Source organism: Pinirhizobacter sp. (assembly GCF_036499745.1).
Lineage (GTDB): Bacteria > Pseudomonadota > Gammaproteobacteria > Xanthomonadales > Rhodanobacteraceae > Pinirhizobacter.
In genome coordinates this window covers 1-45166 of sequence record NZ_DASYDG010000035.1, presented here as the reverse complement: position 1 = coordinate 45166, position 45166 = coordinate 1, and the positions used below count along the sequence as shown (strand labels likewise).

Sequence of the window (45166 nt, the reverse complement as noted above, 5' to 3'; positions counted from 1 at the left end):
CGTACCGGTGGTGGTGGATTCCAGGTAGCCGTCCTTCATCAGGTAGGTCACCTGGTACTGGTCCACGCGACCGCCGCCGGACAGGTACTGGTACGCCACCACGTTGCCTTCGGCGTCGTAGCCGGCCACGCCATCGGGGCCTACGTACTGCACAGTGCTCTGCAGGCTCAGGCTGCCCCAGGTCGCCTGCGACTGGGTCGGCGGCGTGGCGGGAACGGTACTGTCCCCGCCCGTCCCATCCCAGCCACTGGCATGGCCATAGGTGGCCTCGCGGGCCAGCCGGCCCACCGCATCGTAGGTGTCGAAGGTGGCCGTGCTGACATCCCCGCCCACATCGATGGAGGACTCGCCCAGGGTATGGCCCGGGTCATTGGGGTCCGGCTTGCCGGTGCCGACATCATCGATGGTGGTGCCGATGGCGTAGTACTGCACATCGGAGATCAGATGGCCTACCGCGTCGTAGGTGCGCAGTTCTTCCACGCCCTTGCTTACTGAGCCGGTGGTGACGTCCACCGTGTAATTGGCCTGGAGCAGCTCGCCACGCAGGTCATAGATATTGGCCTGTTGCAGTACGTCGCCGGTGCCCGTCGCCGTGCGCTGGTAGATCACATTGCCGGCTGCGTCGTAAGCGTTGGAGTACGAGTTGGGCGCGTCCGTAACGATGATCTGGCCGTTGACGACTTTGCCGTTCGACACCACGACGCGGTTGTCACCATCGTAGGTATACCAAGCGTCCTGGCTGCCCGTGGCGCTGGTGGCCGTGACCTCGCGACGGTTGCCGGCGGCATCGTAGCTGTAGGTCTCCGTCATCTGCACGGCGCCCGATCCATTGGTTACCACCGTCCCCGTCACCCGATTGTGGCTGTCGTAGGTGCTGGTGGTGATCGTGTGGACGGCCAGGCCTGCGCCGTCGTGGGTGATCGCTTCCTGGCGGGTCTGGTTGCCGTTGGCGTCGTGGCTGTAGGTATAACTGGAGCCGTCGCTGTAGCTGACCGAGGCAATCGAGCCGTTGGCGTTGTAGCTGGTGGTGGTGGTATTGCCGTCGCTTCCCGGCGGCGTCACGAAACCCGGAAGCGACTGGTCGGCCGAGGTCGGATTCCAGTTGTCGTGTTCACCGGTCTGCAAACCGGTGGTGGGGTCGTAGGTATAGGAGTAGCTCGCGCCGCTCAGGTCCGTGTGGGTCTGAACGCGGCCATAAGCGTCGTAGGTCCAGGTCTCCTGTTGGCTGCCATTGTCCGTGGTCGAGTTGTCGGCATCGGACTCGGAGACTAGGCGGCCATCGATATCGTAGCCATAGCTGGTCTGGATCTGGCCTGTCGCGGTCGTGGGCTGGTACACGTAGTTCCAGCTGGCGCTATCGACCAGTACCTGCCCCTCACCGTTGGTCTTGGCACTGACAGCGAAGACGGCAAAGGCTGCGCCCGGCGGCGCATTGGCGCTGACGGTGGAAGTGACGTAAGCGCCTCCATTGCCGTCGTTGATCAGGTTGCCGGCGCTAAAGCTCAACTCGTTGCCGTTGGCGTCGTACCAGATGACCAGCACCTGGCCACCTAGTTCCGCTCCATCAGGCTTGTTCAGCGATATGGAGATACTGGCGGTAATCTCCTGCCCGGGAATAACCGGCACCTTGTCCTGGTTGGTCAGCGTGCCCTGTCCGTTGCCGTTGAACTGGGCCACGGCCGGGCCGTTGTCGCCATTGGCCACGCCAATGGTCCAACCCGGATCCTTGTCCCAGCCGGTATCGCCATTCTCGAAATTGGAGTTGCTCGGCTGCAGCGTGAAGCTGCTGCCGGAGGGCTGTGAGAAGTAGTTGGCACCCGTATTGACCAGTGACGGATCCGGGACGTAGTTCCACTGGAAGCTGTCGAGCGTGATCGGATCGCCGGTGGTGTTGTGGCAATTGACGCCTATCGCGGCGTAGGCAGCGCCCTGGAGCGCGGTGCCTGTAACGGAGAGGGTGTCAAAGCCCGAGCCCGAGCCATCGAAGGTTCCGGTGGAATAACCGATGAGCTCGTGGTTGGCGTCGTACCAGGCGATGATGGCTGTGCCACCCGCATCCCCCGCATCGGCGGTGCCTTGACCGAAGCGGAGCGACGCCGTGATTGTCTGGCCTGCCACCACGGGTACCTGGTTCTGGTTGATCAGGTTGCCGCTGTTGTCGAACTCGTTGCCTGGATTGATGAATTGCGCCCCGCCGCCGGTTTCGCCGAACGGCCCGAAGTAGAACCCGGGATCCGCCGTCCAGCCCGAACTTGGATCAGCGTCATCGAAGCTGGCATTGGTCGGGTTGGTCTGGATAGGCACGACGGCGCCCGCTTCGCTGACGGCTCGCTGTGCGCCGGTCTGCGTCCAGATGATCCGGCCCTGGCTGTCATAGCCATCAAAGTTGGCGTGGAGCATCGCCGCCTTCGCGTCGCCCGACTGCAACGCGGTGTAGCCGATGGCGTCATAGGTGGTGATGCGGTTGCCGGCCTGGTCCAGGACATAAAACTCCTGGACAGTCTCCACAAGTGTGCCGGCCGCGGCGCCGAAATCGCCCTGGGCCGTGACCTGCCCCTTGGCATTGAACTGGGTAAATGTGATGTGTCCCAGGCCATCCTGGGCGGCCACGGCATTGCCCAGGCTGTCATAGGCCACCAACGATGTGTTGCCCACACCGTCCACTGTGCTTGTGACCTGATCCAGGCTGTCGTAGGTGTTGAGGGTGACGTGGCCGTCCTCGTCCACCGTCCGGATCAGCGTGTCATTCAGGTCGTAACCGTAAGTCTTCGTCGGGGCTTGGGTGGTGAGCTGGCCGTACTCGTCTACCACGTCCACCGCGGGGCCCGACTGGCTGGTCAGCTGGTTGAGTTCGTTGTAGGTGTAGGTGGTTACGCCGCCGTTGGCGTCGGTGGACGACAGCAGGTTGCCCCAGCGGTCGTAGCTGGCCGTGATGGCGGGATTTTCGCCGGTGGCGGCGTTGGTGGCCGGGGCAACTTCCGAGGTAACGCGGCCATCGAGGTCCAGCGTATAGCCGGTGTACACCGTGCCGCCGTCTACCGGGTGGGTATCGCGCACCAGCTGGCCGGCCAGGTTATAGGCGTAGTGATGCGTTACGCCCGTCTTCGGATCGATGGCAGTGATCTGGTTGCCCGCGGCATCGAAGGTGGCGCTGGAGATGACATTCACCGTGTCGCCCGCTGTCACCACTTCGCCAAACGCGTCGTAGGTTTTGCTGCTACCCGCCTCGGCCTGCGTCCCCCGCACCGTCTGCGTGGAAAGCTGCTGGCCCGCGGCGTCGTAGGTGGTGGTGGTAACGACGGTGCTGGCCTGGCCGTTGACGTCGCTCAGGATGGTGGTGATGCTGGTCTGGTTGCCCGCCGCGTCGTAGGTGTAGCGGGTGTCGTCCTTTTCGGTGCTCCAGTTGATCGGCTGACCGTCGGGTGAAACCGCCGAGGCCACCAGGCGGTTGGAGTCGTCGTAAAGGCTGTAGGTGGCCACCGAGGGGCCACCCGCCGTGGACGACTGGGTCTGCACGACCTTGTTGCCGAACACGTCGTACTGGTAGGTCATCACCTGCGAGGCACTGGTGTAGAGCGCCGGGTTGTCGAGCGTCCAGCTGGGGTTGGCGACAAGCAAGGCCTGCCAATTGGACACAAGCACCTGCTCGGGCGGCGCGGTGACGCTCAGGATCCGACCCGCAGCGTCGTAGGTGGTGGTGACCGTACGACCGTCCTGGGTCTGTTGAACCACACGTCCGGCGTTGTCGTAGACGTAACTGGTGGTGCTGGTGCCATGGATGGCAGTGCCCGAGGCATCCACGTAGCTGCGACTGCTGGTCTGGGCCAGGATGCGGCCGGCGCTGTCGTAGCTCGTCGTCGTGGTGCGGTCGGGACCCGTGCCCGCGTCTCCGTCCTCGGGAACAGCCGGCATGCTGCCGCCGGCAGTGAGGCCTGCGGTGCTGATGGCCCGCGCATACTGCGTGGTCGAGGCCACGGCCCCCGTGGCGTCATAGCTGGTGGTGGTGACGTAGCCAGTCGGGTCGACCGACATCAGCGCCCGACCGGCGTTGTCGTACCAGGTGTACGTCGTGGCCCAGACGGCATCAGCCTGTCCGGGAGTACCTTGCACCAGCACCGACTGACTGGTCCGCTCACCGAAGATGTCGTAGGTGTAGGTGGTGACCGGGCTACCGGTGGCGGTGGTGCCGTCCGCCTTCATGTAGGTGATCGAGGGCTGCGTCACGGAGGTGACGTTGCCTTGCAGGTCGAAGGTGGTGGTGATGGTGCGGTCCTGGCTGGACGGCAGCAAAGCACCCTGGATGGCCGAAGCGCTTAGCGGCTTCGGACCGAAGTCACCCAACAGGCTGATGACGTCGATCGGCTGCGCGTAACGCGTTGCGGACGTGCGATCTCCGAAGGCATCGTACTGGTAGGCCGTGACATAGCCATTGGCATCGATTTCATCCACAACCCGACCATCGGCGTCATAGGCGGTGTAACTGGCGTTGCCGTTGGCATCGACGCTGACGGCAACCTCGCCAAAGCTGTTGTAGAGGGTGGTCGTGCGGGTGGTACCTGAGTTCTGGACCTCCCCGCTGTCAGGCACGATGCTGCCGTACTTCGTGGACTGGGAAATCAGACGACCATGTTCGTCGTAGTCATACAACACGTCTTCTTCGGCCCGTGACCGCGAGCCGGTGACGGACATTTCGATCACGTCGCCATTGGCGTCGTAGTAGTACTGGGTCACCGAATGATCGTAGGAATATCCCGATTCACCGATGGTCGCCGTGGCCGCGCCCGTCAATGGGTCGATGGCCAGGTTGGCGACGTCCGGTCCGTCGACCTCTATAAGCTTGTCGTTGGAGTAGTAGTAGCTGGTGAGGTTGCCGTCGCCGTCCCGGGATGTCACCTTCTGATTGGATGAGTTGTACGTGTACTGGGCCGTCGGAGTGGTCGAGGCGCCGTTGTATACGGCCACGACACGACCGAGGTCGTCGTACACCTGGCGGATCGAGCGCACATCGTTGACGCCTGGATTGGCCGAAACAATCGCGGCGACAAGTGCGCTCTGGCTCGTTCCCGCGCCGACCTGGACGGCATGGGCATACGTGGTGGTGGTCAGGACGCGGCCATCGCTATCACGGGTATACGCGGTGACCGCGCCTGTGGGGTCAACGCTATAGACCAGTTCGCCCGCCGCATCGAACCACTGCAAGGTGCTGCGCTGCTCCGCATGCCCGGCCAGATAGCTGGCAAGGGTGGCCGTGGTGGCCGAAGTACCCAACTCGGACAACGGTACCAGCGTGGCGTAGACGCGCTCGGCCGTGACGTTGCCATCGGCATCGTAATCGTGCTCGGTGACGATCCCGCCCGAAACACCATTGACCAGGCCGCTGCTCACCGAGTACTGGACCCGGCCAAGGCCGTCGTAGAAATTCCACGTGGTGCGCGCGCTGGAGGCATTCGCGCCGGCCTGGGAAAGTGCCAACGTGATATCAGTCGAAGTAGCCGAGCCTGCGGCCATGCTTGAAGCAAGGGCCGCATCCACGGTAATGGGCGCGGCAAAGTTAACCTGCTCGGCCGCCTGGCCGGCGTCGTTATAGACGATCTGGGTGACCACGCCCGTCGGGTCGATGCTATAGGCGAGCTGGCCAGCGGCGTTGTAGACGTTGTAGCTGGTGCGATCGTCCGCCGAAGTAACCGGCTCACTGACACCTTCCATCACTTCATTCAGGGTTCCGCTACTGAGTTCGTTCGCATACTGCGTGGTGCTGACCAACTGGCCGTCGGCATTGTATGAGTTACCGGAGTACCGCCATGCACCGGTCGCAACCGCGCTATCGAAGCCTTCCACGCCCGGATTTGTGGCCTGGTAGATCAACTCGTTGGCCTCGTTGTAACTGTAGATCGTTACGCTGTCGCCCTGGGCCTTGTACGTGACGTTTCCATTGGCATCGTAGGTATACGAGATCGACGGCGTACCGTCGTCGAAGGCCTGTGTCGTGATCCGACCCAGCAAGTCGTAGGAGTTATAGATGGCCGAACCGTTGCGTCCGTCGGAGATGTAGGTCGTCGTGAGGTTGTTGAAAGTGTCGTAGACGAACTGTTCGGAAAGCGTGGCGTCACTGGAATCAGCTGGATTGTGGATCGTCTCGAAAACCTTCCGGCCTGCACCGTCATAGGTAAGGGAGGTTTCCACACCGGTGGGATCGACCTCCACATCCATCGCGCCATATCCGTTGTACTGGTAGGTCGTGGTGCGGTTCAGGCCCGTGGGGTCGACCACCTGGGTAAGCACGCGCCCGACAGCATCGTAGGTGTAGTCGGTCTTGACGCCATTGAAATCGATGCTCTCGGTCAGGTTGCCGAGCGAGTCGTAGGCCTGGCTTGACTCGCTGCCATCGGCCCGAATGGTCTCCAGCAGGCGACCGTCCGCATCGTAGTGATAGTTCGTCGTTCCCGTTGCAGGCGTGGTGATAGAAACGAGTTGGCCTTCCCGGCTATAGGTCGACGTGGTGACTACGCCATCGGGCTGCGTCACCGTCATGCTGCGGTTCGCATCGTCATAGCTGAAGGTGGTCTCCCGGCCCATGGCATCGATGCCTGTGAGCTGGCCGCCCCACGCGTCATAGGTGGCCGTGGACTGGCGTACCTGCCCGGCTACTTCCTGGCTGCTGCCGATCTGGCGGCCGAGTTCGTCGTAAGCATAGGTAGTGGTATTGCCGTCGCCATCGTTATAGCTGGCGCGGTTACCGTACGCATCGTAGGACCAGTCCTGGTCGCGGAGCACGGTCGTGTTGGAGCCGCCACTGGGACCGCACCCGTAAGTGATTTCATCGATTTGCTCGGTTTGCTCGATAACGTTGCCGCGCCCGTCATACGCGTAATGCGTGCCGCCCGAGTTGCCCGAGCCGTAAGGCATTTCATCCTTGATGAGGTCGCCAAAACCATCGTACGTATATGCGTTCTGATGGTTGCTACCATCCACCGTCGAAGCCACGTTGCCGGCCCCGTCGTAGCTGTACCGCATGACATCGTCCTGGTCGTCGCCTTGCTGGCTCAGATCCCATACCGCGTCGACGACATCCGAATAGGACTTGCTTGCCAATTGCGACATGTTGAGCAGGGCGGCGTACCTGGTCTCCTGGCTGACCTCGCCGAAGTCGTCGTGGTCCGTCTCGGTAACTTCCCCGAATGCGTTCTGCGTGCCATCGGAGCCAGGCTCGCCGACGATGGTGAAGCCCAGGCGATTGTCGGCGTCGTAGACATACCAGATGGTATTGCCTGCGTTGTCGGTCTGGGTAAGACGGTTACCCGCGGCGTCATAGGTGAATTGGGTGACGGCGAGCATAGGATCGGTGGTGCTGACGAGATTGCCGCGGGTGTCGTAGACCATGGTGGTGGTACGCGCATCGGCGGTGCCGGCACCGACCGTCGTCGACAACGTCCTGCCCGCCTGGTCATAGCTATGGACCGTAATCGTGCCCTGCTCATCGGTCGAGGTCAGCAACTCGCCATAGGCGTCATAGGTGCCGCTGGTATCGCGATGTCCGCCCGCCTGCACACTGGCCAAAGCGTCAGCCATCGAGCCACGATCGGTCGCGGGAACGACGTTTGCATAGCGTTGGGTCGACTGGAGATTGCCGTCATTGTCGTAGGCATACGTGGTGAGGTAGCCGGCGGCATCGACCTGGCCAAGTAGTTGGCCAAGACCATCGTAGAAACTCGCACTCGATTGCCTGGCGCTGTCCGCCGGAATATCCAGCGACAGGTTTGCTGATCGACTGGTGGCTTGCTCAGCGTAGGTCGTGCTGGCCACCACATGGCCCGCACCGTCGTAGCCGAAGGTGGTCAGGAAACCATCAGGGTCGATGACGCCGGTTCTACGCCCGTCGGCATCGAGCACATAGGTGATGGTACGAACGGCATTATCGCTGACGTCCGTGGCCGTGGCGCTTACCAGGCGCGAGGCGCCATCGTAGCTATAGCTGGTGACTTCGCCGGCGGCCACGTATTGGGCGTTGGAGCCCATCGATTCCACGGTCACGACCTGGCTCACGCGGCCGGCGGTGTCGTAGCTCGTCAGGACGAACCGATCGCCGTAGCCCGCGTTGTATGTCCCAATATCCGGATCGAGATTCTCATCGGCCAGCCACTGAGCCGTGTCGTATCCCGTTTGATTCGCGCCAGTGTAGACACCAACCTGGGCCACGACACGACCGGCAGCATCGCGGAGATAGCGCGTGACGTGGCCTATCGCGTCGACCGTCGCGACAACATTGCCGACAGCGTCGTAAACGGTGAACGTGGTCTGGTCATTCGGGTCGGTGACGGCAACCTGACGGCCAGCCCTGTCGTAGGTGTAACTGGTGGCCTGGGCCGTCGCGCCGGCGGCAGCCAATGCCGCCGCGATGCTTGCGGGGGTCGCATTGCCGGACTCGGTAAGCGCAATTCCCCGGTCAAAAGTGCTCGTGGATAGCGTACGGCCGACGGCATCGTAGGTGTAGCCGGTGACGACCAGCACCGTGTTGCCCGCGACCGTGGTCGGAACCAGGACATAGGCCACGCGGCCGTCGGCATCGTAGACATCGTAATTGGCGCGAGCGCTCGCGTCGGCGTCGCCTGCGGAAGCCAGCAGGCTCTGGACGGCATCTACCGCGGCCTGCCCGCCAGCCTGTATCACCGACGGATCCACCATGATGGATTGGGCATAAGCCAGCGTGGCGGTGACGCGGCCACTGGCGTCGTAGCGGGTTTCGATGACCTCACCTCGGGCGTCGATGGCGTAACGCTGCCGCCCATCGGCGTCGTAGACGAACGAAGTGGTCTGGTCATTCGACGAGGCCAGTGCAGCCACGTCCGTCGGCAGGTCCGCCATGTTTGCCAGCGGGGTCAACAGGCTTGCATAGGCGCGTGTGGCGACTACCCGGCCATCGGCGTCGTACCAGCGTTGGGTCACCGCGGCCAGGTCGTCGCCAGCAGGCGACAGCGTATAGACAAGTTCACCGGCCTCGTCGTACACGTTGCGAGTGACCAGGTTCAGTGGATCGGTGGTGCTGACCAGGCGTCCGTCGCCGTCGTAGGCATAGCTGGTGCTCAGCGCCAGACCAGCGGGATCCTGGGTGGTCTGGGCGAGCCGGCCGAGAGCATCGTAGGTGTACTGGGTGGTGACTGCGCCGTCGCCGGTACCCAACGTCTGGGTCACCACGTTGCCCTCGCCGTCGTAGGCCCAGGCAGTGGTCAGGTTGAGCGGATCGGACGATAGGGGGCCGATGCCGTAGAGTCCGTCGCTCGAACCCGTGCCCGCCTCGCCCGGATCCACCACCTGGGTCAACACGCGACCATCGGCGTCATACGTGAACACGGTAACCGTGCCGTTGGCGTCGGTGGTGCTGAGCTCGCGGCCTGCCCCATCGTATTGATAGGTCGTTGTCTGATTCAGGCCATCCGGGTCGACGACGCGGGAAAGCACGCGCTGGTCGGCGTCGTAGTAGGTGTCGACCGTATTTCCGCTGGCATCGGTGATCGTGACCTTGCCGTGGGCGTCGTCATGGCTGACGAAGGTTTCATTGCCCAGGGCATCGAAGCTCCCGGTGAGGCGACCGTCCCCGTCGTAGCTGTAGGTCGTGGTGCCGCTGGCGTTGGTTAGGCTGACCGTGTCGCCGAGGATATCGGTGACGGTGGTCACCGACACGCCTTCCGGAGTGGTAATGGTGATCGAACGCGCCTGTACGTCGTAGACGTACTGAGTCACCGCACCCATGGCGTCGGTCTGGCTCACCGTGCGACCAAAAGCGTCATACGTCGTCTGGGTTGTCCGGGCATGGCCGGCAACCGTGATGCTGCTGCCGACGACCTGGCCAAGCCCGTCGTAGCTGAATGTCGTAGTCACCCCATTGCCGTCCGTCGACGTCACCAGTCGGCCGAAGGCGTCGTAGGTGGCCGAGTGGGTCACGGCGAGTGCGGTACCGGCGGCGTCGATTTGCCCAACCTGATTGCCGACGGCATCGTACTGATAGGTGCTGATGCGGCTGTCATCGACGGTCAGTGGCTGGCCGGGAAGCGAAACTTGCTTCTGGGTAGCAACTACCTCGCCAAAGGCATCATAGGTGGTGGTCGTTGCATAGACGTCTCCGTCGATGATCGTCGCAACGCGCCCGTCGGCGTCATAGGCATAGGAGGTCTGTGCGTCCGGATCACCCGCGGCGCCCACCAGGCTTGCAGCGACTGTGGCCACCTGCGCCGCTGTTGCCACGCTGGGATCGAAATGAGTGGCATCGACCGTGCCGCTATGGTCGATCGCCAGCGGCGCACTGTGATGTAAGGTCGAAGTCAGTTCGCCGAAGGAATCATAGGCGTAGACGCAGACATCGCCCGACTGGTTCGGCGTGCCCGAGCCATCGGGTTGGCCCTGGATCGTGTAGTTCACCCGGCCCATCGCGTCGTAAAAATAGTAGAGCGTGTTGCCCGAGCCATTCGTGCTGGACGTGACTCGGCCATCGGCATCGAAGGTCTGGGCGGTGACCAGGTTTGCCGCGTCGGTCGACGATGTCTTTTCGCCGAAGGAATCGTAGGTGGCCGAGGTTTCGTAGGTTTTGCCCAACGAGATGGTGCTGGTGGTATCCACCTCTCCCGTCGCGTCGATGGTGTAGGTGTACTGCGTCACCGTGCCATCGGCGCCGGTGACCTGAGTGGCCCGTCCATCGGCGTCATATCGAGTCGTCGTGGTCTGGTCGCCCTGGATCGAGGCCAGCTGTGCGAGCAGGTCAGCGGACGTCTCGTTTCCGGTCAAGCCGCTCACTTGTGACGGCGTCAACGGTGCCGCATGGCGTGTCACCATTTCGATGTTGCCTGCCTGGTCATGGGTCCAGGTGGTGAGATAGCGGTCCGCGTCGATCGAGGCGGTCAACTGGCCGGTGCCATCGTAGAAATTCAGGGTGGTCTGGTCGCCGGCATCGGTGCCAGCCATGCCCTGCAGTGCCGGGACGGACGTCGACAAGCTCACCGAGCCGGCGTTCGGGATGGCGTTGGCGAACGCCACCACCTTCGCGATCTGGCCCAGCGTGTCGTAGGTATTCACCGTGAGGTAACCCGCCGCATCGATCTGTGCGACCGGGCGGTTGTCGGTGTCGTAGAAGTAGCTGGTGGTCCGATCCTGCGCCGATGGCGCCGGGGTTATCACTGTTGACGGCGCAGAAGCCAGCGCGCTCAACTGCTGCGCACTAAGTGGCGTCGCCCAATCGGTTTGGCGAACGACATTCCCTGCACCGTCGTACTCGCGCGTGCTTACGTACCCGAGCGGATCGACGACGGCCACGACCTGCCCCGCCTCGTCATAGACGGAAACAGCTGTACGATCCTGCGCCGAGCTGCTGGGCGTGTACGTGGCGGGAAAAGTGCTAGCAAGCGCGCCCGCCTGCAGCCATGCCGTACTCGTGGCGGCAGGCACGGTGGCCTGGTATTGAGTGGTGGCAACGACCTGCCCAGCCGCGTCATAGCGGTAGCCTGTCACTTCGCCGTCGGCGTCGATCGTGGTGCTCAGGCGCCCATCAGCGTCATAGAAGCGGAACGACGTCGCACCCGTCGGGTCGATCGTTGCTGCCGGCCGGCCAAGGGAATCGTAGAGGATCGTGGTGATTCGCCCCGACGTAGGTGCCGTACCCGTGCCGCCCGGACCCGTGCCGGTACCCACGTCGCCGCCTCCGGTTCCCGTGCCACCGTCGCCGCCATCGCCACCGTCCCCGCCCGTACCGGTCGACGTGTCGTACAGGGTGTCCAGCGTGGTCAGGGTGGGAGCTGCAGCCAATTGGGAGCGCTGGCTTTCAGTCAGGTCGGTGTCGTAGTGGCTGGTGCTGGTCAGCTGGCCCGTGCTGTTATAGCTTTCGATCGTGGTCTTGCCGCTGCTGTCCACCGATGCGGTGACCTGCCCTTGCAGGTTGTACAGCGTCAGGCTGACAAAATTCCCGCTGTCCGAAATATCCGTGAACAGCGCCGCCACGCCACCGTAGTAACCATGGCCCGCGGGCAAGGGCTCGCCATAATCCACGGAGGACATCTTGTGGCCATCGGCATCGTAGGTCATCACCACGACATGACCATCGGTGCCGATCGTGGCCAGCGCATTGCCAGCAGCGTCGTAGATCGTCTGCGAAACGCCATTGCCCTGCTGGATCGTCAGATCAGCCAGGATGCCGTCGATGGAGGGCGCCGTCGCAAGCTCCTGCATCTGGGCCGTGGTGAGGTGGTTGGTCACCGCTACCGTGTTGAGCGGATGGCCGTCGCTGTCGTTGGTGATCAGGGTGACAGCGCCGTTGACGGCGCTGGCGATCAAATAGCCGTTGGCGTCGTAGGCAGACACGGTGATCTGATCAGACGCGCCCGGCGTCACCAGCGCCTGCAGCTCGGCCAGGGTCTGGTTCTGGGCGAAGCTGGCCATCTGGGCGGCGGTCAGCTGGGCCGCGTACTGAACCTTGGAAAGCTGGTGACCCGAAGCGTCGTAGCTCATCACGGCGACATTGCCCAGGGTATCGACCGTGGCGAGCAGATTGCCGGCAGTGTCGTGGATCTGATAGTTCGTCACGTCCGAGGACGAGGGCGATACCGCCGCCTGGATTGATGCCGCCGTCGGCTCGTCAGTGATCGCCGACTGCTGAGCCGTCGTCAATGCGGTGGCGTAGGCCGTGGTGGACTGCAGATACCCGTTGGCATCGTAGATATTGATGGTGACGTGGCCAGAGCCATCCACCGACGCCACCAGGTGGCCTGCGTCGTCATACGCGTGGACGATGGCGGTGGATGGGTCGCTTGTCGGTAGCGCCGTCAGTACTTGCGATAGCGTCGGCGAGCCGCCAAGGGAGTTCATCGCGGTGGTGGTCAGGGGCAGGCCGTACGTGCGATCGACCAGCTGGCGGCCATCCGCATCGTAAGACCATGTCTGCACGCTTCCCGTGGGCGAGACGGTCGCAACGATGTTGCCCGATGCGTCGAACACCGACCACGTGGAACCGCTCGGCGTCGCCCCGGAAACCAGGGTCTGCAGCGAAGTCGCGCTGGGAGCCTGGTAGAACGTATCCAATGCCTGGCCCGCAACAGGCGTGTACGACGTGACCTGCGTCGCATGACCAGCGCTGTCGTATTGATAGCTGGTCAGGACGCCCTGCCAGGCGCCATCGACGAACTGGGAAACCAGGGTGGTACTGGGCGCCCCGTTGCTGGCATACGTGATGTAATCGTAGGCATTGCCAGACACTGCCGTGCCCGCGGCCGGCAGCGTGCTGTTCAGCGTGGCCTGGCTCGGCGCTGCGACCAGCGCATCGAATTGCGCTGCCGTGAGCTCCGTGCCGATGTGCTCGACCATATATGGCCGGCCCTGGCTATCGAAGGTGGTCAGGGTGACCTGCTCGGTGCTCGCACTGCCGCCCGCGATCACCGCAACGACGCGGCTGGAGCTATCGTAGATCTGGACCGAGCCATAATCGGACGAACCTGATACCAGGTAGCTGTTGAGCTTGTTGGTGGTCGGGTTGGAGGCCAGGGCAGCGGCCTGGGCCTGGGTCAGCGGCGTGGCGTGCGTGATCGTGCTGAGCAGGCGACTGGCAGTGTCGTAGCTGTAAACGGTGAACTGGGTACCGTTGCCGTCAACGCCATTGACCGGCGTGCCGACGGCAGCCAGGCGATCGTGGTCGTCGTAGATCCAGAAGCTGGTCTGGTCGTAGGCCGATCGCGTGACCGTGGAATTAATCTTCGACTGCGTGTCGTTGGCCAACAGCCCGGCGACTTGCGCAGCCGTCAACTGCGTGTTGTACACCGTCTGCGTGGTGACCTGGCTGTTCTGGTTATAGGACAGCGTGGTGATCTGGCCGCCGTACGACATCGTGGTCACGCCATTCGTCGTCGTGTATTGGGCGACGGGCATGACGGTGGCAATGATGGAACTGCTGCTGTCGCGCAGATACAAGGTGATTTGGTCTTGCGGCGTGCTTGTTACCGTGTCGCGAATATCGGGGAGGCTAGGCTCGGTACCGATGTTCGCCAGCTGCGCTGCGGTGAGCAGCGTGGCATGCACGTCGATCGACGTGAGGTTATTGGCATAGTCGAAATTGTAGGTCGTAACCTGCCCGTCGGCAGTCACCGTGGCGTATAGGTTGCCGTCGTCGTATACCTGGATGTAATTGCTACCAGTACCACCTGCGTTGATATCCGCCTGTAATGTCGTCAGCGAGGGCGAGTTGACGAGCGTGTTTCTCTGCGCTGTGGTCAGCGGGGTTGCGACCACGGTTTTGGACGCAAGCTGCCCGTTGCCGTTGTAGTAGAAGAGGACGACGTTGCGGTTGGCATCGACCGTGGCGATCACGCGTTCGTTCGCGTCGTACAGCGTCAGGGAAATCTGGTCCGATGCGTTGGTCTTCAGGTCCGCCTGCAGCGCGGAAAGCGTGGGAGTGTTGCCCAGGCTTGTGCGCTGCGCCGCCGTCAAGGTTTTGAAATAGATGCGCTGCTGAGTGACGTTGCCGGCGGCATCCCGTGTGTATTGGGTTGCGACGTTGTTCGGCGCGACCGTGGCTGCCAGGCGGCCGTTGCTGTCGTACACCCACAGTGTGATTGCATCGGTGCTGGTGGTGGTAACGACCGACTGGATCTGGGCCAGGGTCGGCGCGTTGCCGAGGCCGCTCATCTGCGACGCGGTCAACGCGGTGGTGTAAACGGTGGAATAGACTTCGTTGCCATTGGCGTCAAAGCCGTTCACGGTCACCATGCCGTTGGCGCCAACGGTAGCCAGCTGATGGCCGCTGCCATCGAACACGGTGCGTGTGGTGGCGTCGCCCGCGGCGACGCCGACGCTTGGAAGCCCTGACGGGTAGCTCGTGCCGAGCGAGCGGTCGTTCAACCAACCACTGGTATCCACGGCGGTGGCATAAACCGTCTGCGTCGTGCGGTTGCCCTGGGCATCGTAGAGGTAAGCGGTCTCCACGCCGGTCGGGCTCACGGTTCCGGCAACCCGGCCCTGGGCATCATAGAAGGTGTAAGTTGCCGCGTTGCTTCCATCGATGGACACAACGACGCGGCCATTGGAGTCGTAAAGAATGGTCGAATCGACCACCAGGGTGCCGCCGCTATCCTGGGTCTCATCGAGCATCACGACATTGGTCGCCCCACTGCCGGGCGTGCCCGTTCCCTGGATCACGCTGATCAGCTGACCGGCACTGTTGCTGAACTTCGACGTCACCAGGCCATTGGCCTGGTAGATCGCCACGCCATTGTGGGCATCGTCGTAGATATAGGTGGTGGTATTACCCAGGGCATCGGTGGTCGCCAGGATGCGGCCCATACCGTCATAGGCGTAGCTGGTCTGCTCGCTGACCGTGCGATCCTCACCTCGCAAGATGATCGACTGGCGCAATTGACCCTGCGCGTCGTAGACCGTCTTGTGGATGACGGTGCCGTCGTCCATCACGCCAACGCCCGAAGCGTCCACCGTGTCGTAGCTGATCTGCTGCAGCAGTTGGTCGCTGGCCGAATAGCTGTTGTCGACGCGGCTCATCAGGCCCAGCTTGGATTGCACGGCCGGGCTGGCGACCCAATCGGTAAGATCCTGCGCCGCGGGCGGGTTGCTCGCCGAGTAGCTGCTGGTATCGAAGTTGACGCCTCGATAGGCGACGGTGCTGGCCAGCACCGTCGCCCCGTTCAGCCCGGCACCGTAGATGTTCTGGATAACCGTGCCGGTCGGGTCGATGGTGAATTGCACGCGTTCGCCGGCATCGCGGACGAGATACGTGGTTTCCGCGCCGCCTGGCGCTACGTAGTCGGTGTCGCCGGGTTGGCCCTGTGCCTCTACGGTCCAGGTGGTGGTCGAAATCACCTGATCGGCAGCGTCATAGGTGTAGGTCACGACCTGGCCGGCACCGTTCTCCGACTGCACGAGGTTCCCGTGCGCATCGTAGGCGTAGGTGGTGAGGTTACCGCCGCCGTCCATCGCGCTGGTGAGGTTGCCTTCGGCATCGTAGGTATAGCTGGTGACGGGCGATGAGCCGTTGACCGCGGGCGACGTCACCGAAGCAAGGTTGCCATTGGCATCAAGCGCATAGACCCAGGCGTTGCCCTTGCCGTCAGTCAATGTGGTCTGGCCACTGGCATAGGTCAGGCTCGTCGTCGTCGCAGCGGATCCGGTACCCGTGGTGATCGAGGAAACCTGGAAGTCGCCGGCGGCATCCTGGGTATAGCCGTAGCTCACCACCGTGCCATCCGACTGGCTGACGCTGCTGACGCGCTCGCTTGAACCGTCATAACCGTAGGTCGTGCGGTAGATCGCGGCGCTGCTTTCCGAATCGGAATCGAGGTTGGTGGTGACGGTGGCCAGGCGACCGAGCGAGTCGTAGCCATACCAGACCTGCTCCCGCGTTACCGGCTGGCCGCCACCCGCAGGGGTGGCAGTGACGGTGAGGCTGGCAACCCGACCCGAGCTGTCATAGCCGACTGTCAACATGTCGCCATCGGCGGCGTGGATCTGGGTCAGCAGGCCGTTGTTGTAGCTGAAGCTGAAGCTGGCGCCGGTCTGGGTGTTCGATAGCGAGATCAGCTCACCGCTGGCGTTGTAGACCTCGTGTTGAAGGTTCGAACCTTCGGTCCAGGTCCACTGGGCGGACGACCCGCTCCAGGCCAGCGTATCCTCGGTACCCGCCTGGTCCTGGCTGACGTAAACGCCACGGGCGGCGTCGTAGGTGTACGTCGTCGTGCTGCCATCGGCGTCCGTCCGGACCACCGTACTGCCGGCGGTATCGAGCGTGCCCGTTGCCGTGCCGACGCTTTGCGAGAAGCCGAACCGCCAGTCCTGCCCGGCCAGCTGGCCCTGGCTGTTGTAGGTGCGGGTGAACGACAACTGGGTGCCGGCGAAGACCAGGCCCTGGTCGTTACCCTGCAACACCAGGTTACCGTTGGCCAGGTTGACGTAACCGGCAGCGTTACCCTGCCCGACCTGCGCAGATCCTCCAGACGATCCACCCAGCTTCTGCAGCGAGGTGTTGTCCAGACCCAGACCATTGCCTGCGATCACTGCGACCATCGAGTTGTCCCCTGGTTTGTGCGCTTGCCCGGCGTCATGCCGGACGTCTCTATGCGCTAATCCAGGGGGCGGGGAAAAAGTTTAGGGTTGAGCGCCCGAAGGTGATCGAAACTTCTTGCGAATCGAAGCCGCCGCGAGGGGATCAGCTGGAGGGGCCGCCGACGCCGTGCGCGCCAGAAGGTCGAACACCAGGCCGGCGAGGTCGTTCGCGTAACCTGCCGGGTCGAATACGCCAGGCGCACCTCGTGCGTGGCGAAGCCTCGCGCGAACGCTGTCACGCCAGGCTGGATCACGGGCAAAGCGCGTGGCCTGGGCGACGAATGCCTCGTCGGTCGCCACATTGCAATCGTCCAGGCCAAGATGGTGATTGAGGCTCCCCGCCACGCGGGCGGCCATCACTTCACCGGGACGGGTGAGTACCGGCACCCCCATCTGCAGGGCATCGGAGGAAACGGTATGCCCGTTATAGATTTCAGTGTCCAGGACCATGTCCACGTGCCGGTAGTGGCCCAGGTAGGACAGGTACGGCAACTTGGGCCGGAAGACGAGACGGTCCGGGTCCACGCCACGCCCGGCCGCCAGGTGTCGAAGGCGATCCGCTCCGCGACCAGCGGGCTCAAGAAGCCAAAGCACGCTCTCCGGCACCTGAGCCAGGACATCAAGCATGCGGGCAAAACTGCGCGGTCCCATCTTGGTCGGCTCGTTGAAGCAGCCGTATACCAGGCAAGCTTCGGCGGGCAGACCGCAGGCAACGCGCTCCGGCGGACTGGGCACCTTCTCCGGGGGCGAGGTGGGCTGGTAGCAACGCGGCAGGTAGGCGACCGATTCGCTGAAAGCATCTTGTTGATCCGGCGGCACGATGAACCGATCCACCACGATGCCGTCGAACCATGGCGCACCGGTGGTGCCTGGATAGCCTAGCCATGCCAGTTGGATCGGCGCGGCCCGATAGGAGAAAATCTCCGGTCGCCCGCCGTCGGCCCATCCGTCGACGTCGATCAGCACGTCCAGCCTCAGCGTCTGGACAAGCGCTGCGATGGAAGCTGCAGATGCCGACGAAACATCATGGATGCCGGCATAGTCCGCTGAATCAGGTACCCAGGCGGAGCCTGGAAACATTCTCGTCGCAAGCAGGTGGACATCGAACGAATGTGCCTGCAGCGAGGCAAGCATATCCCCTGCGAGTACCGTTACGGCGTGAGGCCCGAATCCTGAAGAAACGAAACCGACCTTCAGGCGAGACGATGACCCATGCCCAGGCGGGCGGAACGGGAGCGCGGCCACAGGCTTCAAAGACTTGATCCGCCCGATTGCGCAATCTCTTTGTTGCAGCGCCGTACCCGATTGAAACAACACCGACCACGGATGAACGTTGGAATCACCCGTGGCGATTGCTTGAGCCAACTGGGCCTCGAGCAACGGCAATTCGTCCCAATCGCAAGCCGAGCGCTTGAGGTCGATCAAGGCCTGGACGATCACGACGGAGGCTGGTTGACTGGCGTGACAGCCCGCCAGGGCGCCGATGGCCACTTCAACACTCTTCAGGCTTCTTAGGATATCGATCGCCATGGAGACGATCGTTGAGTCCCCGCTGGACTGTTCAGCTGCTGAAATTGCCGCGGCCGCCGCTTTATCCTCCATGCCCATGGCCATGGCCGACGCGGCGGCGGCCACCTGGACGAGAGCATGCCGCGGGTTTTCCGCAAGCAGGGATTTGGCTTCAACCCAAGCCTCCTCGGAACGACCCGTCTTAGCCAGCGCCATGACCAGGTAAGCCCTGGCCCCCACAGCTGCCCGATCGGTTGCCGCTTCAGCAAATGCATTCACAGCTTCGGAGAAGCGCCCACTGGCGAATGCGACACGGCCCTTATGGTAAAGCGCGGCGACGCGAGTGGCAGCTTGCTGTGGTGGGTTTGCTGACGTTTCTGGCCCAGTCTCAATCGCCATCGTGTTGCGGGCCATCCCCACCGTGCGGTTTCGTTGCCTTGCAGGATGACTCCTGCATTGGCAGACATCAACAAGTCCGCATGGCCCCCACGCGCGCGTTGAGAGCCTGTACCCAATGCGGTGCTCTAGTCGACCCGCACATGCGGTGAAAATCCCGGCACCTTGAACGTCGGCACAGGCAACGCCCCGTCCGCGGCCTTCACGACGCCAGTCTGGACAACGATGTCGCCGGCCTTCGGCGAGGCGGCGAGACCGGAAGGGGAATAAATCAGGCATGCCAGCGATAGCGACAATGCGGCTGTGATCGACCCAGGCGGATACCTGCGCTGCATACGTCAGCCTCCCTTGGGGATGGCGTAGCTTCCGGGAGGGGACTTCTTCGTGTCAAGGCACTTTCGCCAGGTATGAAGAGCCACCGGCGGCGTCCGATTTGTGACCTTGTCAGGACGCGTGAACCCTTGACACGAAAAAGACCATTCCAAAGAACAGAAGCAGGTAGATAGCAAAGAAGACCAGCATGGCGTCGGACAATCTGGACAGGTAGCTATCGTTGAGCGTCCTATGTTCACGCGTGACCAGGAACCTCATGGTTGCCCAGCTGCTAGCGACGCTGTTTCGCAGGAACAGCGAGGGCCTGCCCATGGCCGCGTACTTTTCTGGATGCGCTGCTTCAAGGCGATTGAAGAGCAGCTTGATCATCACGAACCACATGATGACCATGCCAAAGAGGACAAAAAACGGAACGTCTGGAAATGTTTGAGGAGCCATGCGTATCGCCTTAAACCAGAAACCATCGCAGCGGGGGTTGCCAGGTCGTAAAATGCGTGGTCGCCTTATCTGGCGCCTATCGATTGCCTTATGACGTTACGGAACGCATCGATGTCTTCGTGCGCAGCAAAGAATCGCTTGGGGACGATCTGGAACATATGGTCGGAGAGGTACAGAAGGAAAACGCTCTTGCCTTCCTTCCACTTGAGGTAGTCACTCCACGGCTTCACGCTATTGCCCTGTTCCGTGCGCGCTGCCACGCCGGCGCTCGTGACCATCATGCTGATCTCGTGCCGGAAATCTTTCCTCTGGGAATAGCTCCGACGAACTTTTCTCGGAACCCAGACAAAGGCGATGAAGGCCAGGTACGCAAGGAGGCCCGGCAAGATCCAAATCGTTGGATCTGTCAACGATTGACGACCCCCGGCAAACGAGTCCGCCATGGCGAAAACAACCAGGCCAAGTAGCAAAATGCCGACCCACGCCAAAGAGCGTCTCGGTCGCGCGTGAACCCACTGCGCAGCCATCAAATCCTCGACGGCAATTCTTCCCTTTAGCTCCATGGCCCCCGCCCTTGCTTGGAGATCGAAGCCTAGCTCCACGGCTCTAAAAAGTGAACCTGGCTCATTTCCCTCAGGATACGAGGCCGTTTGCTGCAGGTAGAAGCCAACTCGTTGGCCCCTATATCCACAACAGGAAGCGGACCTTGACGTTGACCCATCTTCGTCCAATCTTTGGCCCACGCGATGCCGAATCTATTCCCGATAGCTAGACCACGCTAGCCAAAGGCATGAGGCGCAGGCTACCGACCAAAAGAAAATGATGAACCAGTACTGCGACGCCTGCGTTGCCTTCTGGTATGCGGTGCCCAGAATTGTTTGGCCAATCCCGAAGACGTATCCATTCTTGAGGCCAGATGCAACTCGAGATCCGGTCAATAGCGCGCCCACTGCGCCGAGGAAGATTTTAAAGTACCGCTTAAACGTGTCTTGCATCTGCGGCCGCCTTTTGAGTCGGATGTGGACATCAATCCGAAATATCGCATTCATTGGCATCTAGCTGATAATCCACCGCGCTTCGATCGATAATCACGTCAAGATCGCAGTGCTTCATCGGCCCTGCCGCGAGCCGATCCGCAATGACTTGCGCCACGGCATCGGTATTGCTGGGGGTTATCGAATAGTGGTGGGAGCGCAGGTAGAAGAATATGTAGTTTTGAAGCTCCCACGACACGCGCTTCCAGGGCACCCTCCTCCATGCATTGTTCGCATCTTCGGCCACCGAGATACTCCCCTAGCCCTCTGGCGTGGAAGCAAGGACTGGACCAAGGCGGGTTTTCGCTTCGTTTGTGCAGGCTGGTATCTGTCCGCGGACGGGGTGAACCGGACAACCGGACGCAAGGTTTCACCCTGTCGACACAAGGGCGGTCTTCAGAGCTAGCCGGAAAGAGAATCAGTCGTTATCGGAGTCCGCCGTCGCGACGCGCGTACGAAGGGCTTGCACCCAGTACGGCGCCCGCGTGCATTCCTCACGCATGTGCTCGATTTCCGACTTCCAGCGCCCCAGCTCCTCGCGCGAACGGGCCACTCTAAGCACGTGATGAACCAGGTCGTTGCGCCGTTCGCGGATGCGCTTTAGACGCCGTAGCCAGCGACGGAACTCCACCAGTGTCGTGTCGCGTCGCTCGTACAAGTCTTGCACCAGTTCGTGCAGTATCGCCAACTGGTTGGTGAAATTGAGGCGGCGCAATAGCGGCTGGGAGGCAGTGGGACTGGCGTCCGGAAGGCAGGCGGCGATGCATGATTCCAGGCACGATTCGATGCGTGCAGATAGCACCATGACTTCGCCGACCAGGGCGTAGAGTTCGCTTTCTTCCGTGACTGGCATCGATGCTCCGGGCGGTGCGCCACCCTCCCGATGGAGAGTGGCGGCGTGCCGGGTTCGAAAAACCGTGAAACGCCAAACGGTCTGGGCATGGCCCACACCGGCACGCCGCCAAAAGGCGACGCACAGACGCCGCGAGTTTGTCGCGACGCCGATTGGCGTTTCAAACGGGTTTTCGAAGCCCGGTTACCTCGACCGAGGCAACCCTGTGATGGTGCCCGCCGCGACGCTGGCAGTCGATAGTAAGCGTCTCAAAGTTCGGGAACGCTTCCTATCGCAGCATGCTCAATCTGCCCGCAAGTTCAGTTACCCCGCTAAGGACAACGGTCCAGAGGTGTAGCGCACATCACGTCCACTATGTCTTCTGACCCTTAGGAACAAAGAGGAATCTGCGGGCACCCACGATCGCCATCCACAAAGCGATACCAATCTCTCCGATCGAGGCTGGCAGCATCACGAAACCCGGTACGTCGTACTGCGGAAAGAGGATGTCCGCAATGAAGATGATCAAATAGCCAATGCAACCCAGCATCAGGAAGATGCCTAGAAACTTGGGAAGAAAGCCAGACTTGAACACCAGGTAGCCGAACGGAAGCAGCCAGAGTCCCCAAAAAATTTGGGCGATGATCAGCCCGTTGCTGTAAGAGGCCAGTGACGATTGCGCACGGGCATACGTCTGATCGGCGGTGAACGCATGCTGATGGGACGCCTCTTTTATCAACGTCAGCACATCAAGCTGGTTCACTATGGCAATGATGTCGATCGGCACAGCGACAACGGCAAGAGCCACCATCAGAACGGCCATAGGCCTGTTGACTGGGCAGAGCAATTTATACAAGACAAGGGGTAGTACGAGGAAGGCCACGTGGGCGACCACGCCAGCGACAATACCCAGCCGGAACAGGGATTCCGATGCCACGATATGGTTGAACGTGGCCGCGGCATCGCCACGAACCATGACGTGCGACGGCACGTACAGGAGGCTGAATATTCCGGTCACGATGTTGACCAGATAAGCGAGGCCTGCCGTTCGTGCAGTCTTGTTTATTGAGTCCATATTCGTTGCCCCTAGTAACGTAACGCTTCAAGTGCGGACGATATCGATACCCAGAGCCGCAAGGTCATTCGTGGCCGATGCCGGCGTATGGTGCTCCACCACGAGCGTCGTGGCCATCGTTGCCGTGCCGATGACGAAGGGTGAGGCGGCGTTGAGCTTTTCGTGCGATGCAAGCACCACCACCTCGGCCGCGTGCGCGGCGAAGGCGCGTTTCACCAATGCTTCTTCCAGGTCGCCTGTGCTTAGGCCGGCTTCGGCATGCACACCCGTGACGCCCATGAAGTAGATGTCCGCACGGATGTCGGCGATGGCCTGTATCGCAGCGGCACCCACCGACACCATCGAGTGCTTGAACAGACGGCCGCCGATCATCACCACCTCGATGTGCGGGTGGTTCATCAGTTCGACGGCGATGCTTGGGCTGTGGGTCACCACGGTGGCCTTGAGCGACAGCGGCAACTCCCTGGCCAGAACGACGCAGGTGGTTCCGCCATCAAGGATGACCACCTGGCCAGGTTGCACCATCCAGGCGGCGCGGCGGGCGATGGACAACTTTTCCCCCGGATTGATTGCCTGACGTTGCACGAAATCGCCCGTGGCGGGCGAGGCCGGCAAGGCGCCACCGTGCACTCGCTGCAGGCGGCCTTCGGCGGCCAATTCCCGCAGATCCCGGCGAATGGTGTCTTCGGACAGGCCGAATTCGCCGCTAAGCGCCTTGGCCACAACCTGCCCATCCCGCTCCAGGCGGGACAGGATCACTTGCTTGCGTTGGGTGGTCAACATGGATTTCTGCACGAAAATGATTGACGTTGCACGAAACTGCACGATACGCTCCCTCCCCCTGCTTGTCCACGGGAGTTCGCCATGATTTCCACCACCGCCGACCGCGTGCGCGTGATCGACACTCAGGTGCTGTCAAACGACTGGTACCTGCTGAAGAAAACCGTGTTCGACTTCCAGCGTGCCGATGGCAGCTGGCAGCGTCAGCAGAGGGAGACTTACGACCGTGGAAACGGCGCCACCCTGCTGCTTTATCAACTGGCATCGCGTCGGGTGGTGCTTACGCGCCAGTTCCGCTTCCCTGCCTTCGTCAACGGCCACCACGGCATGCTGGTGGAAGCCTGCGCGGGCCTGCTGGACCAGGCTACGCCTGAGGAGCGCATTCGCGCCGAAGTGGAAGAAGAAACCGGCTACCGCATCGGCCGGGTACAGAAGGTGTTCGAGGCTTTCATGAGCCCCGGCTCGGTCACGGAGAAACTGTACTTCTTCGTCGCCGCCTACGACGCCTCGCACAAGGCCGGCGACGGCGGCGGCCTGGAGGAGGAAGGCGAGGATATCGAGGTGCTGGAAATTCCCTTCGACGAGGCCATGGACATGGTCCGCCGCGGCGAGATCGTGGATGGCAAGACGATCATGCTTTTGCAGCACGCGGCATTGTACATTTTTGGGCCTGCGGTATAGATCATTTCGCAGAGCGTCGGGCGGCGGCACTAGGCAAGATTGGAAACGATGGCGCGTGAGGCCAACTACTGCTTGGGCGAATGTATGCTTTCATCCATGTGCACCCTGTTGACTCCCGCCTCCGCCAGCGCGCGCAGTCGTACCGCTAATTTCGCCAGCTCCGTGCTCAGGATGTCGGGCATGACGATGTCGAAATCATAGCCAAGCCCCGCAAGCTGACGCGCAAACCAGCCCATGTCGCTATCGCTGGCACTGCTTCGCAGCAGCACTCCGTTGTCCACTGGTTCGAATAAGCCGATCGCCGGAGTGAACGAGCGCCGCGCAGTATCAAGGTCCGTACGCAGCACCACTTCGATCGCGCGGCCGTGTGGCAGCGTGGCGATGTTGCGCAGCAGCTGAGCAAGGGGATCGAAGCCCTGCGGACGCTGGAAGGTGATTTCCAGCGCCTGCACGCCAGCCACGCGATCCACCCGGAATGAGCGCAGGTCTTGCCTCAAGTGGCACATGCCCACGGCGTACCAGGCTCCTGCACGCCAGGCCAGGCCGTAGGGATCGAAATCGCGCTCGGTTTTCCCACCGCCGGGAGCAAGGTACCCCAGGTGTACGCGCAGGCGCGACTGCGCGGCGGCAATCAGCGTCATCAAGGCGGCATTGCTCGCCGGCGTACTCAACGTGGGCAGGTATTCAAGTTTTACCGTGTCGGTGATGGCTCCGACCTGCCCTTTCAGCCGCTCCGGCATCACGCGCGCGAGCTTGGCGTGCGCGCTCTCCAGAGCTGGCGCACCCTCGGCAAGACCCAGCCCGCGCGCCGCCACCATACCCACCGACAGCGCCACCGCTTCGTCGTTGGTGAACATCATCGGCGGCAGCTTGAAGCCTGCCACCAGCATGTACGCCCCGTGCCGTCCGCGCTCGGTGGTGATGGGAATGCCCAGATCCTCCAGCGTGGTCATATAGCGGCGCAAGGTACGCACATCCACGCCCACACGCGCCGCCAGCGCCGGCCCGCTCATGCGGCCGTGTGCCTGGAGCAATTCCAGGACGGCAAGTACGCGGGTGGTGGGAGCGGCCATGGCGCGATTCTAGGCCTGAATCAGGACGGAAACTGTCCTGTTTATCGCCTAGTGTCCTTCCAGACGGGGCGGGGGCCCCGCATCCAAGGATATCCACGTGAAACTTTCCACCGCTATCGGCTCGTGCCTGCTTGCCGCCATCACGCTTCCCGCCAGCGCGGGCGCCCCGGCCAAAACGGCAAGCGTGCCGATGGACACCGTGGCGCACCTCAACAATTACCAGGCCATCGAATTTCGCCGCTATGTCACCAAGGACGGTGAGCGGGCGCACTTCATTGCCTATTTCGATAGCTATTTCCCCGAAGCATTCGAACAACTCGGTGCGATGGTATTCGGTCAATTCGCCGACAGGGGAAATCCGAATCATTTCACCTGGCTGCGCGGCTTCCACGATATCAGCGCGCGGCCGGTGGTAAACGCTGCGTTCTACTATGGCCCGTTGTGGCGCGAACACCGCATCAAGGTCAACGCCATCCTTCCCGACAGCGACAACGTGATGCTGATGCGGCCGCTGCATGCAGACCAGGACATCACGGTGCTACCTGCGGTGGATCCGGTGCTGGAACCGAAGGGTGCCGGCGGCGTGGTGGTGGCGCAGATCTTCCCGGTGAAGAAGGGCAGCGAAGATGCCTTCGCGGCGAAGGCGGAAGCGGCGTTCAAGAGCTATGCGATGGAAGGCGTGCATCCGGCTGGCATCCTGGTAACGCTGGATGTACCCAACAATTTCCCTCAGTTGCCCATTCGCACCGACGGTCCCTGGCTGGTGTGGCTGGGTGTGGTGCGCGACGACGCAACGCTGTCGAAGCATCTGGCTCCGAAACTCGACCAGGTGGAACATGAGCTTTCTGCCACCGGCCTTACACGAGGGTCCGTCGAACGCCAGGTCATGGACCCCACGCCACGCTCACGCCTGCGCTGGCTGGACCAGGCACATTGAAGCAGCGGCCATGACCGATACCAGCCACCTCTGGCTATTCGTACCACTGGCCTTCGGCATTATCGTGCTGCCAGGCGTGGACATGGCCTTCATCGTCGGCAGCGCGATCACCGGTGGCCGCTCGCGCGGCATGATGGCGCTGGCGGGTATCGCCAGCGGCGGCGTGTGCCACGTAGTGATGACCTCGCTGGGCATTGGCGTGCTGGTGAAGGTGATGCCCGGCGCCTTCAATGCCTTGCTGATTGCTGGCGCTGCCTATATCGCCTGGATCGGCGTGAGCCTGCTGCGCAACCGCCGCGGATTGGCCTTGCAGCCGGACCAACACGTTCGCGACGACTGGGCCACGTTCCGCCAGGGGCTCGCCACCAGCTTGATGAACCCCAAGGCCTACCTGTTCATGCTGGCCGTATTCCCACAATTCCTGCGCCCGGAATATGGCGGCGTATGGATCCAGGCACTGATTCTGTGGCTGGTGATCGCCGGCAACCAGTGCATCGTGTACGGCGGCATGGTGTTGCTGGCAGGGCGCGTGCGCGGCTGGCTGCAGGGAAAGCCTGGCGCCAGCGTACTGGCGGCGCGGTGTGTCGGCGTGCTGCTGGTAGGCACCGCCATGTTCACCGGGCTTACCGGCTGGCAGCGCATCTAGGTCGCCGTTTCGGCATTTGTTCACACGTGTAATCAGTGCTTGACAACAACGTTTACAAGTGTGATCGTTTGCCCACCGAAGAAGGGTGGACGACATGATCAGCGATGCCGAAGCGGTATTGATGCACGCCTTATGGGCGTCTTCGCCCATGACGACCGAGCAACTGCTTGCGCAGGTTGGAGAGAACCAGGGCTGGCAGGAAGGTACGGTCAAGTCGCTGTTGAACCGCCTGCTCAACAAGGGCGCGATCAGTGCCGAGCGCGAGGGCCGCCGCTACCTCTATTCTCCCGTGCTTACCCGCGACGACTACGTCACGCAGCAGAGCACCAGCCTGCTCGACCGGCTCTTCGGCGGTCGCGTGGCGCCCTTGGTCGCGCATTTTTCCGAGCACAGGAAACTGTCGGCGCGGGACAAGGCCCAGCTGCGTAAGCTGCTCAGGGAGCTTGGCGATGAATAGCCTTGATCTGCTGCGGCAAGCCGCGTTCGCGGCGGGCATGTTCACCGCCAGCGTGGCGCTGGTGGCTTTGCTTCGCCCTCTTTTCCGCCGTTACTTCGGCGCCATCCGCGCCTGGCAATTATGGGCGCTCCCTGTGCTGGCCCTGCTTGGCGCTGCATTTCGTCCGCTGGGCCTGCATGTACCGGTGGCCCAGGCGCCATGGTTCGTCGCAGCCACGACCGCCATCGATATCCCGAGTCTGTCGGGGACGGAAGGGTCGGAGCACGATTATGCGCTCCTGGCCTGCCTGCTGTGGCTGGCCGGCGCGGCCTTGTTCGTCGTTGCGTCCGTCATGCTTCAGCGGCGCTATCGCCGCGGTATGCGCGAGGCAACGCCCCATGCCCACGATGGCCCATGGCCGGTGATGCTTGCCGCACGCGGCGACATCGGGCCCGCCGTGGTGGGCGCGTTCCGCCCGACGATTGTCCTGCCCGCCGACTTCCACCAGCGTTATTCCCCCCGCGAGCAAGAACTCGTGCTGGCCCATGAGGAAACCCATGCCGTCCGCCGGGATGGCCTGTGGTTGCTGCTGGCGCACGCGGCCGTGGCCGTGATGTGGTTCAACCCCGTCGCCTGGTGGGCGCTTGGCGCCTTTCGCCGGGATCAGGAGCTGGCCTGCGATGCCATGGTGCTCGCCCACCGCCGGCAGGATGCGCGTGTCTATGCCGGCATCCTGGTCAGGAGCCATCGGCTTTCCGCCCTGCGTTTGCCGGTCGGCAACGCGTGGGGTTCGTACCACCCCCTCACTGAGCGCATCGCCATGTTGAAGACCCAGCAAACGCGCCCCCTCGGACGCATCAGTGGCCAGATCCTCCTGGCCGCAACCGCGATGATCGTCACCAGCGCGGCATTCACCACCACCGCACCGGCACCGGCGTCCACCACGGATAGCCTTTACCAGATGTCGCTGGCCATCACACTTCACGACAAGGTCGTGGCCACGCCGAAGATCTGCCTGCACGCCGGAGAACCCGGCGCGATTTCAGGCGGCGAAACCGATGCCAACGGCCACCCGCTTTGGACACTCGCCATCACCACCACGCCCGTCGCTGGCGATACCATCAAGGTGAACCTGCGCGGCAACATCCGCAACGCAAAGGGCAAGTACGACACGGTATTTCCCAGCGTGCAGACCCAACTGGGCAGCCAGGGCAGCTGGAATTTCAGCGAGCTCGACGGCCGACCGCAAGTGTCGATCACGACGATCGCCGGATGCCCGGCGGCTGATGAGGCGCGGAAAGGTTAGTCGGCGCGAGGGCCCGGAGACGTCAGGCGAGTGCGATCGACTCGTGCTCAACCGCTATCACGCCGTTGACCAGATAGATGTACGTCGTACCCGCCTGCAACGCCGGTGACCAATAGTTGATGTTCCCGGCGCTGGAGTTGTCCTCCATTGCCAGGAAATCCATATTCTGGGTGAACTGCTTCACTCCCTTGAAGAGCAACGTCAGCTTGGTTCGTGTGTTGGGCGAGATGCCAACGAACGCGCGAACGGAGACAGCAACCTCCCGCGTCGTCGGACGAACCTCCACCCCGGTGAGTTGTGCATCATGAAGTTCCAGGTCTTGGGCAGGAAACACGGGCACACTCCGTTCGTTGGAAACGGATCATGAATCTAGCACGCGGACTCATACCGGGCGCGTCAGCGCCCGGACGCCGCCGCCTTTATCTTCCCCTCAAGATCCTGATACCCAGGCGCCGCCACGTCTTCAATCTTCAACGATGTGGTGACATTGCCCTGCACGATGAGCGATACCTTGCCCAGGCCACCGCCGACACCCGTCGTCCAGGAAGCAATGGCGATCGTGTTCGGGCCGTGCGCGTGCAGCAGGCCCGCCGGCAGCTCGAACTCGTGTTGCGGACCTACATCGGAGATGTAGCGGCCTACCTGCCAGCCGTTGACGAAGATCAACGCACGGTATGGGCGCTCGGATGCATCCTCGATCTCCAGGGCGATGGGAATATCCTGCCCGGGGGGAAGGTCGAGGGTGACATTGGTGCGATACCACTGCACGCTGGCCTCGGTCGCCGTCGAGGGCAGCGTTGCATCCTTCCAGGTCTTGTCATCGAAACCGGGCAGCGGCCAGCCCATGCGCTCGCCGTAAAGGCCGCCGTTGTTGAATGGCCCGCGCACGGTGTCCAGGCCGTCTTCGCCTCCGAGGTTGCCCTGGATGCGCCAATGAATGGCAGCATCGGAGCCGAGGAATGTCGCTTTGTACAGGCCGTGCGGCTCCTTGGTGACACCGTTACTCTCTTCCTGGTTGTGACCCATGTTGTCCACCAGCACGGCAAGCACGTTGTCCTTGCCCGGCTGAAGCCACGACGGGTCGATGTTGAAGAGCTGCGAACTGCTGGGATTGCTGCCGAGGTAGTGGCCGTTTAGCCAGGCGGTGAAGACGCCATGGTTGCCAAGATGCACGCCCATGTAGGCGCCCAGGAGGATGCCTGTTTCATGGCCCGTGGCCTTGAAGTGGCCGCGATACCACACCGCGCCATGGTGGAAGCCGTAGTCGTCGCTGTTCCAGATCGGCGAATGACCGTCCCAGTAGGGATTCTTCGTCGAGGAAAGATCGGCCAGTGCCCAGGCGTGGTCGTCAAACCGTGCTTCGGCTTCGGGACTACCGGCTTGGGTCTTCCAGTGATCGAGCGTGGGCAATGTCACTGGTTGCGGACCATCCACGCGGGCGAGCAGGCTGCCGGACGGTGTTACCGAAGTGGCCACGGCGCGGCCGTTCCAGCCAAGCGATTTCACGGCTCGAGGATTAAACAGTTCCACTTCTCCCGCCTGGGCAGCATCGCCCTCCAGGGCGGCGGTGGCGTCCGCCGCCGATACGCTCACATCCCGGACGAGGTAGGGCCCGCGCACCAGCACCGGACCCACGTTCGACGGGAGCTGCCAGAACGTGGCGGCCGTAGTGTCGTCGGCCAGGAGCAACAGCAGCGACGTTCCGTCGGTACCGCTGATCGACACGCGGGCAAGGCCGTCGTGCCGATAGTTCAGCCGGAGCGTTCCAGCCCTGGCATCGAAATGACTGGCCACCTGCCCCGCCAACACGCGCACGCGGGGAGCAGCCCTGTAGCGCAGGACCGTCTCGCCATCTTCGCCGTTGCGCCCATGGAGCAAGGCTATATCCCGGCCCCCGGATGAGAGCTGCGTCATCCATTCAGAGGTGGAATAGACCAGCTCCTGCGAACCGAAGTGGTAGTGAGCGAGCAGGATCTTCGAATCGCGCCCGTTGATCCGCAATGCCGTACCCGCCTGTTGCGGCACCGAGGTGTAAACAGCCTTACCACCGTGGACGACGTCGGCGGCCAGGTTCATCCATACATGCGTGCTGTCGTCGGCCGTCGATGCCGCATCGGCGTGCCGGACGATATGGAACTGCGTGCCGTCGTCGGGGTTGATGCGTGCATCGTCACGGATGCCCTGCTGCGTGGGCGGCCGAACAGGCAAGCGGTCGGTCTTGGCCAATGGGGCAACCGCTTGCACGAAGTAACCCAGGCGCTTTTGCTGGTCGTACTTGCCGGTAAGTTTACGGCTGGCCTCGATGGCGGCGCCGTAGTCGTACGAGGTATACACGCCGGGCGAGGCCAGGTAACCCCAGTTGAGGCCACCGTAGGTCATGTAGAAATTCTGCATGGTGGAGCCGGCGGCGATGTTGGCCTTGTAGAACACCCGCTCGAACGGCACGCCGGTGAGTTCGCGGCACTTCGCGTTGCCCGCGCCACCCCATTTATCGAAGGCACCACCCTGGTATTCGGGGAAGAACAACGGCGTGTCCTTCAACGCAAGTCGCTCGCTGCTGAAGTCGTAAAGCTTGTTCCAGCGCTCAGGCCGGGTGCAGTCAAAATCCAGCGGATACGAATCGAAACCGGGAATCTGCGGCGCGCCCAGGCCGGTAAGGAAATTGTCGTTGTGGTTGCCTGTCAGCGGCACCGTGATGCCATCGGCACGCGCCTTGTCGGCGATGTCCTGCATGTAACGGCGGGTATCGTCGTTCTCGGCGTAGAGCTCGTTCTCTACCTGGTACAGCAACACCGTGCCGGTACCGTTGGTCACCTGATGCCGGGCGATGATGGCATCGATATGGGTGAGCCAGTCTTTATAGGCAGCGGTGTATTCCGGCGCCGTGGTACGGGGTTTTCCCGCCGTACCGGCAAGCCACGCCGGGAAGCCGCCGCCGTCGGTTTCGGCGTTGATATACGGCCCGGGCCGGGCGATCACATAGATGCCCTCGTCGCGCGCCATGTCCAGCAGGCGGTCGACATCGCGGATGCCTGAGAAGTCGTAGACGCCGGGCCGTGGCGAGTGGAACCCCCAATGGAAGTAGATCTCCACGCCGTTGTAACCGCCGGCCTTCATCTTCTGCAGCACGTCCTTCCACAGCGAAGGGCTGGGCAGGCGCCAGTAGTGGAACGAACCCGACCACAGGTAGATGCGCTTGCCATCCACAAGGAGGGAATAGCGGTCGTAGGTCACGGTGTGCGCGGACGGCGCGGCCACGCGTGCCTGGTCTTCAGCGTGCAGCCTCGGCCCACCAGCAAGGGTGGCTGCCAAAAACAGCGCCCCTACGCCAGGCAAGGACCGCCCCCATGCCATCGTGTTCGACCTGGACATCCGCCGCTCCCATGGTGCCGTTCCGGATCGGGCAGATTGGGGCAATTTGTGCATTGTTGCAACTATGGGGATGTTGCAGGTTGCTCGGCCGAAGCCCTTTGCGACCGGAACATCCATGCAAGTGCAGGCGGGGTAGCGATCGAGGACAGGATAGACATCCCCACGATCACCGAGTAAAGGGTGGAATCGAGCAGGCCCGTGGCAAGGCCGAGGCTGGCGATGACCACGCCCACTTCCCCACGCGGCACCATGCCCACGCCGACGATCAGCGCGCTGGTTTTTCCCAGCGAGATCGCGCCCAGGAAACCACCGACGACCTTGGAGACGATGGCGATGGCCAGCGCCATCGCCAACATCGCCAGGCCGTGGGCATCGGCAAGGTTGCCCAGGTCCACCCGGGCCCCGGTGACCACGAAGAAGAACGGGGTAAGGAAGGCCAGCAACGGTGAGGTACTGCGCGCCAATTCCCCGCGCTGGCGAGTTTCGGCGGCGACCATGCCGGCCAGGAACGCCCCGATGATCGCTGCCAGGTGAAAGCGTGTGGACAACCACGCCAGGCCCAGGCACATGGCCAGGGTTATTGCCAGCGGCGAGAGCGGGTTCTGCGGGGCGTCCAGCCAGCCTGAGCCTCGGCGCATCATCATGCTGCCGCCCAGGCCGATCACGGCGACGAAGCCCACGGCGCCAGCGAATGTGCCCAACAGCGGCCACAGGCTCACTTCGCCATGGCCCTGCATGGCGGTGACGATGCCAAGCAGCAGCATGGCCAGGATGTCGTCGATCACCGCCGCGCCCAGGATGATCCGTGCCTCGCGGCGCCCGAGCACGCCAAGCTCCTGCAGCACGCGCGCGGTGATGCCCGCGGATGTGGCGACGAAGGCCGCGGCAACGAACATCGAATGTGCCCACGCCAGGCCCAGTCCGTGCGCCCATGTCGAAGCCATCACGAACGGAGTGATCACACCGAGCACGCCGACAGCCAGCGCATGGCCACCCACGGCCTTGAGGTCCGCCAGGCTGGTTTCCAGACCCACCGAGAACAGCAGGAGGATGACACCGACCTCGGCGAGCATGTCCACCGGTGTGCCCGACGCGATGCTGGCGCTACCGATCCAGCCCAGCACGGACGGCCCCAGCACGCAGCCGGCGACGATTTCGCCGACCACGGCCGGTAACCGCAGGCACAAGGCCAATTCGCCGCCCAATAGCGCGGCCACGTACATCACGAACAGCAGCAGCAGGATGTCCGTTATCGGGTGCATCAGCCGCCCGGATATTCGTACTTGCGCCTGGCTTCAGCCATCGGTGGCGATGCAGCGCGCCAGCTCGCCGGCATCGGCGAGCCCGGTAACGTCACGCGCGGTGGCGATCACGGTGTCCTGGCGGGTGGCATCGAGCAAGCCGTCAGTACAGTCGCGAAACTTCTGCGCCACTTCATCGTCGCTCATCGGAAGGTTGGGACCGCCACGGTATCGCTCGTCGGCCCATTGGACCAGCGTACGGCCGTCGTGGGTGGTGAGCTCGATGCGCGATCGGATGAGATCGAAGCCCATTGCCTCGATCGCCGGATCCAGCTGCACGGTAATACGACGCTGCATCGACTGCATGTCGTCGGCCAGGATGCTCTCGTCGGTAAATTCCCGGCGACCGGCACGGCGGTGCACGACCATCATCGCCAGCAGCGCCGCCATGGAGAATTTGGCCTGCAGGTGGTTCATGGCGATGGGGTAGCGGATCGGGTTCAGGATATTGCTGCCGGCATGGAAGACGATCGATGCCACCTCGTCCGGCCTGACATCGTTCGTCGTGACCAGTTTCAGCATCGCATCCATCGACTGATGGGTGAGGATCCCCGACGGATAGGGCTTGATGCTGACACCCGGCGAAACGATGGTGAACGTGTTGCCGAAGCCCTGTTCGAGTTTCGAGTCGGTGAAGCCGCCGGCCAGTACCTGCGCGAAGCCCCAACGGCCATCCAGGGCGGACGGATCGGCAGTGAAGCCCCGCGCTGCCAGGAGAGCGGCGGTCACGCCGTTCTCCGCGGCGCGGCCCACGTGCAGCGGCTTGGTCATGGTGCCGAAGTTGCAGCGGATGCCTGCCGCGAAGCTCGCCGCCATGCCCAGCGCATGGCGAAGTTGCGCGCCATGCAGCCCCAGCAACTTCGACGCCGCGGCGCAGGCACCGAACGTACCTACCGTACCGCTGCTGTGGTGTCCGCGCAGATAGTGGTCGGGCAACATCCATTCGGAAATCTTGCATTCCACTTCGAAGCCGGCCTGGAAAGCCACCATGAGGCCACGTCCGCTGACGTTGCCAATCCTCTGGGCTGTCACCAGGGCCGCGGTCAACGGTGGCACGGTCGGATGGGTGAGCAGGCCGTAGATATGCGCAGGATCATGCGATACCTGCGTGTCGTCCCAGTCGTGCGCGTGTCCCGCCGTACCGAGCACGCGCGCCGCCAGCGGCGCCGGCACCTTCGCCATCCCGGCACCCACCAACAAGGCGTCCTCGCGCCCACCCTGTTCGCGCGCATCGTCGATGAGCATGCGTACCGATGATTCATCCGCACCGGCTACGTAGAGGCCCATCGCGTCGAGGATGCAGCGCCGGCCGATGGCCAGGGCCTCCGTGGGCAGGTCGTCGTAGGCGATGTCCTCGATGAATCGAGCGGCCTGCTCGGTGATGTTCGCGGGCTTGGTGGTCATGGAGCCGGTTCCTCGTTGGATGGTGTGTTGCACAATTTTTTCCGCGCATCGGCGTGGTATTTCGTGCGTCGTCGCCTGCCACGTCAGTTGCGTCGGAGAGCGCGCTCGATGTGCACGCGCAACATCGCTCCACCGCATGCACTTTTCGATGCGAAATCCGTTGTCACTATAACTTATATAAGATATGTTGCTACACCATCGGGCTACCACCCGCTTGTTCGCGTTGCCTACGGACGTTCGTGTTCGCACTCGTTTCTTCACTGGAGGAAAGGATGAAAAGCAGCCCGGGCAAGATGCTTGCCCTCGTCTTTACCGGCCTCGTCGCCGGTTTCGCATGCACCATGGCGGTGGCCACGGATGCCTACCCCGTCAAGGTGGTCAAGCTGGTCACCCACTCCAATCCTGGCAGTGGCAGCGATGTGTTCCTGCGCAGGCTCAGTACGCGGCTTGGCGCGATCATGGGCGTGAAGTTCATCGTGGTGAACGAAAAGGGAGGTAGTGGCAGCAGGGCCATGGCGCTACTCGCCGAGTCGAAACCCGATGGCAGCATCTTCTACGCCACCACGCCGACTTTCATCTTCACCTCGCAGCTGAGCAGCCCGAAGTACACCTACAAGGACCTGGAGCCCGTGGTGAACGTGTTCTCCGACCAGGAGATTCTGTACACGCGGGCGGACGGTCCCTACAAGACGCTCAAGGATGTGATGGACCATGCGCGCGAGGGACGCGGGCGCTGGGGAGCAGCCAACCCCGGTTCGCTCGAGCGCCAGGCGCTGGAGCGGCTGAAGGAAGTGTCCAAGGTGCAGGCCGGTGTGGTTACCCATTCCGGTGGCGGGGAATTGTTGATCAACGTGCTCAACGGCACGCTCGACGTGGGCGTGGGCGAATACCAGGAATTGCTTTCGCAGGTACAGTCCGGGCAGATCCGGCTGCTGGCCGTGTTCGCCGACAAGCGCATGCAGGAGTTACCGAACCTGCCCACGGTGAAGGAGTCCGGCTATGACGTTACGGTGCACAAGTTCCGCGGCATCGCAGGCCCCAAGGGCTTGCCACCGAATGTGATCGCCGCGTGGGAAAAAGGCGTGCAGGCCGTGCTGAAAGACCCTGCGTACATGAAGATCTACAAGGAAGATGCGCTTACGCCCGATTACATGAGCCATGCGGACTACGTGCCGTTCATCGCCAAGTTCGCCGCTGACAGCGCCACCTTCTTCAAGACCCACGGCGTCACCCAGTAAGTCGACGGCAAGCACCGGCGCGGCCGCAGGCCGCGCCGAATTCCCCACCCGAGGCAGACCATGCTCAAGGATCTCATCGGTGGCCTGCTGCTACTGTCGCTGGCCGCGCTGTACTACCACTTCTCGCTGTCGATCCAGCACAGTTCGTTGTCCGACGCCGTCGGCGCCGATGGCTTTCCCAAGGGGCTCGCGGCCATCCTGGGCGGCCTGTCGGTGATCCTTATTGCCAAATCGGTAGTGCAGCTGGGCCTGGCCCTGCACCGGGGCACGCTGGCCCTGGGCATCGATCCGGAACTCATCCATTCGATACTGCGCGCGCTGGGCATGCTGGCGATCGCGGTGGGCTTCCTTTACCTGCTGCCGTACGCCGGCTACCCGCTGGCCGTGGTCGTGCTTATCGCCGTGGTCGGCGTGTACCAGCGGCGGCCGTTCGCATGGCCGCTATGGGCCACATCCATTGGCGGCGCGGCGATCTTCTGGGGCCTGTTCGTCTACTTGCTGGAGATCCCGCTGCCTACCGGTAGCTGGTTCGGCGGCGCCTGAAGGATTCCGATACATGCACGCCATCATGCAGATCCTGCAGCTCTACTGGACCACGCCGATTATCCCGGTGGTGTTCCTGGGGATAACCGTGGGCATCATCGGCGGGGCGCTGCCGGGCATCTCGCCCTCGATCACCATGGCCTTGCTGGTGCCATTCACGTACACGATGAGTGCACCGATGGCGATCGTGCTGCTGGCCACCACGTATCTTGGCGCTGAATACGGCGGCTCAGTCCCGGCCATCCTCATCAACACTCCCGGCACCAATTCCTCGGTGGTGACCACCATCGACGGCTACGCGATGAAACTCAAGGGACTGGCGCCCGAGGCGCTGGGCATCTCGCTCTATTCAGGCGTGCTGGGCGCGCTGGTTGGCTTCGTGTTGCTTACGTTACTGACCAAACCGCTGGTGAAGGTGGCGCTGGCCTTCACGCCGATGTCGTACTTCGCGCTGGGTGTGCTGGGCTTGAGCATCATCGCCACGCTCGGCGGCAAGAACCTGTTCAAGGCCCTGGCCACCGGCATTGTCGGCATGATGGTCTCCACCATCGGCGCCGACCCGATCTCCGGCGTCAACCGCTTCACCTTCGGCCAGCCCGACCTCATTTCCGGCATCGAACCGGTGTTGATCATGGTGGGCCTCTTCGCGGTAAGCGAGATTCTGCTGCAGGCCGGCGAACCGGCCTGGGACCGTGTGTCCGGACGGGCACGCCTGCGCTTTCCCAATGGCGCGATGCGACGCCGGCTGGTGAAACCCCAGGTGATCGGAGCCGCGGTTGGCACATTCGAAGGCTGCATGCCCGGCGCCGGCGGCACGGTGGCGTCGTTCATTGCTTATAACGAGGCACGCCGCTGGTCCAGGTACAAGGAAGAATTCGGCCATGGCTCCCCCGAGGGCGTGGCCGCACCGGAAACCTCCAATGCCACGGTGACCTATTCGGCGTTGATCCCGACTTTGAGCTTCGGCATCCCCGGTTCCAATTCCACGGCGGTATTGCTCGGCGGCCTGCTGATCCAGGGCCTCACCCCGGGCCCGCAGCTTTTCGCGCAATCGCCGCATGTGATCGACGGGCTGTACGGCGGCATGTTCGCCGCTCCCTTCGTGCTACTGGTGATGGGCATACTCATCCTGCCTGCCTGTATCTGGCTGGTGAACCGTCCGCGCGCCTACCTCATGGCTTTCATCCTGGCGCTGATCTTCTCGGGCGTGTATTCGATCAACAACAGCATGTTCGACCTGGGCATCGTGATGGTGGCAGGCGTCGCCGGTTTCGTCATGCGCAAGCTCGACCTGCCCTTCCTTCCCGCGGTGCTCGGCCTGGTGCTGGGCTTCATGGTGGAATCGAACTACCGCCGCTCGCTGGTGGTATCCGGTGGCGACAAGTGGATCTTCCTGCAGGATCACATCTCGGCGGCGTTCCTGGTTGTCGCCGCGCTGTTTGTCTTCGGCTCGCTGGGCAACCAGCTACGGCTGGAAATAAAGCGGCGCCGCGGCCTGAGGGACGGCGTCACCCCGGCATAAATTGTTTCTTTGGAGAATAAACCCGATGCATGAACCAACCAGCCCGCGACCGCTCCACGGCAAGGTGGCCATCGTCACCGGCAGCGCGCGCAATATCGGACGATCCATTGCCTGCCGCCTGGCCGCCGAAGGCGCAAGCGTGGTGGTGAATGGACGCAGCCGGCCAGAGCAAGTGGACGCGACGGTGGCCTTCATCCGCGAGCACGGCGGCACCGCGGTGGGCTGCCTGGCCGACATCACCGAGGAAGATGGCGCAAACCGGCTGATCGCCTGCGCCATCGAAACCTTCGGGCGCCTGGACATCCTGGTGAACAACGCGGCAGTCCGTCAGGAAGCCGACCTTGCCACGATGTCGCTAGCGGACTGGCGCAGGATCACAGGCGTGGTGCTCGACGGCGCGTTCCTTTGCGTGCGCGCGGCGCGCGAGCACCTGATCGCCAGCGGTGCCGGCGCCATCGTCAACATCGGCGGCATGACGGGCAGCTCTGGTGCCAAGGCCCGCGTGCACGTGGTGACGGCGAAAGCCGGCCTTGTGGGCATGACCAAAGCGCTGGCCTGGGATCTTGCCGAAGCCAATGTCACCGTGAACCTGGTCTCGCCCGGGATGATAGAGACCGAACGCGACCTCTCCACCGCGCCAGCCAAGCCCAAACACCACGCGGTGCATCATCCACTGTTGGGCCGTCGCGGCACGCCCGAAGACATCGCAGGTGTCGTGCAGATGCTTTGCGGCCCCGACGGCCGCTTCGTCACCGGCCAGGTGATCCACGTCAACGGCGGGGCCTACCTGCCATGAACACTGTCGGGAGATTGCCATGACCGGGCCGGCCCTCGATCGCCTGGAAGACAAGTGCCTGTCGATCGTGCGCGTGCCCGCGCGTCCTGCACGGCCACGTTCGGAAGGGCTCACCGTGGTCGCGGACCGCGGCCTGGGACCACGCGCGCTGGACGACCTGCTGGACACCGCCGGTGAATACATCGACGTGGCCAAGTTCGCCATGGGTGTATCGCGCCTCCTGCCCGAGGCGTTGGTGCGCGGCAAGATCCAGGCCTACGACAAGCGCGGCATCCCCGCCTTCTTCGCCGGAGAAGTTTCCGAGCTGGCGTTGATGCAGGGCGTGGCGAAGGAGTACTTCGCCGCCATCCACGACCTTGGTGGCTGGGGCGTGGAAGTGTCCAACGCGCAGGTGGCCATGGGCATCGGGCAGAAGTCCGCGCTGATCGCGCTGGCGCGCGATGCTGGCCTGGAAGTGGTGGCCGAATGTGGCAGGAAAGGGGGCGTGGACTGGACCGGCAGCGCGAAGCTGGTCGCCGCCGAAGTGAAGGCCTGCCTGGATGCCGGTGCGTGGCGCGTCTTGATCCAGGCCGAGGGCCTGAACGAAGGCGTGGAGAAACGCAATGAAGGCCTGGTGCTCGACCTGGTCGGCCAGTTCGGCCTGGGGCAGCTGATCTTCCAGGCCAAGGAAGAGGGTCTTATTCCCTGGTTCCTGAAAACCTTCGGCTCGGCGGTGAACCTCGACGTCGATTCGGACCAGGTGCTCGACCTCGAATCGCAGCGGCGCGGATTGCGCAAGCGCGGCGTGTTCGCCCTGATGGCTGGGCACTGAACCCTGGCCGGCCTTTCATCCTCCAGCAAAAAGAAGAATTCCATGCACCACCCAGCCCCACCGGAAACCACGATCTCCGAACATATGGCCAACGTATTCAGCCAACTCAAGGCAAGCCAGCTCCCCTCCGCGGTGCGCGAGGTGGCCATCACCGACCTGATCGACATGACCGGCCTTTGCGTGGCCGCGCGCGAACAGGATTACGTGCGCCAGATTGCCGGCGGCTGGGACAGCGATGGCCCGTGCACGGCCATCGGCCACGCACGCACGCTCGATGCCGCGGGTGCCGCGGTGGTCAACGGTGTAGCCACCCACGGTGAGGATTTCGACGATACGCTTGAAGGCGCACCGATCCGCGTGGGTGCCATGGTGATCCCCGCGGTGCTGGCGGCCAGCGAGCGCTTCGGCCTGTCCGGCGAGCGGGCGCTCCTGGGTATCGTGGCGGGCATGGAAGCGGTGTGCCGGCTCAACCACGTGGCGGCGGGCAAGATGCACAAAGCGTGTTTCCACCCGGTCGGTGTTATCGGTGCACTGGGCGCCGCGGTGGGTGCCGGGACCGCCATGGGCCTGGACGAGAAGTGTCTGTCGATGGCCATGGGCGTGGCCGGCAGCATGTCTTCGGGCATCATCGAATTCCTTACCGACGGCGCCTGGACCAAGCGCCTGCATCCAGGCTGGGCCGCCCAGTCGGGCTTGCGCGCGGCGGTGATCGCGCGCCAGGGCTTCTTCGCCCCGCGCACCATCTTCGAGGGCGAGCACAATTTCTTCAGGGCCTTCGCACCCAGTGCCATACCTGACTACAGCCACCTGCTCGAAGGGCTGGGCGAACATTTCTACATGGAGAAGATCGCCTTCAAGCCGTACGCCTGCGGCACCATGATCCATCCCTACATCGACTGCATGATCCGTTTGGCGGCCCAGGGTGTGAAGGCCGACCAGATCCAGCGCATCGAGTGTCCCACCGGCGAGGGCCTGGTGCACCGGCTATGGGAGCCGCTGGAGGCAAAGCACCGGCCACCATCAGGTTACGCGGCCAAGTTCAGCATGCCCTTCTGCATGGCGGTCGGCTTCTTCGACGGCGACGCCGGCCTTGCGCAATTCACCGACGAACGCGCCGCCGATCCGGCGGTGCTGGCCCTGGCAGCCAGGATTTCCTACGTGATCGACCCGGCGAATGAGTACCCGCGCAATTACAGCGGGCATATCCGCGTGACCCTGAAGGATGGCTCGACCATCGCACTGGACCAGCCGCACATGCGCGGTGGCATGCGCGAGCCGCTTACGCGTGGGCAGATCATCGCCAAGTTTCACGGTAATATCGCCCATGGACATTGGCCCGAGGCGCTGGGCCGCGACCTGCTGGCATTTTGCGAGGGGCTTCCCGATCACCGGGACCTCGCCGGGCTGGCCTCGTTCCGCCATTGATATTCCCCATTGCCAGGATGCCGCATGCGCAAACATTCAACCCAGGAAGGACGGCGCGCGTGGCGGTAAAGGGCAAGGCGCCGGGACGCAGCGCGGCCAAGCCGCGCGTCGACGCGGAGGCCACTTCGCCGTTCGACATCCGGCGCGACCAGCGCATGGCATCGGCGCGCAATACCATCGGCGAGCGACCGTCCGCACGTCCGCTCTATCTTCAGGTCAAGGATCACCTGATCCGCCGCGTACTCGCCGGCGACTGGGGCCCCGGCGGCATGTTGCCCAGTGAAATGAAGCTGGCCGAAGAATATGGCTTGAGCCAGGGCACCGTGCGCCACGCCATCGAAGAAATGGCGGTGGAAGGCCTGGTCACGCGGCAATCGGGGCGCGGCACTTTCGTCGCCTCGCACAAGGGCGATTACAAACCCTTCCGTTTCAGCCGGTTTTTCCTCGCGTCGGGGGAAACCCTGGCAGGTAGCGAGGTCCGTTACCTTGCCAGCTCCAACATCAAGGCCACTGCGCGTGTCGCCGCGGGGCTGCAACTGGCAGCCGGCGAACCAGTCTCGCGCCTGGTGCGCGCGCGTTGCCATCGTGGGGCGCCCGTGCTTGTGGACTTCATGTACCTGGGCGAAGAACTCTGCCCCGATGCCGACACCGTGATCTTCCAGCAGAGGCCCAACTCGCTCTACCTGGCGCTTGAGCAGGTATACAACCTGCTGGTGGTGCGCGTGGACGAGCGTATCCGCGCACGACTGATCAATCGCGAGGAAGCGCGTTTGCTCGACGCCCCCGGCGACGTCCCGGTACTGGAGGTGGAGCGCACCGCGTATAGCCTCGGCGGCGAACCGGTGGAATGGCGCATCTCCGTCTGCCGCACGGACCAGCTGGTCTATCTTAACCGCACCACCTGAAGTGGGCCTGGCGATGCCCGGCTTGAATCTTCCAGTGTCAACATTATTCTTATATAAGATATAATTAATAACCGGACCACACCATGACCCACCACCTATCCGCACCCGGCACCCCGCTTTCCGTCGCCGCGCGAATTGCCGAATGGGCCGCCGGCCTTGACGTAGCGGACGTGCCCGCCACGGTCCGGCGCGCCGTGGCCAACACGGTGATCGATACCGCCGCGCTGGGCATTGCCTCCTTCGATACCGATTACGGCCGCGCCGTGCGTGGCATGCCGGCTTCGGCAGGGCCTTGCACGGTTTTCGGCGGCACGGCAACGCTCGATCCGTATGCGGCGGCGTTGATCAACGGCACCATGGCCCACGGCGAGGATTACGACAACACCTATGAAGGCTGTCCGGTGCATAGCGGCGTGGTGATCGTACCCGCCCTACTTGCGGCCGGCGAAGCCCATGGCCTGCCGGCCGACCGCGTCGCGCTCGGCATGGCGGTGGGCATCGAACTGATGTGCCGGTTGGGCATGGTGGCGCAGAAAGCGGTGCACACTGCAGGCTTTCATCCCACCTCGGTCCTCGGCACACCAGCGGCCGCCGCCGGTGTCGCCGTCGCCATGGGCCTGGATGCGGGCCGGATCGGCGATGCGCTGGGCGTGGCCGGAAGCCTGTCGTCGGGCATCATCGAATACCTGGCCGACGGTTCGTGGACCAAGCGCCTGCACGCGGGCTGGGCCGCGCAATCGGGGATTCGTGCGGCGGAACTGGGCGCGCATGGCTTCCGCGGTCCGGCCACCGTGTTCGAGGGCGTGCATGGCCTGTACAAGGCGTTCGCACCCGGCCTTAATCCGGACTTCGACCTCTTGCTGGCAGGCCTTGGCACGCATTGGGAAGCGGCCAACGTTGCCTTCAAGCCCTATGCCTGCGGCACCATGACCCAGCCCTACATCGATTGTGCAGTGAACCTGCGGCGGCATGGCATCGCTCCCGGCGACATCGTCGACATCACCTGCGCCGTCGGTGAAGGCACCGTGCATCGGTTATGGGCACCGCTGGAACTGAAACAACGTCCGCCCACGCCTTACGCCGCCAAATTCAGCGGCCCGTTCTGCGTGGCAGTGGGCGTGCTGCGCGGCGACGCGGGGTTGTCGGAGTTCACCGAAGCAACGATCACCGATCCGCACGTGCTTGCCCTGGCCGCCAAAGTGCGTTTCGAAGTGGATCCGGATAATCCCTATCCGCGCGCCTACACGGGCGAGTTGAAGGTGACGCTTCGCGATGGCCGCACCATCATCGAATCACAGCCACACCTGCGCGGTGGCGTCGACCAGCCGATGAGCCGTGATGATCTCGTCGCCAAGGCCCGCGCGAACCTCGCCTTCGGACACTGGCACGGCGATGCGGCAAATCTCATCACGCTGGCTGAGGGCATGTTCGACGATCCGCGCACGCTTTCGGCAAACCTGCTGTCCGGCACGCTTTCCTCTCAACGGGAATAGGCCATAATCGGGCGATCCAATGGGGAGACTGCCTGATGCGATCCAGTCGCTTTTCGTCCGCCGTGGCTTGCGCCGCGCCTTTCTCTGTTGCCCTGGCGTGCCTGCTCGCCTCGGCTGCGTCGCCCGCACAAAAAGCCGATCCCCAGGTGGAGTTGATTGCCAAGCGCAACGCGCTGGAGCAGGAACTTGAGTCCGTTGCCGTCATCGACCGCAAGGTGATGGTGAAAATGCGCGACGGCAAGCGCATGGCAGCCGATGTCTACCGGCCGAAGAACGCCTCCGGCAAGGTGCCGATCATCTTTTCGCGCACGCCGTACAACTTCAATTTCTGGGATGTGAAGCTTGGCGCACCGCGTGACATGAGCCGTGAGCTGGAAGCCGTGAAGGCCGGTTACGCCTACGTCAACATGAACGAACGCGGGCATTTCTTCTCCGAAGGAAATTACGACATCCTCGGCGCGCCGCTTAGCGACGGCGTGGACGCGGTGAACTGGATGGCATCGCAGCCCTGGTCCAATGGCAAGGTGGGTACCACCGGGTGTTCGTCCACCGCCGAATGGCAGATGGCCGTGGTGGCGCAGGATGATCCACACCTGGCCGCCTTCAACGTACAGGGCTTCGGTGCCGGCGTGGGCAAGGTGGGCCCGTACTGGGAACAGGGCAACTGGTATCGCGGGGGCGCGGTGCAGATGCTGTTCATCGCGTGGATCTACGGCGAGCAGAACCAGGTGCGGCCGATGTTTCCTCCGAACACCTCTCAAGCTGACCTGATCAAGGCTTCCAAGCTGTTCGATCTCGCGCCGCAGATGCCAGCCATCGACTGGGCGAAGGCTTACGAGCACCTGCCGGAGAAGGACATCATTAGCGCGGTCGGCGGGCCGGCGGGTATTTTTGCCGACAAGATGCCGGTCGACACGGGGGGCGCCATGATCGAGCGCGAGCCCAACAGCCCTGAGTGGCGCAAGGGTGGTCTCTGGCAGTCAGACACCATGCCGATCAACGTGCCGGGCTTCTGGTTTATGAGCTGGTATGACGTTTCTGTTGGCCCAAACCTTGCAGCTTATAACTTTGTCCGCTCGCATGCGAAGGGTGAAGCCGCAAATGAGCAGTATGCGGTGATCGCTCCCACGTTGCACTGCAGCTATACGCGTGCCACGGCGCATACGGTCGTCGGCGAGCGCGATATGGGTGATGCTCGGCTGGACTACAGCTCGATGACCTATGCATGGTTCGACCACTTCCTCAAGGGCGAGGACAATGGCTTCCTGAAGAAGCAGCCGAAAGTCACGTACTACACCATGGGCTCGAACAAGTGGCAGCATTCGGAAACATGGCCTCCGAAGGGCGCGCAGGAAGTGAAGCTCGAACTTGCGAGTTCAGGCAAGGCCAATACGCTGAACGGTGACGGCAAGCTTGTGCTTCCAGAAGCCGCATCGTCATCGCTTCTGCATTTCAGCAGTGCGTCTGCGATGGCTTCGAAAGCCGATACGCCAGATACATTCATCTACGACCCTATGCACCCGACGCCGAGCTATGGCGGCAATGTTTGCTGCGCAGCCAATACGATTCCCGGCAACGGTGGTTCGCTCGATCAGCGCAAGATGGAGTCTCGCAGCGACATTCTGGTGTACACCTCGGAGCCGCTGACGGAAGGCATTGAGGTTTCTGGCCCGATTACAGTGACGTATTACGTCAGCTCGGATGTGAAGGACACGGATGTCACTGCGAAGCTGATCGATGTGTTGCCCGACGGCACAGCCTACAACCTGGATGAGACGATCCAGCGCCTGCGTTACCGCGA

At 62.9% G+C, this 45166-nt stretch carries 27 protein-coding genes and 1 pseudogene; 14 read left to right on the top strand and 14 right to left on the bottom strand.

Features of this window, described 5'->3' with window-relative positions:
- From VGM61_RS13455 to VGM61_RS13415, 9 genes and pseudogenes are all read right to left on the bottom strand, one after another.
- Positions 1–17040 (bottom strand): annotated as a pseudogene (locus VGM61_RS13455) (DUF6531 domain-containing protein); the annotation flags it as partial.
- 81 nt (positions 17041–17121) lie between these two features.
- On the bottom strand, positions 17122–18609 hold the full coding sequence (locus VGM61_RS13450) for a UDP-N-acetylglucosamine-peptide N-acetylglucosaminyltransferase (protein ID WP_331523346.1): 1488 nt from the start codon (positions 18607–18609) through the stop codon (positions 17122–17124).
- A 503-nt stretch (positions 18610–19112) separates the two neighbouring features.
- Positions 19113–19319 carry a hypothetical protein gene (locus VGM61_RS13445; RefSeq protein WP_331523345.1) on the bottom strand — a complete coding sequence of 69 codons (207 nt, stop codon included), beginning with the start codon at positions 19317–19319 and terminating at the stop codon, positions 19113–19115.
- A 109-nt stretch (positions 19320–19428) separates the two neighbouring features.
- The gene (locus VGM61_RS13440; protein WP_331523344.1) at positions 19429–19755 is read right to left on the bottom strand and encodes a hypothetical protein; all 327 of its coding nucleotides are present in this window, start codon (positions 19753–19755) and stop codon (positions 19429–19431) included.
- A 65-nt stretch (positions 19756–19820) separates the two neighbouring features.
- Positions 19821–20036 (bottom strand): YcxB family protein, encoded by a 216-nt coding sequence (locus VGM61_RS13435; RefSeq protein ID WP_331523343.1) that lies wholly within the window; start codon positions 20034–20036, stop codon positions 19821–19823.
- Positions 20037–20781: 745 nt separating this feature from the next.
- Positions 20782–21036, bottom strand: coding sequence for a hypothetical protein (locus VGM61_RS13430; RefSeq protein ID WP_331523342.1), 255 nt, complete (start codon positions 21034–21036; stop codon positions 20782–20784).
- A gap of 171 nt (positions 21037–21207) precedes the next feature.
- Entirely contained in the window at positions 21208–21642 is a 435-nt protein-coding gene (locus VGM61_RS13425) for a hypothetical protein (RefSeq protein WP_331523341.1), read from the bottom strand.
- A 352-nt stretch (positions 21643–21994) separates the two neighbouring features.
- Positions 21995–22696 carry a DUF4386 domain-containing protein gene (locus VGM61_RS13420; RefSeq protein ID WP_331523340.1) on the bottom strand — a complete coding sequence of 234 codons (702 nt, stop codon included), beginning with the start codon at positions 22694–22696 and terminating at the stop codon, positions 21995–21997.
- Positions 22697–22723: 27 nt separating this feature from the next.
- Entirely contained in the window at positions 22724–23521 is a 798-nt protein-coding gene (locus VGM61_RS13415; RefSeq protein ID WP_331523339.1) for a DeoR/GlpR family DNA-binding transcription regulator, read from the bottom strand.
- Between the two features lie 39 nt (positions 23522–23560).
- Between VGM61_RS13415 and VGM61_RS13410 the strand changes: the two genes are divergently transcribed.
- A complete protein-coding gene (locus VGM61_RS13410) occupies positions 23561–24157 on the top strand; it encodes an NUDIX domain-containing protein (protein WP_331523338.1) in 597 nt (198 codons plus the stop codon).
- A 65-nt stretch (positions 24158–24222) separates the two neighbouring features.
- Here VGM61_RS13410 and VGM61_RS13405 read toward each other — a convergent pair whose 3' ends face one another.
- Positions 24223–25230: a YafY family protein gene (locus tag VGM61_RS13405; RefSeq protein WP_331523337.1), complete on the bottom strand. Its 1008-nt coding sequence runs from the start codon at positions 25228–25230 to the stop codon at positions 24223–24225.
- A 97-nt stretch (positions 25231–25327) separates the two neighbouring features.
- Between VGM61_RS13405 and VGM61_RS13400 the strand changes: the two genes are divergently transcribed.
- The 4 genes from VGM61_RS13400 to VGM61_RS13385 all read left to right on the top strand — a co-directional run bounded on the left by VGM61_RS13400 (position 25328) and on the right by VGM61_RS13385 (position 28555).
- Entirely contained in the window at positions 25328–26167 is an 840-nt protein-coding gene (locus VGM61_RS13400) for an NIPSNAP family protein (RefSeq protein WP_331523336.1), read from the top strand.
- A 10-nt stretch (positions 26168–26177) separates the two neighbouring features.
- Positions 26178–26813 carry a LysE family translocator gene (locus VGM61_RS13395; protein WP_331523335.1) on the top strand — a complete coding sequence of 212 codons (636 nt, stop codon included), beginning with the start codon at positions 26178–26180 and terminating at the stop codon, positions 26811–26813.
- A gap of 94 nt (positions 26814–26907) precedes the next feature.
- Positions 26908–27270, top strand: coding sequence for a BlaI/MecI/CopY family transcriptional regulator (locus VGM61_RS13390; protein WP_331523334.1), 363 nt, complete (start codon positions 26908–26910; stop codon positions 27268–27270).
- A complete protein-coding gene (locus tag VGM61_RS13385; protein WP_331523333.1) occupies positions 27263–28555 on the top strand; it encodes a M56 family metallopeptidase in 1293 nt (430 codons plus the stop codon). The genes VGM61_RS13390 and VGM61_RS13385 overlap by 8 nt, the downstream gene beginning before the upstream one ends.
- Positions 28556–28577: 22 nt before the next feature.
- Here VGM61_RS13385 and VGM61_RS13380 read toward each other — a convergent pair whose 3' ends face one another.
- From VGM61_RS13380 to VGM61_RS13365, 4 genes are all read right to left on the bottom strand, one after another.
- Entirely contained in the window at positions 28578–28889 is a 312-nt protein-coding gene (locus VGM61_RS13380) for a hypothetical protein (protein ID WP_331523332.1), read from the bottom strand.
- 62 nt (positions 28890–28951) lie between these two features.
- The gene (locus VGM61_RS13375) at positions 28952–31867 is read right to left on the bottom strand and encodes a beta-galactosidase (RefSeq protein ID WP_331523331.1); all 2916 of its coding nucleotides are present in this window, start codon (positions 31865–31867) and stop codon (positions 28952–28954) included.
- A gap of 122 nt (positions 31868–31989) precedes the next feature.
- Positions 31990–33189, bottom strand: a complete 1200-nt coding sequence (locus VGM61_RS13370; RefSeq protein ID WP_331523330.1) for a cation:proton antiporter — start codon at positions 33187–33189, stop codon at positions 31990–31992.
- Between the two features lie 33 nt (positions 33190–33222).
- Positions 33223–34632: an MmgE/PrpD family protein gene (locus VGM61_RS13365; RefSeq protein ID WP_331523329.1), complete on the bottom strand. Its 1410-nt coding sequence runs from the start codon at positions 34630–34632 to the stop codon at positions 33223–33225.
- A gap of 272 nt (positions 34633–34904) precedes the next feature.
- Here VGM61_RS13365 and VGM61_RS13360 point away from each other — a divergent pair, with 272 nt between their 5' ends.
- The 9 genes from VGM61_RS13360 to VGM61_RS13320 form a co-directional block, all read left to right on the top strand.
- On the top strand, positions 34905–35870 hold the full coding sequence (locus VGM61_RS13360; protein WP_331523328.1) for a tripartite tricarboxylate transporter substrate binding protein: 966 nt from the start codon (positions 34905–34907) through the stop codon (positions 35868–35870).
- Between the two features lie 60 nt (positions 35871–35930).
- Positions 35931–36413, top strand: a complete 483-nt coding sequence (locus VGM61_RS13355) for a tripartite tricarboxylate transporter TctB family protein (protein ID WP_331523327.1) — start codon at positions 35931–35933, stop codon at positions 36411–36413.
- 13 nt (positions 36414–36426) lie between these two features.
- The gene (locus VGM61_RS13350; protein WP_331523326.1) at positions 36427–37935 is read left to right on the top strand and encodes a tripartite tricarboxylate transporter permease; all 1509 of its coding nucleotides are present in this window, start codon (positions 36427–36429) and stop codon (positions 37933–37935) included.
- 25 nt (positions 37936–37960) lie between these two features.
- Positions 37961–38731 (top strand): SDR family NAD(P)-dependent oxidoreductase, encoded by a 771-nt coding sequence (locus VGM61_RS13345; protein WP_331523325.1) that lies wholly within the window; start codon positions 37961–37963, stop codon positions 38729–38731.
- Between the two features lie 19 nt (positions 38732–38750).
- Positions 38751–39542, top strand: a complete 792-nt coding sequence (locus VGM61_RS13340; RefSeq protein ID WP_331523324.1) for a phosphosulfolactate synthase — start codon at positions 38751–38753, stop codon at positions 39540–39542.
- Between the two features lie 42 nt (positions 39543–39584).
- Positions 39585–40967 (top strand): MmgE/PrpD family protein, encoded by a 1383-nt coding sequence (locus VGM61_RS13335; protein WP_331523323.1) that lies wholly within the window; start codon positions 39585–39587, stop codon positions 40965–40967.
- Between the two features lie 59 nt (positions 40968–41026).
- Positions 41027–41872 (top strand): GntR family transcriptional regulator, encoded by an 846-nt coding sequence (locus VGM61_RS13330; RefSeq protein WP_331523322.1) that lies wholly within the window; start codon positions 41027–41029, stop codon positions 41870–41872.
- Between the two features lie 83 nt (positions 41873–41955).
- A complete protein-coding gene (locus VGM61_RS13325) occupies positions 41956–43365 on the top strand; it encodes an MmgE/PrpD family protein (RefSeq protein WP_331523321.1) in 1410 nt (469 codons plus the stop codon).
- Between the two features lie 35 nt (positions 43366–43400).
- A partial coding sequence (locus VGM61_RS13320) for a CocE/NonD family hydrolase (RefSeq protein WP_331523320.1) occupies positions 43401–45166 on the top strand: 1766 nt, incomplete at its 3' end.

Excerpts from the sequence above, each read along its gene's own strand:
- VGM61_RS13450 (WP_331523346.1), bottom strand. The coding sequence starts at position 18,609 with ATGGCGATCGATATCCTAAGAAGCCTGAAGAGTGTTGAAGTGGCCATC.
- VGM61_RS13445 (WP_331523345.1), bottom strand. The coding sequence starts at position 19,319 with ATGCAGCGCAGGTATCCGCCTGGGTCGATCACAGCCGCATTGTCGCTA.
- VGM61_RS13440 (WP_331523344.1), bottom strand. The coding sequence starts at position 19,755 with ATGGCTCCTCAAACATTTCCAGACGTTCCGTTTTTTGTCCTCTTTGGC.
- VGM61_RS13435 (WP_331523343.1), bottom strand. The coding sequence starts at position 20,036 with ATGATGGTCACGAGCGCCGGCGTGGCAGCGCGCACGGAACAGGGCAAT.
- VGM61_RS13425 (WP_331523341.1), bottom strand. The coding sequence starts at position 21,642 with ATGCCAGTCACGGAAGAAAGCGAACTCTACGCCCTGGTCGGCGAAGTC.
- VGM61_RS13420 (WP_331523340.1), bottom strand. The coding sequence starts at position 22,696 with ATGGACTCAATAAACAAGACTGCACGAACGGCAGGCCTCGCTTATCTG.
- VGM61_RS13410 (WP_331523338.1), top strand. The coding sequence starts at position 23,561 with ATGATTTCCACCACCGCCGACCGCGTGCGCGTGATCGACACTCAGGTG.
- VGM61_RS13405 (WP_331523337.1), bottom strand. The coding sequence starts at position 25,230 with ATGGCCGCTCCCACCACCCGCGTACTTGCCGTCCTGGAATTGCTCCAG.
- VGM61_RS13395 (WP_331523335.1), top strand. The coding sequence starts at position 26,178 with ATGACCGATACCAGCCACCTCTGGCTATTCGTACCACTGGCCTTCGGC.
- VGM61_RS13390 (WP_331523334.1), top strand. The coding sequence starts at position 26,908 with ATGATCAGCGATGCCGAAGCGGTATTGATGCACGCCTTATGGGCGTCT.
- VGM61_RS13385 (WP_331523333.1), top strand. The coding sequence starts at position 27,263 with ATGAATAGCCTTGATCTGCTGCGGCAAGCCGCGTTCGCGGCGGGCATG.
- VGM61_RS13370 (WP_331523330.1), bottom strand. The coding sequence starts at position 33,189 with ATGCACCCGATAACGGACATCCTGCTGCTGCTGTTCGTGATGTACGTG.
- VGM61_RS13365 (WP_331523329.1), bottom strand. The coding sequence starts at position 34,632 with ATGACCACCAAGCCCGCGAACATCACCGAGCAGGCCGCTCGATTCATC.
- VGM61_RS13360 (WP_331523328.1), top strand. The coding sequence starts at position 34,905 with ATGAAAAGCAGCCCGGGCAAGATGCTTGCCCTCGTCTTTACCGGCCTC.
- VGM61_RS13355 (WP_331523327.1), top strand. The coding sequence starts at position 35,931 with ATGCTCAAGGATCTCATCGGTGGCCTGCTGCTACTGTCGCTGGCCGCG.
- VGM61_RS13350 (WP_331523326.1), top strand. The coding sequence starts at position 36,427 with ATGCACGCCATCATGCAGATCCTGCAGCTCTACTGGACCACGCCGATT.
- VGM61_RS13345 (WP_331523325.1), top strand. The coding sequence starts at position 37,961 with ATGCATGAACCAACCAGCCCGCGACCGCTCCACGGCAAGGTGGCCATC.
- VGM61_RS13340 (WP_331523324.1), top strand. The coding sequence starts at position 38,751 with ATGACCGGGCCGGCCCTCGATCGCCTGGAAGACAAGTGCCTGTCGATC.
- VGM61_RS13335 (WP_331523323.1), top strand. The coding sequence starts at position 39,585 with ATGCACCACCCAGCCCCACCGGAAACCACGATCTCCGAACATATGGCC.
- VGM61_RS13325 (WP_331523321.1), top strand. The coding sequence starts at position 41,956 with ATGACCCACCACCTATCCGCACCCGGCACCCCGCTTTCCGTCGCCGCG.